The sequence below is a fragment of the Thermostichus sp. OS-CIW-29 genome (assembly GCF_054058195.1).
Genome location: NZ_JBSSAB010000001.1, coordinates 1 through 57,176 on the forward strand (window position 1 = coordinate 1; position 57,176 = coordinate 57,176).

A 57,176-nucleotide genomic window follows, 5' to 3' on the forward strand; every position below is an offset into this window, starting at 1 on the left:
CCTTTCGCGGCAGCGGGCCGGAGGCCTTTCTGGTCGGTGCCATCAACATCCTTGCTCGCGGGATACAGCTGTTGCGAGACGAAGGGCAGGACACGACCGACGCTGCGGTCGGGATGCGGGTGGGTGAACCACCCGTGTCAGCCTGGATGGCCTGTGGATCGAACCGCACGGGCGGTCGGAAGCAGGAACCCGCCGAGACGACTGCGCAAGGAGCCATCCATGCGCAGCGTGGTAGGAATCTCCGGCCTTCAGGCCGGGGAGGATGTCAAGATTCCCGTTTGCGACAGCTTCAGCCCCTTTCTCAAAGGGAGAGAGGAGTTGAGGCGATGCACAGCCCGACTGGGAATGCTCCTCTTGGCTCAATTGGCTGATGAACCAGAATCCAGCCCCTGGAGTTGCTCCCACTGGGCGGGGGTAAAGGTGCGCAGGGCTAAAGCATGTAGGCGGCCATCCTGCAGGTAAGCTTTCAGGGCCTCATTCACCAGCCGGTGCTGTTTGATCAGGGGCAAGCCCTGGAATTGTTCCGCCACCACAATGGCCTGGAAATGGTGGCCATCGCCGACCGTGTCTTCCACCTGTACTCTCGCACCGGGCAGGGCGGCCCGTACCAACGCCTCAATTTCTCGTGGATCCATGCGCTGTTGTTCCCGTTGTCTCGTCGCGTCAGCGTTGCGGAGCAATAGTGTGTCCAAGCTCGAGATCCCGCCTTGGATCTCGACCTGCTCATCCATTACCCTAGATGGTTCCGGGGCAAAACGGGATCTCTTCCGGCCCACTGCAGGCGGTGGCCAGGCTGGGATGGCTCAGCACCAAGACCTCGGTGATGGGACCGCGTTTGTGGCCCTGGGCGTTGATGGCACGGCTGGCAGAGATGGTCTGGATGGGGTAATCCCGGTACAGTTCCCGCACAAAGGGGCAATCGGAATTGGAGAGCAGCACCTGCACGCCTCGGTCGGCCAATGTTCCAAACACTTCTCGCAGGCGGATCTGTTCCGCTTCGCCGAAGGCAAACCGGCTGTAGGCTGTGAAGCTGCTGCTGGCAGAAAGGGGATAGTAAGGGGGATCCAAATAGACGAAATCCCCGGGTTTGGCTCGTTCGAGCACCTGCCAAAACGGCTGCACCGCGATCTCCACGCCTTGTAAAACCCGTGCCACGGCCCGTAGGTTCTCCGCGTCGCAAATGCGGGGATTGCGGTAACGGCCCAAAGGGACATTGAACTCTCCCCGCGAGTTCTCCCGGTAGAGGCCATTAAAACAGGTCTTGTTCAGATACAGCAGGCGGGCAGCCCGTTGCGCCGGATCTTCAAATCGAGCCGCGCGGATGGTGTAGTAATAATCCCGGCTGTGGTGGGCTTGGTGGTGGCTGAGCAGGGCAATGATCTCCTCCACCTGATCCCGCACGCAGCAATACACGTTTACCAGCTCAGGGTTGATATCCGACAAAACAAAGTGTCGAGAACCCGATGGGATCCCTTGGGCCAGATGAAAAAAGACCGCTCCACCCCCCAAAAAGGGCTCGTGATAGGTGTTCCAGGCGCGAGGAAAAAAGGGTTCGTATTGGCTGAGCAGTTGCCCTTTTCCCCCTGCCCATTTTAGGAAGGGACGCGCTTTAACGGCTGGCTCCGCTGGGGTGGGTTCGCAGGAGTCGGGTACAGGGTTCCAGAGTTCTTCCCGCCGCAGAGCACGCCTATGTCCAAGAGAACAAGGGTGGGTCATCGTTGGTTCAGTGATCTGGATTCTCTTCCAGCAGCTTTTCTAGCGTCTCGATCCAATGCTCCAGCTCCTCCAGCGCCTGCAACACTCCCCCTGGGTCGCTCAGATCTGCCTGCAGCAGCTGGGTGGTTTCTGCCAAAGTCAGGGATCCGGGCGGGCTGGCCAACCAACGGAGGTAGTGGGGCAGAAAGTTGCGCGGAGAACTGTGATAGCGGCGGTGACAGGCCAAGGCCACCAGGCTGGCAAGGCTAGCCTGATAGGCACTAAAGGGGTGGAGAAACAGCTCCGGCATCCCCACCCAGTAAAACTGGTGTTCCGGCAACAGTTCCACCGCATCTCCGCACAGCTCTTGACACAGCTTCAACCACTCTTCGCTCACCCAAAGAGGATAGGTTGCCACATTTTCCCATGCGGGGAGCCCCGACCGATAGAGAATCAGCTCCAGCCGACTGATCAAGCTCTGGTAAAACACCGCCTGCAACTGGGCTTCCAAATGGTGTATCAACAGGGCCTGGGCCAACTGGAGGCTGCCGGAGCGTTCCCGCCAGCGCTGCGGAGCAGTTTGCCCCTCTGGGTCGTAAAGAGCAGGCCTGCCCATGCGAGGGGATCCCACTGCTGAGGCAACCAGGTGATCCAGGAGTATTTGCTGCAAAAAGACGGTGTGAGCCTGCACCCCCCACGCTCGCGGCAGCAGTGCGGAACTCCCCTGCATCTCCTCCAGATCCAGCCAAACTTGGGGATCCTCAGGCCGGAGCCGCTGGCTGATGATAGCAAGAACCTTCAACAGGAGCTCGCTCCCGCCGGATCCCGTTTCTCCCGACCTGGGCGAGAACTCCGTTTCGCCGGGGCGAAAGGCTGTGCCCGCTGCGCGATTGGGCTTGTCTGCCTCGATTGCCGAGCCGACTTCTAGCAGCCAGGGTTTGGCCTGGGCCGCACACTCGGGGCAGAAGTCCTGCAGGGCTGCCCAGATTAGAGAGGTGGCCTCAGCAGAGGTCAGGGGCGGCACGGGATCCCCCCAGGGCGCATGCAGATCGCAGATGCGAATGGAACGTCCCATTGTTCTGCTTTTGAGGCGGTAATAGTGCTGGAACAGGTCAAACCGATCGCGGATCCCTTCCAATAGGTTCTCCAAAAAGGTCTGAGTCAGGCCCTGGCGGGCCAGATACAGCTCGGCAGCAGAGTCATAGCCCCGCCATTGGGCCTCCCACAGGTGGTCGCGGATCAGGGTGCTGAGGATAAACCCACCCAGATCGGCATGGGCTTCTAGGTGTTGGACTAGCCGCTGGTAGGCCACCCAGCGGATCTCCGCGCTGGCGTGAGTTTGTAAGCTCTGCAGCTGGACAAGAGTGTGCTCTGGGAGCGCAGCAGGCGAGTTCAGGGTCACTTGCCACAACTGCCGCCAAGCTAACCTTCCTGTTGGGTACTGTTGGTGGAGCAGGCACTCCAGAGGCTCCGGTTGTTGGTGACCCCGCTGCTGCAGGAGGCGACACAAAAACTGGCGAAAGGGGCGCAGCTCCGGCTCGGCACAAGCAGCGGCCAAGGGATCCGAGGGCCGATCCTCTCGCTCCTGCGGCGTCTCAGCTGCGGGTTCGCCGAGGGGAACGGCGGTCAGGGATTGCAGTTCCAGGGGGAAAAACAACAGCTGGCTCTGCAGGGAGATGACCCGCTCCAGATCCCTCCAGCTGGGGTCTGCCTTCGTCCAGGCCATCTCTGGTTCGGCCTCAGCCGGGATCGCTGTTGGGAGGCTGCTGCTCTCGCAACCCTCGGCAAGATGGGCTGCCAGGGCGAGCGCCTGCGTCAGCTCCGACAACTCCTGCAGCGCCACCGCCAGCTCTGGCGGGCTGAGCTGGACCACCTGCCCCCGGTAGCGCTGGGCAAACTGCTGCACCTGCTCCTCCAGTTCATTCCAGGTTAGGGCGCGCTTTTTCCCAGAGCCAGAGAAACGCTCGAAAGGGGGTTCAGCAGCAGGAAAGACCACCGGCATCAGCCTCCTAGAGATGGGGTCGTCCCTCTGTTGGCTTGTCGGCAGAGGGGTGTGCCCGCCTTTTGACCTCTGCCAAAGGGCAAATGGCTGGGGAAATCTGGGTTGGAGGTGCAGGCTGCGATCAGAGGGATCCGGATCCCTGCTATCCCCCCCTGGGGGTTCCCATCCTGGTCAGAACATAGCCTCACCGCTGCTGTGCTGCGCAAAGGCGGCAGCAACAGCCAACCCAAGCCTGAGCCATTCGGCAAGCTCGGATCCGGGATCCCGCATTCATTAAAGACTGCGACTGCGAAAACCGACGTGCCTCCTTGGGGGCAGGAAAAACCTGAGATGATTGTGACATTCTCCTTGGGCAAATGCAGCCGGCAGCGTGGGGATCCCAATTTCGGCCAGGATACGTGTTGGGACAGAATAGGCCTGCGGCCACTTGTGCAAAGGGTAAAAGAACTATCCGAGGGAGGTGACTGCATTGTTTGCTCAAGTCACTGCTGCCGCTCTGCTGGGACTCCGGGCCGTGCAGGTTACGGTGGAGGTGGATGTGGGCGGTGGCTTGCCCCAGATCACCTTGGTGGGACTGCCCGATACTGCCGTTCAGGAGGCCAAAGAGCGAGTGCGGGCGGCGATCAAGAACTCCGGCTTTGCTTTACCCCAGCGGCGGATCATCGTCAACTTGGCCCCTGCCGATCTGCGCAAAGAGGGCCCCAGCTTCGATCTGCCCATTGCCATCGGGATCTTGGCGGCCTCCGGTGTGATCGAGGGGGAAGCGCTGGCCAACACCCTGATGGTGGGGGAATTGGCCCTAGACGGCACCCTACGCCCGGTGGCCGGGGTTCTGCCTATTGCCGCCAGCGCTGCCGAGATGGGGATCCGCCGCCTGGTGGTACCCCAGGAAAATGGGCCGGAAGGAGCGGTGGTGCAAGGGATCCAAGTGTATGGGCTGCCCTCCTTGGCGGCGGTGGTGGGCTGGCTGCAAAACCCAGAGGGAGTTGAGCCGGTGCGGATCCAGCCAGAACAGATGTTGCCAACCGAAACGGAACCCCTGCTGGATTTGGCCGATGTGAAGGGGCAAGAACATGCCCGGCGGGCTCTGGAGATCGCGGCAGCCGGCGGGCACAACCTGTTGCTGGTGGGCAGCCCGGGAGCGGGCAAGACCATGCTGGCGCGGCGACTGCCCGGCATTCTGCCCCAGCTGCAGTGGGAAGAGATGTTGGAGATCACCCGCATCTACTCGGCAGCCGGCCTGTTGCGGCAAAACCTGCACCTGGGACGCCAGACCCCCCTGATCGCCCAGCGGCCCTTTCGCGCTCCCCACCATTCGGCTTCGGCAGTGGCGCTGGTGGGTGGCGGCCCCTACCCCAAGCCCGGGGAAATCTCGCTGGCCCACCATGGCATCCTGTACCTGGATGAGCTGACGGAATTCCGGCGGGAGGTGTTAGAGGTGCTGCGCCAACCCCTGGAAGATGGCAAAGTCACCATCTCCCGCGCCCGCGTTTCCCTAGAGTTTCCCGCCCAAACCACCCTGGTGGCCTCCACCAACCCCTGTCCCTGCGGCTTCTACGGGGATCCCGTTCACCCCTGCACCTGTACGCCGCAACAGCGGGAGCGCTACTGGTCCAAGCTCTCCGGCCCGCTGCTGGATCGCATCGACCTGCAGGTGCGGGTCAACCGCCTTAAGCCGGAAGAAATTGTCCGCGCCCAGGGCGGCGAATCTTCCCAAGCGGTGCAGCGGCGGGTGGAGCGGGCACGACAACGGCAGCGGCAGCGCTTTCAAAACGAGCCTGGGATCCACTGCAACGCCCAGATGCAATCCCGCCACCTGCGGCAGTGGTGCTCCCTTTCGGATCCCTGTCGCAAGCTCTTGGAAAGCGCCATCCAAAAGTTGGCCCTGTCTGCGCGGGGGAGCGACCGCATCCTCAAGGTGGCCCGCACCATCGCCGATCTCGAGGGCGCGGAGGCCATTGCCCCCACCCACATTGCCGAAGCGATTCAATACCGCAGCCTGGATCGCGCTCGGCTGTAAAGCCCAAGCGCTCGGCGCCGCTGACGCGACCACCCCTAGCCCCCCTCCCAGATAGGGTTTCCCTCACTGCCAGAGCTCCGGTCTGTCCTACGGGATCCCATCCCCTGTTTTGCTGGGAAAAAGCTGCCCCCCTTGCACCTGAAGGATTTGGGCGGCTTTGAGCCAGCCGGCGTCAAAGGATCCCAGGTGGGTGGTGGTAACCAAGGTTTGCACGCGCTCCTGAATGGCTTCCAAGAGTTGGTTTTGCCGGTGCAGATCCAGCTCGGCCAGCACATCGTCCAACAGCAGCAAGGGCGGATCCCTGACCACCTGCTCGATCAGCTCCAGCTCCGCCAATTTCAGAGCCAAAACCAGAGTGCGCTGCTGGCCTTGGGATCCATAGGCGCGGGCGGCAACTCCGTTAATGCACAGCTCCACTTCATCCCGATGGGGGCCCACCAGAGAGCTGCCCAGGGAGTGTTCGGCGGCGGCTTTGGCGCGGATCTCGGCCAAAAACTGGGCTTGGATCACTTCGGGGCTGGCCTGGGGATCCGGCAGGGGCACTTGGGGTCGATAGGTAAGGGTCAGGGTTTCCCGTCCACCGCTAATGACCCGGTGCCAGTGAGCAGCCAAAGGCTCCAGCCGTTGCAGCAGCCGGGCACGACGGCGCATGATCCGGCTACCGGTGGTGGCCAGTTGGGCATCCCAGAAGTCCATCTGCGAGAACTTGTCGCCGGCAGCCGCGGGATCCTGCTTCAGCAGGGCGTTGCGCTGCCTGAGGATCTGGCGATACTGCTCCACCAGGCCGAGGTAAGCTGGCTCCAGCTGCAGCAACACCCCATCCAACCAATTGCGCCGCGCCTCTGGCCCCCCTCGCACCAGCTCCAGATCCAGGCTGGAGAACACCACGGCATTCACCTGTCCCAAAAAGTCCGCCTGGCGGCGCAGCACCTGCCCGTCCACCTTCAGGGATCGCCTGCCGCTGCTGCGCAGCTCCATCACCAGCTCGTGGGCCACCCCCAGCCGTTCAACCGTGGCGGCAATCTGGGCTTGTCGCTCCTCTTGGTATACCAGCTCCCGATCCCGGCTGGCCCGCCGCGAGCGCAAGGTGGCCAACAGCTCCACCGCTTCCAGCAGGTTGGTCTTGCCCTGGGCGTTCTCCCCCACCAGGATGGTTTTGGGCGCGTCGAAGGTGATCCCTTGCTCCCGGTAGTTGCGAAAGTGCCACAGGTGCAGGAAACGCAGGTACACCAAGGGAGATGTAAAGACGCGATCAGTCAGTATTCGAGAAGAACAGCCCCCGCTCTGGGGGCTTTCACTTTAACCCAACTGCAGCAGGGGCAAGAGAAGGTAGAGGGGTTAACCCCGAAGACTCAGCCAGCAGGGATCCCTTCTATCCCCAGTTCCGGGTAGGCCAGATCAGCGCCTGGTCAGGGTAGTCATCCCCCCGAGGCGCTCAGCCGCCAACAGGTGTAGGGCAGCGCGGGCGGAGTAGCGGGCAGCTTTGCTACGGCTGTAGTCGGCGAAGGTGTAGCTGCCGGGATCCGTACTCACGTCGCCCAACAGGTTCTGCACTTGATTCTGCAGGTCAGAAACGCTGCCGGAGTTGATGTTGGCGAAGGCCATCTCCGCTTGCAGCCGGCTGAGGTACTCCTAAGCCCGGAAAGGGGCCTCGAAGAAGGAACGGCCAGGGCGGCCCATGAAACCCAGCTCCGCTTCGTAGAGAACTTTGGCTGCTTTGGCTAAGTTTTCCGCTGCTTTGGCCTGCTCGTGGGCGGCGAAGAAGTTCCCCGCCTCAAGTGAGGCTTGGGCGTTGGTGAAACTCTCCTGGCCGTGTTCCAAAAGGCGGGCAGCCTCTGGGGAAGACCCCCGCTGAGAGAGGAAGCTGGCTTCGGCCAGGTGTCGCTGCGCCTTAGCCAGATCGCGGCTGGCTGGCTCAAGATCCCGCGGGCGCTGCCAAGTTGGCTGTACCTGAAGGGGAGCTGTGGCTTCAGGAGCAGAGCGTCTGCCCCGCTGGGCTTGCGCCGGGGATCCCAGCACCAGGGGGGTGAGCAGAACCAAAATCGGCAGAGAACAACCCAGAGCGCGAGCAAAAGAGGAACGAATCGTCATTGGTCATAGACTCCAATCGACAGGACAAGCCGGTTTGGGTTATCGCGGCTCATCTTGAGAATGGCGGAGAAAAATGACGTGAAGATGACAAGGGCAGCTCTACCGTAAATATCGATCCCTCTCCCACTTGGCTGGCCACTCGCAGGGATCCCCGATGGGCGGTGACGATCTGCTGGGCCAAGGCCAGGCCCAGACCGAACCCACCCGTATGGCGAGCACGGGTTTCATCCACCCGGTAAAACCGCTCAAACAGATGGGGCAGATGCTCGGGGGGAATGCCAATGCCTGTATCCTTGACGTGGAGGTAAGCGCGCTGGCGCTGGCTTTCCAGGCTCACCTGCACTGTGCCGCCTGCAGGGGTGTACTGCAGGGCATTGCGCAGTAGGTTCTCGATGGCTTGCCGCAGCAGGGCAGCGTTCCCCCGCACAAGCCAACCCCCAGAAAGATCCGTCTCAGGCAGGTGGCATTGCCAGTGAAGGCCAAGGGCCTCAGCTTGGGGGCGGTATTGCTCGCTCAGCTCCTGCAACAGCGCTCGCAAATTCAGAAGCGGCAGATCCTCCAGGGGCAGGGATCCCTGCTGGCGGGCCAACCGCAGCAAGGTATCGATCAGCACGCTGAGGCGGCGGGCACCGCTCACCACCTTTTCCAGGCGAGGTTGAGCTTGTTCCGGGGCCAGCAGAGCCATTTGAGCATTGCTCATCAGGGCGGCCAGGGGGGCGCGCAACTCGTGGGAAGCATCGGCAGTGAAGCGTTGCAACTGCTCGTAGGAGCGACGAATCGGCTGCATCGCCAGCCCCCCCAAGATCCAGCCGGCCCCGCCGATCAACGCCAGCGTCAGCGGGATCCCGATCCCCAACCCCCAGCGCAAGCGACCCAGGGTAAGTTGCAGCGGTTCCAGGGGCACCGCCAGTTGCAAGTAGCCCAGTAGCTTTTCCTCCTGCTGCACCGGCAGCGTGAGCTGGCGCAACAGTAAGCCGCTCTCTCCTTCCACCGTTTGGAAACCCAGTTGGAGATGGTGAGGCGGGCCATCCAAGTCAAACAGCTCCAGAGGAGGCCGGGATCCCGTGTACTGGCGCAGGGATCCCAAGCTTTCCCTTCCGGTGCCGGGAGCAGGATCGAACCAGCGCACATAGGCCAAGTGATGGTCGAGGGGTTGGGTTTTCCCCCCCAAAAAGGGCACCTCGTTCAACACCAACCGCCACTGCCCCTGGCGCAGCTCGTACTTAATGGCTGCCGCCATGATCCCGGCCTGAACCTGCAGCTCCTCGTCAAAAGCCTGCAACTGGTTCTCCACTTCCAAGCGGTAGAAGACGGCGGCAAACACCAGCAGGATCCCCCCCATGACCCCGGCAAAGCTGCGGGCCAAGCGACGGCGGCTGTGGTGAAACACCAGGGATCCCGTCCCTCTTGTCGCAGCCTTCTGCCCCAGGTGCGGCTGAAGGGGGTGTGCCAGGGAAACCCAGTTCCAGCCCAGCCATGGGAGAGAATGCTTGTGTTCAGCTCTTTTCACCTCCATCGCCACCCCCTAGAAACTGCTTTCATGGGTTCTCTTCTGGAGAGGCTATGCGCAGCCGGTACCCCTGGCCATACACCGATTCCAGCCAATCTTGGGCCTCCACCTCTTTTAACCGTAGCCGCAACCGCCGCACCAACGCAGCCACGGCATTGCTCTCCGGCTCACAGCCCCATTCCCACACCGCCTGCTCGATCTGGCCCCGACTGAGCACCTGGTTGGGATGGCGCATCAGGTATTCCATCAATTGAAACTCCTTGCCCGAAAGCTGTACCTGCCTCCCCTGCCGCTCTAGGGTCAGGCTGGCCAAGTGCAAGTGCAGGGATCCCAGGCTGAGGCTGTCTCCTTGCCATTGGTGGGAACGGCGTCCCAAAGCCCGCACCCGTGCCAGCAGCTCCACCAGATCCACCGGCTTGACCAAATAGTCGTCCGCCCCCGCATCCAACCCCTGCACCACATCCGATGTTGCGTCTTTGGCAGTTAACATCAGCACCGGCGCACATCCCCCCGATTGGCGGTATTGCCGACAGAGCTGGATCCCGCTTGGCCCCGGCAGCATCCAATCCAAAATCAGGAGATCATAGGCTTTCTCCTCCATCAGCCAGGCAGCCATCTCCCCTTCCTTGGCACAGTCAACCACGTGGCCGCACTTGGACAGGGCAGCCTGTAAAAGCTCCAACTGTTCCGGGTCGTCCTCCACCAGCAAAATTCGCATCGTCCTGTGCGCCGTTGACCAAGACGGCCAGTTCCCACTGCCCAGGCTAGGATGGATCACGGAAATAGCCCTCTGCAAGGGAGAGAACAACGGTGGGGTGGCCCAAAATCCATCGGTGGCAAGATCTAGGGTTTGATTTTTGGCTGGTGCTGCCCTTGGCAGGGCTTCTTTTTGTGGCGGGGGGAGAGTGGGTGACGGGCCAAGCGCTGAGCCGTCCTCGCCGGCTAGAGCAACCTTTGGCGATTCGCAGCCAGCAACAAGCCACCTTGGCTCTGGATATTCTTTCCATTCAGGCGGAGATCCGCCGCTCCCGTGGCTACACTAAGGTGGAGGTGACTACCACCAATCCCCACCTGCGCAAGCTGGAATTTGAATTTCCACAACTGGATCCAGACCAGGTGTCGGCTCAGATTGCCCAAGAGCTTGGCCTTGCTCCCGAGCAAGTGCAGCGCCTGACCCGCTATAGCTTGGACTAGAGCATGACTCTAGTCAATAATAAGCTCAACTATACTGAAAATAATGTATAATATGTTCAGTACGGATTACTACCAGTTGATCTTTCTGTTTACTTTCGAGTCTGCCAACATGGTAGCCAAAGCAAAGCAGAAAATTGGTAGTAAGACGACACGGAAACTGCGCTTTGGGTATTCTACTCAAAGCTTTGCGGGATACCGCCATTCTGTTTGGAAACAAACAGAATGCTATCGCTGCATAGTTGAACAGTGATGTTCAGCAGTGTTCAGCGTAAATGTATCAGACACTCCAAGTCCGTTCAAAAAATGCGGGCTAACTGCTCGCAGGCAACTCTAATTTTCTCCAAGCTACCGGGATTGACCAAGCCGTAGTAGTCAAATCCATAAACTTTCCCAGTTTGGACGGCTTGCAACCGATTCCAAAAGGGGCGGGAACGGAAAAACGCCAAGGGATCCGCCGCCTCCGGGTTGACCACCAGCAGAACTTCTGGGTTGGCTTCCAGGATGCGCTCTGCCGAAAGGGTGACGTAGCCCCGAAAAGGCCCTTGGCTTTGCAAGGTAGCGGTGAGATTGTCCGCGCCAAAGCGTTCCAGCAGATCCCCGGCCCAGCTTTGCCGGTTGGGAGAAAGAATCGGCTGGGTGCCCACCAAGAGCAAGGTTTTGGGTCGAACGCGGGGCAGTTCCTGGGGCAAAAGGGATCCATACTGCCGCAGCAAGGGATCGGGATCCGCCCCCAAAGCAGCAGCCAGGGTGGCAATCGTCTCTTCCAAAGCAGCCCAACTGTCCACGCGGGTGAGGTAGGTGGGGATCCCCAGCTCCTGCAGCCGTTCTGCCAGAGCCTCGTGAAAGCCACTGGCCCCCACCACCCAGTCCGGTTGTAGGGCCACAAGCTGCTCCAGGTTGGGTTGGTTGCCCAGCCCCAGGCGGGTCAAGCCTTGGAAGCGGGGATCCTCCTCCAACAAACGACCGGCAGGGATCCCCACCAACCTATCGGGGGCCAAGCGATAGAGGATATCGGCAGTCAAGGTGGTGAGGCTGGCTACCCGACGAAAAGGACTCTGTCTCGCTGACAGGAGTGGCTCCTGAGGGATCCGACCTTGGGCTTGGGCCAAACGCCCCATTCCCCAGGCCCCCACGCTGGCCAGACCAAAGGCGAACAGTTGACGGCGAGAAAGACGAGACAGCATAGACAATCTCCAAAACAATTCCCAAACAGCAATCAATTGAGGGTGAACTGGATGGGCACCACCACCCAAGACTCGATGGGGGCGTTGTTTCTCAAGGCCGGGCTGAATTCCCACCGCTGCACCGCCTCCTGCGCTGCCCTATCCAGGGCGGGAAACCCACTGGAAGAGGCGATCTCCACCTGCTGCACCTGCCCCTGGGCATTGACCTTGGCCCGCAGCAGCACCTGCCCCTGTTGGCCGAGACGGCGAGCTTGAGGAGGGTAGGGGGGCGGAGGATTGCGACCGGGGATCGGGCGGGCCAGGATGTCCGGCTGAGGATTGGCAGCCACTGCCGGTGGGGAGGGGCTGGGGGTGGGAGCCGCCGTTCCAGGTGTCGGGGCAAAGGAATGGAGTTGAGCTGCACCTGTCCTGCTAGGTGTCCCGGTTTCAGGATCCCTTGGCCCCAATCTGCTCTCGCTGCCGGGGGAAGGCGGAGCGGCGGCAGTCTTTACGCTGGAACGGATCCCTTGGATCAAGGGGGTAAAGCGGGGCAGAGGGGTGCTTGAGGTAACCGGGGCGGAGGTGAGTGGAGTCGCTGTAGAGGTGGGGGTAACCGCCGGAGTTGGGGTGGGCTGTTGTGGCGGAGGAGTGGGTTGCGGGGTGGCTGTCGGTAATGGGGTCAGTGGAGGAGTAGGGGTGGGTTCTGGCTTTGCCGTGGGAATGGGTGTAGGGGTCGGTGGAGGCGTAGGGGTCGGAGTTTGCAGGGCCAGCAAAGATTCAGCCTCCGGGATGGCTGGCATCTCGATCTCTTGGGGCACAGGCTCCGGTGGGGATAGATCGTCTGCAGGGGGCGATTCCGGGGCCGGGCCGGGCGGCTCTGCTGTTGGCTCTGGTGGGAGAGATTCTATGGATTCTGAATCCGGTTCGAGCAACTGTGGCTCGGGATCCTCCAGCAAAAGCGTGACTGGGATCCGGAGTTCTGCGTCTGATAAAGGCCGGGATCCCCACCAAGCCAGCCCCAGCAGCGCCATCAGGTGCAAGAGGAGGGAAATCAACCCCTCCCGGCGCAGCGGTCGGGGATCCCTGGCTCCCAGGTGGAGGACGGTCCTCGGCGGATCTTCCCCCTCCTGGCAAGCTGTCCAGAGGGCAGCCCAGCTATAGCCGGCCACCCAAGCCTCTTGCAGCAGCTCCTCGGCACACTCCAGCCAGCCGCTCTCTCTTGCGCCAGCCCAAAGCCACAACGCCAACCAAGCCAGCCCCGCCTCCCAGGCCATGCCCGCCTGCTGCCAATACCACCCCTGCAGTCGCCACAAAAGCTGGGGACAGGACTTCCGAAGAAGAGAGAGGGATCCCTTGGGGGTGCGGGCAGGTGGCTCGGCAAGCATCGGTTAGAGCAGGATCCAGAGTAAACACGGCCTCAGGTCTTGGCCCCTAAAACCGGGTGGAAAAACTGAGCGCAGCATGCCGTCCCGGCTGGGCCCGCCGTTCCACTTCAGGGCCGACAAAGAGAGAGCGGGTTTCGGAGTAGAGAAAATACTTTTCATCAAAGAGATTGAACACCCCGAAATTCAATTGCCAGTTGTCGTCCAGGTTGTAGTAGCCCAGCAGATCCACCACGGTGTAGCCCTTGGGCACAAACGGAATTTGAGGTGGAGCGTTGGGGTTCGGTTGCACTACCTCCCGTTGCGGGTCGCGGGGATCCGCCACCAGCGTGGCCACCAACCTGGCTCCCCAGATCTGGCTGGGATCGTCGTAGTGCAGTCCCAGTACTGCCGTCAGTGGCTCAATGGAAAGGAGGGGTTTGTTTTCGGTGAGGTTATCCCCCACCGCCCAGGCAAAGCTGCCATTGAGGCTCCAGCCGGTCAAATCGGGGCTGAAGAAGTACTGCCCGGTGGCTTCTACACCATAGATGCGGGCCCGACTGACGTTCTGGCTCTGAAAGAGAGTCACCGGTGGAGGTGGCGGGCTCCCTGGCGGGCCGGGGGGTGAAGGCTCGGATCCCACCTCCCGGAAAGCCTCGATAAAGTCGTTGTAGGTGTTGTAGTAGGCGGCCAAGCTAAAGCTGGCCTGGGGGTAGATCCCCCGCAACCCCACTTCAAAGCCTTGGCTGGTTTCCGGTCGCAAGTTGGGATTGGAAAGGGTGCGGTAGCGGAAGAAGGGGCTGACCAGGTTGGTGAAGCCGCTGTTGATTTCGTTGTACTGAGGGGCCCGAAAACCGGTGTTGTACTGGGCCGTAAAGGTGAGGTTGGGATTAATCCTCCACACCAGGCCCACCTTGGGAGAAATGGCATCGGCAAACAGGCTGGCGGCTTCTGCCCCACTTTTCAAGAAGGCTTCGTCAGGGCTGGGGGTGAGGCGGTAGGTGTCGTAGCGGATACCGGGGATGAGGGTAAAGTTGCCGCCCCCAAAGTCGATCTCATCTTGCAAATACAGCCCAAAGCGCACGGTATCGGAGTCGGGAAAATCTTTGGTGGGAAAAGTGTCCGGGGGGATGTTTTGGGTGACTGCCCCGGTCAGCAGGTTGGTTTGGAAGCGGTTGCGGGGACGTTCGTTGCGGGTGGTGGAGATCTCCATTCCATACACCAAGCGGTGGGAGAGATCCCCGGTTTGGAAGCGGCTCTGGGCCTGTACGCTGGCTCCCAGAATGTTGCTGACCAGCTCGTTGAAGGTATCCCGACGCACAGGCACGGGCCGACCTTGTACCGTGAGGGTGCGTTCTTCCACGCTGGGCTCCTGGGTGCGGGCCGGCTGGTAGTAGATCTGGACGGTGGCCAGCTCAAAAGCGGGGGTATCGGGGTTGGCGTAGCGATATTCCAAGCTGAGGCGGCTGCGCTCGGTCTCAATGGTCTCCCTGAAAAGGCGGATGCCGGGATCCAGGTTGCGGGGCGAAAAGGTGGTGGTGGTGCGGTTGTGGAAGTATTCCGCCGTCAGGGTGAGGCTGTCAAAGGGACTGAAGCGATAGACCAGCTTGGCCAGAACATTGTCTCCCTCCACCGTCTGCCGATCCTTGAAACTGGGATCCGCCTGGATATCCGGCTCTCTGGCGTCGCGGCGAGTGTAGATGAGCAGGGCCTCTAAGTTATCCTGCCGACCCGCCAAGCTGAGGGTGTTGACGTACCCTTGGTTTTTGCTGTCGTACTGGCTGGACAGGCCCACATGGCTGTCCCGTTCCCCCAGCAGATCGGCTGGATCCAGGGTGGTATAGGTCACCACACCCCCCAGCGCGTCGCTGCCGTAGAGGGTGGAGGCGGGGCCGCGGATAATTTCTACAGTTTTCAGGGTCTCCAGCTCAAAGGTATCCCGGCCAATGGTGAAGGGGCCGAAGGAAAATCGCTCCGGCTGGCGGATCCCATCCACCTGGATCAGCACCCGGTTGGCGTCGAGGCCGCGGATGTTGAAGTCCTGCAGGCCGTAGCGAACGCTGCGCCGCACGCTCACCCCCGGCTCGTAGCGCACCAGATCCTGGATGTTCTGGATAAGCTCCTGCCGCAGGCGCTCCCGGTCGATGACGGTGATGGTGGCCGGGGAGTCGGCCAGGGTGCGCTCGGTGCGGGTGCCGGTGACCGTAACCTGCTGCAGGTTGAAGACGGGGGTGCCCTGCCGCAGCACTTGCAGATCCGCTTGCAGCCGCTCCACCTCCGCCTGATCCCCCCGCCGGCGGGCAGCTTCGATCTGGGCTTCTAGCTCGCGAATCTGCTCCTGGATGGTGGTGGCTCCCCGAGGGGTGGCCTGGGCCAACAGCGGCGGAGTTGTCGAATCAGGGATCCGGGCATTGGGCTGAGCCTGGGACAGGGATCCCCAGCCCACTCCCAAACTCAACCCCAAACTCACCACCCGCCACCAACGACCGTTCACGCGCATAACCTCTCAGACTCCTCAAATCCACCCCAGGAAAAACTCACTGCAAAACCGGACAAACCCTCCCTCAGCACCCTGACACCGGCAGGGAGAGGAGCCTTGCTGCCGCTGGAGCTGTGCTGCGCAGGGGGCAAAGCTGTGGCCCTACCGGAGTCGAGATCCACTCCACCTCCAGGCCAAACACCTGTCGCACCCGGCTGGGGGTCAACACCGCCAAGGGAGACCCCAGGGCCTGCATCTGGCCGGATCCCAGCAAGGCAATCTGCTCGCTGTAGCGAATGGCCAAATTCAGGTCGTGCAGCACCGTAACTACCGTCAGGCCCTGCTCCTGCTTCAGCCGTTGCAACAGCTCCAGCAGCTCCAGTTGGTGGCGCAGATCCAAAAAGGTGGTGGGCTCATCCAACAGCAACACCTGCGGCTCCTGCACCAAAGCCAACGCCAGAAAAGCCCGTTGCCGCTCGCCCCCCGAAAGGGTTTCCACCCGCCGCAGCGCCAGGGATCCCAGTCCCGTCTGCTCTAGAGCCCACTCCACCCGCTGCCGATCCGCCGGCGTCAACTGCCACGCCCACCAGGGCTGGTGGGGAGAACGCCCCAGACTCACCAATTGCCGCACCGTCAGCCCTGCCGGGATCCTCGGCTGCTGGGGCAGAAGAGCCAACTGCCGGGCCACCTGCTGGGGAGTGAGTTGAGTGTGCAGATCCCGACCGTCCAGGTACACGCGCCCAGCTTGGGGAATCAGAACCCGACTCAACAGCCGCAGCACTGTCGATTTGCCCGAACCATTGGGGCCGACAATGCTCAGCCATTCCCCCTGTTGCACGCTGAAGCTCACCTGTCGCACCACCGTCCGGGATCCGTAGCCCCCGCTCAAATCCTCGACCTGCAGGATGGGCTCTCTCATCGCCCCGCCCCCTGCTGCCACAGCAGCCAGCCGAAAAAGGGAGCCCCCATCACAGCGGTGACAATCCCCACCGGCAGCTCTATCGGGCCCAAACGGCTCAGGATATCGGCACCGCTCAGCAGGGTCGCCCCTGCCAAGGCAGAAAGGGGCAACAGCCAGCGGTAATCGGATCCCACCCCCTGCCGCACCATGTGGGGCACCACCAAACCGACAAAGCCGATCAACCCCCCCACACTGACGGCGGTTGCCGCCAGCCAAGCCGCCACCAGACCAATCACCACCCGCGTCCGCGCCAGAGGGATCCCCAAGCTCACCGCCATCTCTTCCCCCAAGCTCAGCAGGTTTAAAGCCCGCGCCTGCCCCCATCCCAATCCCAAGCCGACCAGGATATACGCCCCGGCCACCTGCACCTCTGGCCAGCCCCGCCCGCTCAAGCTGCCGATCAACCAGGTGAGAGCCACCTGCACCCGGTCATCTGCCATCAACAACAAGGTGGAGCTAATGGCCCCAAACAGGGCGCTGACGGCCACCCCCGCCAAGATCAGCCGCTCCACCGCCAGTCCCGAGGGAGTACGCGCCAACCCGTACACCAACACGGTAGTCAGCACCCCGCCCACCCAAGCGGCCAGGGGCACCCAAGCCGTCCACTCTCCCAAGGTGAGCAACCCCACCGCCGCCAGGCCCGCCCCCGCCGAAATGCCCAGCAGGTAGGGATCCGCCAGCCCATTGCCCAGCATCCCCTGCAACAGGGCCCCTGCCATCCCCAGAGCCGCCCCCAGCAACTGGGCCAAGAGCGCCCGCGGCAGCCGCAACTGCCAAACAATCGTCTGCCGAATGGGATCCCCCTGCCCCCACAGGGCTTGCCAGAGTTCTGGGAAAGTCATGGGAACGGATCCCAAAGCAATCGAGACCAAAAGTACTAGGAAAATGAAACTCAATAGCAAACAGGTCAAACCGATTGGCGAGAGCAGCCGCTTTCTTTGCCCCCAGCCTCTGCCCCCCTCAACCTCTGTATACGGACACTCGCGATCGACCAGCACCGGGAAAACCTCTCGAGCTTTGCCCAGGAAGAGAGCCTTCTGAGGCCAAGAAACCCCCTCCGCCCGCAAGGGCGGGATGGAAAACTCAGCCAAGTTGGCCAGGCCTCCCTCCCAAGCTTTATTGAAAGTCAAACTCAACAAAACGTAGTCGCTAGAATAGCAAGGCTTCTTGGATGTTGCAAGTCAGTTTCAATAGCTTGTGCCTAAATTTCTCCCTCTTGCGCTTCAGGGCTTTTGGACAAGACCGGGCAGCGCCTCTGCCCAGCCATTCAGACTTACCTCAGGGGGGATCCAACTACCCTGAGCGAGGTCATGGCAACCAACCGCGAAATGGGAATCAGGGGAGAAGGGCTGGGGAAACGTCTCAAACTTCATCTAGACCTGGATCTAGAATGGCCCAAGCTGGTCGGCCCGAGTTGGCTAGACTCCGAACCTTCAGCCCATTGCTTGCCCACGTTTTGATGCCATGAGTTCTTCCGCCGAGCCTACTTGGGATGCCTTAGAGGTGGATCCCGCCCTGCTCACCCCCATGATGCAGCACTACGTAGAGCTGAAGCGGCAATACCCGCACGCCATTCTGCTCTACCGCCTGGGGGATTTCTACGAGATGTTCTTCCAGGACGCCCAGCGGGTGTCGCGGGAGCTGGAGCTGGTGCTCACCGGGCGGGAAGCAGGGGCCATAGGGCGGGTGCCCATGTGCGGGATCCCTTACCATGCTTTCGACCGCTACGCTGCCCAGTTGGTGGCCAAAGGCTATGCCCTGGCCGTCTGCGACCAGATGGAGCCGGCAGATCAGGCCAAGGGCTTGGTGCGGCGGGAAGTGACGCGGGTGATCACCCCTGGCACCGTCCTCGAAGAGGAGCTGCTGCAGGCGCGGCAAAACAACTACCTGGCAGCCGTCGTGCGGCTCAAAGGATCGAAGCAGGCTCCCTGCCGCTGGGGCCTAGCCTATGCGGATATCTCCACCGGCGAGTTCTGGGTGTGTCAGAGCGAGGGGCAAGAGCAACTGGAGCAGGAACTGGCCCGGCTGCAGCCGGCAGAGGTTTTGCTGCCCACCGAGGAGGGGCTGGGACTAGGCCTCATCCGTCCAGGGGATCCCCAGAAGCCCCTGGGTCTCCCCAACCAATACGCCTATACCCTGCGCCCAGCCGAACCTTTTGAACTGGCGGTGGCGCGGGAGAACCTCATGCAGACCTACGGCCTGCGCTCTCTGGAAGGATTGGGCTGTGAGGGGCTGCCCCTAGCTATTCGAGCGGCGGGGGGGCTGTTGCACTATTTGGAGGAGACGCAAAAGAACCTAGTGCAGCCCTCTCCTCAGGGGGGCCATCCGCTCCTGCGTCCCCCTCGCACCTATCAGTTGACGGATTACCTCATCTTGGATCCCCAAACCCGCCGCAACTTGGAGCTGACCCAGACCATCCGCGAGGGATCCTTTGTCGGATCCCTGCTCTGGGTGCTGGATCACAGCCGTACAGCCATGGGGGGGCGCACTTTGCGGCGCTGGCTAATGCAGCCTTTGCAGGATTCGGAGCAAATCCGCCTTCGCCAAGACACCATCCAAGAGCTTTTGGAAAACCCTTCTCTGCGGGCCCGCCTGGGATCCCTTCTGGACTCTCTGTACGACCTGGAGCGGCTGGCCAACCGCGTCGGATCGGGCACCGCCAACCCGCGCGAGATGGTGGCCTTGGGATCCTCCTTGGGCAAACTGCCCCAGTTGGCCGAGCTGGTGGGGGAAGCCAAGACTCCCCTCTTGCAAAGCCTGCAACAGGTGGATCCCGCCCTGGTTGAGCTGGGCCAACGCATCGAGCACACCCTCCTGCCCTCCCCTCCCCCTGTGCTCACCGAGGGGGGCCTCATCCGAGCCGGCGTGGATCCCGAGCTGGACAGGCTGCGGCAGCAGGTGGAGCAAGACCGCCAGTGGGTTGCCCAGTTGGAAAAAAGCGAGCGCGACCGCACTGGGATCCCCACTCTCAAGGTGGGCTTCAACAAGGCCTTCGGCTACTACCTCAGCATCAGCCGCGCCAAGGCCCACCAAGTCCCCAAAGAGTACATCCGCAAGCAAACCCTGACCAACGAAGAGCGGTTCATTACCCCCGAGCTCAAAGAAAAAGAGGCCCGCATCCTCACAGCCCAAACCGACATCAACCAGCGGGAATACGAGCTGTTTGTGCAGTTGCGCCAAGAGGCGGGATCCCAGACCGAGGCCATTCGCCAAGTAGCCCAGACCCTGGCTGCTGTCGATGCCCTGTTTGGCCTGGCGGAAGTGGCCGTGCAGCAGGGCTACACCCGTCCCGTAATCACCGAAGACCGCCGGCTGATTATCGAGGAGGGTCGCCACCCGGTGGTGGAAAAATCCCTGCCTCAGGGCCTATTTGTCCCCAACTCGGTGCAGCTGGGATCCCCCCACGGCCCCGATTTGATCGTCCTCACCGGGCCCAACATGTCCGGCAAGTCCACTTACCTGCGGCAAATTGGGCTCATCCAAATCCTGGCCCAGATGGGCAGCTTTGTCCCCGCGCGGCGGGCAGAGTTGGGCCTCTGCGACCGCGTATTTACCCGCATTGGCGCTGTGGACGATCTGGCTACCGGCCAGTCCACCTTCATGGTGGAAATGAACGAGACCGCCAACATCCTCAACCACGCCGGCGAGCGATCCCTGGTGCTTTTGGACGAGATTGGCCGCGGCACTGCTACCTTTGATGGCCTCTCCATTGCCTGGGCGGTGGCGGAATACCTGGCCACTCAGGTGCGCGCCCGTACGGTCTTTGCCACCCACTACCACGAGCTCAACCAACTGGAGACCTTGCTGCCCAACGTGGCCAACTTTCAGGTGGTGGTCAAGGAATTGCAAGATCGCATCATCTTCTTGCACCAGGTACAGCCTGGGGGGGCAGATCGCTCCTATGGCATCGAGGTGGGGCGCATGGCTGGCCTGCCCCAGCCGGTGATCGAGCGGGCCAAACAGGTGCTGGCCCTAGTGGAAAAACACAGCCGCATCGGCCTGGGCTTGAGAAACCAAGGGAAAAGCCAACCTGCCCAGAAGAACTGCAAAAAAGAGCCCGCTCCCAATGGGATCCCCGACCCTGCCGTTGGGGATCAACTGTCTTTGATCCCAGCGCCTCTCTTTCCCGATTAGCCTTAGGCTCCCCTACCCCTGTCGGGATCCCGTTCTTGCAACCTCAGGGCTGCAGCCAGCCCATCCAGCTCATCCCGATGCCCCTCCACCCACAGGTGGGATCCAGAAGCCGTTGGCGTTCGTTCCCAGGACGAGAGCGGGACGGAGTCCTCGTCGGCTTCCTGCAGTTTCAGGCGGATTTGTTCCGGGCGTTGGTTGCGCTGCCGGTAGTACCAACCCGCCCAAGGAGAAGCCAGCACCACCATCCAGGGCCAAGCTCCCCACCCCGGCTCAAGGGTCTGCAGCACCAAGGCCAAACAGGCCAGTCCCGTCCCCGCCAGCCCCGTCAAAAAAAGGGCCAGCCCCACGCTAGCCTGACCCTGCCCTGCAAAGGTGGCGATCCCCTCGGCATCGGCGGACTGGAGACGATAGCCACGCCTTTCCAAGTGCTCCCGTAGAGCGGATCCCATTTCCTCCAGGCTGCGACTGCTGAGATAGACGCGAGTCTCAACGCGATCTTTGCCCGAAGCTCGCAGAAAAAAGAATAGACCGATGGCCAATAGAGTCGTCAACGCCAAGGTTGAAACCTTTTCCCCCGTCAGCGGGGCTATGGCCAACCCAAGTGCCTGAGCAGAGCCCAGTCCGCCCAGAGGAAGGGGGTTGACCTGTTCGGGGAGTCTGGCTCCCCCACAGCTGGGTGGGATAGGTGAATGGGAACAGTTCATCGAATAGAATCGAATAGATTGGAATAGGCAAAGCAATCTACACGCTACCTTTGAAGTTTAGACCCTCTAGGATGGATGGGTTACTTCCCCCAAGGACGACCTGCCGGGTTTACCCTGAGGACCTGAGGACAATACGCTTTTTCGCAGTGGCGGTGACGGTTGAACTGGGGGGATCCTACGCTGGCTCTCATGTCTCTGGGCTGAGAAATGCAACTATAATTAAGTTATGATAAGGGACTCACGCTCTCCGTGTGACCCCTCCGCTGCTACTTCAGCCTTTCCCTATGGGGCATGGGCAGGAGGTCGGGTTGAGGAAGAGGTCAATGTATGATTTCCTCTAACTGCTGTAAGGCGTTGAGCAGGCGCGAAGTTACCGCTGGGGAACACTTAAGCTTAACTTGCTCCACATCACTGACCATTCCTCTCTCAGCCCACTGAACTGCCTACCCCTGTCGCTACATCAGCAACACCCTACATGTCTAACTACGAACCTGAACTCAACGACATTTTGTTGGATGGCCCCGCCGATCTCCTCGATGCTGCCGAAGAAGCAGAGGTGGATCTGGCCGATGGCGAGTTTCTGGAAGAGGAGCCAACCCGCCGCTCCACTGATCTGGTGCGCCTCTATTTACAGGAGATTGGTCGTGTTCCTCTTTTGGGGCGCGATGAAGAGGTGGCCCTGGCCCAAAAAGTCCAAGACTACATGAAGCTCTTGGATTTGCGCCTGCGCCTGCAGAAAGAGTTGGGACGGGATCCCACTCTTGCGGAATGGGTGGCCAAGGCTAACCAGTACCCCGAGTGGGCGCAACTGACCCCTGAAAAGCTGCAGCAGATTCAGCGGATTGGCAAGCGTGCCAAAGAACACATGATCAAGGCCAACCTGCGCCTGGTGGTGTCGGTGGCGAAAAAGTACCAAAACCGCGGCTTGGAGCTGTTGGATCTGATCCAAGAGGGTACGCTGGGCCTGGAGCGAGCGGTGGAAAAGTTCGACCCAAAAAAGGGCTACCGCTTCAGCACCTACGCCTACTGGTGGATCCGGCAGGGCATTACCCGCGCCATTGCCACCCAAAGCCGCACCATCCGCCTGCCCGTTCACATCACCGAGAAGCTGAACAAGATCAAAAAAGCGCAGCGCAAGCTCTCCCAGGAAAAGGGCCGCACCCCCACCATCGAAGACATCGCCTCCGAGTTGGAGATGACGCCGCCTCAAGTACGCGAGCTGTTGGTACGGGTGCCCCGCTCGGTTTCTCTGGAAACCAAGGTGGGCAAAGACAAGGACACCGAACTGGGGGATTTGCTGGAAACTGACGACATTTCTCCAGAAGAGACCATGATGCGGGAAGCCCTGCATCGCGATCTACAGCAGTTGCTCTCGGATCTCACCAGCCGCGAGCGGGATGTGATCCGCATGCGTTTCGGCTTGGGGGATGGGCGCACCTATTCGCTGGCGGAAATCGGTCGCGCCTTGGATCTGTCGCGAGAGCGGGTGCGGCAAATTGAGGCCAAAGCCCTGCAGAAGCTGCGTCAGCCGAAGCGGCGCAACCGGGTGCGGGATTACCTGGAAGCCATCAGCTAGTTCCGGCTTGCCAACTTGCTCCCCCGGCGTCCTACCCGTTTCCGCAGTTGGGCTGCTGCCCACTCCACTTCTGGGATCCGCAGGTAGAGAGCTCCGGCGGCGAACAAGCTTAGACCTAAACCCGCGGCCAGCCCGGCCCAAATGATGGCGGTGAGCAGGGGAGACCCCACAATCTCGTAGGAGCGCAGTTGGGTCCACAGCCAATGGCTCAGTCCCCCGGCCAGGACGGTGCTCCCCAGCAATGGCAGTAGGGCTTGTCCCATCTCCCGCCAAGGGATCCCCGGCAGGCGCTGGTGGAGGCGGATCCCCAGTCCGATCACGGCTATCAGGTTGACGCCGGCGGTGGCCAGGGCAATGCCCGGCGCTCCAAAAGCCTGCAAAAATAGAAAGTCCAGTAGGGCATTCAGGCCAATGGCCATGCTGCTGATGCGCAGAGGCGTAGCCCCATCCTCCAGGGCATAGAAGATCCGCACCAGCACATCCCGCAGCAGGTAACCGGTCATCCCCAGACCATAGGCCATGAGCAGGGCTGCCACCTCTTGTGTCACCTCCGGCGTAAAGCGCCCCCGCTGGTAGGCCACTTGGACAATGGGCTCGGCCAAAGCCACCAACAGCATCGACAGGGGCAGGGTCACAATTGCCGTAAGCATCAGCCCTTGGCGGATACGCTGGCGCAGCTCCGGCCAACGGGATCCATCCCCTGCCAACTGGGCATAGAGAGGCATCAAGGGCACCAGCACCATGTTGGAGAGGATCCCCAGCGGCGTTTGTACCAGAAGCTGGGCATATCCCAAGTTGCCGATGGTGCGATCCCCAGGTACGAAAGAGGCAAAAAACAGATCCACATAAACATTGATGTGGATCATCCCGGAGGAGATCACCGCCGGCAACATCAGCAAGCCCACCGCCCGTACCTGCGGGGATCCCCACTCAAAGCGCAGGCGCGGTCGCCCCAGCCCTAACCGCATCTGGAGCGGAACTTGGGCCAACCATTGGGCAATGGCCCCGATGAGCACGCCCCAGGCCAGCAAAGTTGGGATCCCCGTCCATCCCAGCGTGACCAGGATCCCGATCACCGCCAAGCTGGAGATCAGCGGGCTAAGGGCAGGCAAGGCATAGTGTTCGGCAGCATTCAGCGCTCCAAAGCCGATGCCAATCCACCCCGAGAGCAAGGCCAAAGGGGCCATGATCCGCAGTTGCGCAGCGGCCAGAGCATGGACTTCGGGGCTGGCTCCCGGCGCATTCAGGCGCACCACCCAGTCCGCTCCCCACCAAAGGCCCAAGCTGACCAGCAGGAGCAGGCAGCCTACCAAGGTGGAAATGGATTCCAGCCAGGCAGCCGCATCCTCCCTGTCCCGATCCCGCTGCTTTTTGAGGACACTGACGATGGCGCTGTGAAAAGGGCCGTTGATCCCTCCCAGCAGAATCAACAGAAAACCGGGCAGGATGTAGGCTACCCCGAAGGCGCTGTACTCCGGCCCCGAGCCATACACTGCTGCAATCAAAGCTTGGCGAATAAAGCCTATGCCCTTACTGAGCAAGGTCGCCCCGGCCACCAAGCCCGCCACCGACATCAACGAACGGGATGGCCCTGCTGAAGGAGATCCCCCAGGGATCTCTTCCTGAGTGGCAGACTCCTCCATTACCTTGTGTCCTGCACCCCAACCACTGCCTCAACAACACAACAAACTGATCCCGGATCCCTCTTTGAATCCCAGGAGCCGCTTCCCATTATCGGGAATATCGAACCCTTCTGGGCAATTGTCGGGCATTAGCTGGATCCCTTGGGCAGGCAGCGAGCTTGTCAGGCCAACGGTTGCCGTTCCTGTTCCAGTTGCTGCAACAGATGCTCATCCCCACGGGCTTGAGCAGAACGGATGCGCTCCTGCAGCCGGTGCAGCAGGTTCCGCCGATGGGTTTCCTCGACCAAGGTCATGAAGTGCTTCCGAGAGGAGACAGCCGCTGCCGGGCTCCCTTGCACCTCAGGGATCCTTGCTGTTGCCCTTGCTCCAAAACTGAGGGCGGCACCTCGATACGGGAAGGCAAAAGACTGAGGCAGTGCTACAGCCACGGAGCCCAACCCTGGTGCCGAGCGGACAGATTCTGACAGCTTTGAATCGCTGCAGAGGGATGCACAAACTCATGGGCAATGCCTTGATAGGTCAGTTGCAAAGGACTCCGTCCCGCTAATGTGAACAGCAAGGGCCCAGAAGCACCACCGCTCACAGCAGCTCGTCGATCAGCCGGAGCACCTGGTGCAGCTCAGCACCGGGGATCCTTTGATGTTGTTCCAGGTTGATCTCCACCAACTGTTTGAGGGCAAGAAGCTTCAGGTTGGCCTCCACCGCCGCCGCCGCAATAGCCTGTGCTGCCGGCAAATAGCCACTGGCCCCCAAATCCAAAAGGGCAGCCCGCCGCAGATGGATGTTGTGGTGATTCAACACCGACAGCAGGCGCTGAGCAAAAGTCGGATCCCCAGTGAGACGATAGCAGGCCCGTGCCGCCGCACATTGCAAACGGATGGAAGTGTGCTCTAGGTAAGGACGAATTGGCTCCAGAGCAGCGGTCACTTGCAGTTGTCCAAGAGCCTCGACAATGGCTTCTAGGGCGGCTTGGGCTTCCGTCTGCAGTCCTTGCTCCACAAAGCGCAGCCCTTCTAGCAAAGCGGATCCCAGCTTTTCCACTTCGTCGGGATCCCTATGGAGGTTGTTGGCAAAGGCAATCTCAACCAGTGCCTGGGCAGCGGCTGCCACCACTTGGCCATCGGAGCAAGACAAAGCCGCCTTCAGGGGAGGGATCCCGGCGAGGGATCCCAGTTTACCCAAAGCACGAGCAGCGTTGCGCCGCAGCGGATATCCCCCTTGAGCGGTGCGATCCGTTTCATCGGCCAGGGCCTCGATCAGGGCCGGGATCCCTTCGACGATGCGCATGCGTCCCAGCCACCAAGCGGCATAGTAGCGTTCCCCCGGATCCCCGTGGCGCAGCTTGGCGATTTGTCCAGCCGGGGTGAGATCCACCGACGGATTGGGATCCAGAGGAACAGCAGTGGTCATGGAATCAACAACGGAGAGGACACCGAGAAGGGATTAAGCGCTGCGGACACTGACGATCTTGGCGCCCGATTTGAGCAACCGCTGCATTGTTGCCGACAGTTGATCGGCAGAGACGAAAATCTGCTGGTTGGATTTGCGCACTCGGCTGGAAGTGGCCAGCGCCGAAGGCGGATTCAGCAGTCGGGTCACTTCCACACAGAACATGCGATCCGACTGGCCCGTTGGCGGCCCCAGGTGTTTGGAAATGGGGCTGGGCGGCAGCAGGCCCCGCACCCCAATGCGGCGAATGGCCGGGGTAAACCCGGTGGCCAAAGGCATCATCAGACGGGGTCTGGGCCCTTGGGAGCGATCGTTGTTGGCGTAGCCCCCGTAGAGAGCGAAGAGATTGGTAAAGTCGCGGGTGGAATGAGCCTTGCGGTATTCAAACCCACGCGGGTAGGGGACGATGTTGTCTCCAAAAGCTTCTAGGTATTCTGGGCTGTCGATGTAGGAATCGATCTCCGCGCTGTGGCCGCCAGATTGGTAGATGTCCAAATGGCGGGCGATGTCTTTGGGGCTGGTGGGAGCGCGTCCCAGCAGATGCTTGAAATTGAGCTCGATGGCCCGGGTTTGCGAGTTGGGGTAGAAAAACCGCTTTTTGTAGGCTTCGGACTTGGCGATCCATCGCACAAACTCCCGCACCGTCAGGCTGCCCTGGCGCAGCAGCGATTCCGCACTGGCTAGCTCCTTCCTATCGGCCCCAAACAAATGGTCGTTGCCCAGCACCTGACGGTAGATGGCCCGCAGCACCGCATTGAGCTGATCCTGGCTGGCGTTGGGGCGCAACTCCAGTGGGGTGGTCTCCGTAATGCCCCGGATCCCCATCCGGCTTGCCGCTGTAATTGCACTCATGCTGATTCCCCCGATTGAACTGAATGGACACAGATTGAGAACAAGCTTGCGTTTAGGGTCATTTCGATTCAAGCTAGGACATTGCACCCACACCTAAAGTGTTGGTTGCGTCGTCGCGTCGGCGTTGCGGAGCAATAATGCAGGGGGCCAAAAGGCTTTTCAAGGACTCCGTCCCGCTGGCGCGATCAATAGCCCAGGCGTCTCACCCTAGCCTGAAACGACTGTAGAAATCGAAAACTAAAATTAGAAATCAAAAATCGGCAGCCCCAAGCTGCAGAAGAGCAACAGTGGCGCCTTCCTATTGGGGAGACTGATCCGCAAACCCACGTGGTCAAACGTATCTCTCCGCAACGTAGCAGGCTCGCCACCGTTGCCCTCAACAACTTTCCCTCGCCATCCCCCCTGGTTTATGGGATGAGCCAACTGGCTAGCCGGCGTCGCCCTTTTAGAGGGATCCCAAGCTCCAGAACTTAGCTGAGCGCGTTGATGGCGTAGTCGATGTAGGTGTTGGCTTCGGTGGCCGCTTGCCCGGTCAGGCCGTGGTTGGCTTTGATGTAGCGCAGGGCTTCGATGAACCAACTGGGGGAGAGCTCAAAAGCGGCGTTGATTTCGCGGATCCCGGCCAACTGATACTCGTCCAGAGGACCGGTGCCACCGGCTACCAAGCAGTAGGTGATGTAGCGCAGGTAGTGGCGCACGTCACGGGCGCACTTGTCTTTGCCGGCTTGGGTGTGGCACTGCCCACCGGGTTGGGTGGTGTAGGGGAACTTGGCGTAAACGGCTTCGGTGGCACCGCGCACCAGCTCGTCGGCACGGCTGCTCAGAACTCGAGCGGCTTCCATGCTGGCGGCAGCCCGCTGAAAACGGCCATTGATGGCCTGCAATTCGCTGTTGCTCAGGTAGCGCCCTTGGCTATCGGCAGTGGCGATGGCGTCAACAATTGGGGTTTGCATGATTCAAAACGCTCCTTTACTTAACTCAAGCTCAATGCAAAGAACAAGGCCAAAGCTGCAAAGTCTCAACTGCAAAATCGCTGCAAAAAAAGTTGCTTTTCTAGGGATCCCCTGCTAGCCTGAGTTGCCTCAGATTTGAGAGAGGGTCTTCATAACTGGATCCGAACACAACAGAAACTTCAGTCCACAAGGGATCAAACCACAGCGGCAGCAGCGCGATCGAAGTAGGATTCGATTTCGGCAATCAGAGCGCTGCAGTCCCCCGGGGTGATGCCGTTGGGGTCGTTTACCACCGCCACCGCAGCCTTTTTCATCTTTTGGATGCCGTTGGCCACCGAGCTGCCGGGGGTGCCCAAGGCTTGATAGGTTTCCCGCAGGCCGTTCAGGCAGCGCTCGTTCAGCACACTGGCATCTCCGGCTGCCACGGCGTAGGTGATGTAGCGGAGAATAATGTCCATGTCCCGCATACAGGCAGCCACATTGCGGCTGGGGTAGGCAGGCCCACCGGGAGCGTTCAAATTGGGCTCCTCGGCAAACAACTGACGGATGGCATCGGTCACGATCTTGGAGGCATTGCTGGTGAGGCGGTTCACAGCATCCAAACGCTTGTTCCCCTCAGCAATTACCTGCTGGAGAGCGGCAAACTCGTTCTCTCCCAAAAAAGCGCCTTTGGAGTCAGCTTGGGCAACAACTTTGCCAAATACATCGTTCATGGTTTTGAATCTCCCTAGCGAAAGTAAAAGAGGTTATGAATCCACATTCCCTGCAGCGGCCCAGAGAGCACCTGCCGGCCAGGAATGCAACACCGCTTGGATCCCCAGTGCCGAGAGGTGCTGTTTAACTCACAGAACCGCCGACGGGATCAAAGCCGATAGAACCAAGATGAGCAAGCGAAGCTCGCCCCCAGAGCCAGGCCACCATCTACGGGATCGGACTTGGACAAGAAGCCTCAGCCGCTGCTGGCAACCTCAACTGGCAGACGAGAAGAAGCTGGCTCGCCTTGTTTCCAGTCTTTTTCTACCGCGAAGGCAAGAAGCGATGAAATCAAAAAATGTAAATCGGCTTTACCTCGCGCAAAAGGTCTTAGATCGGTTTCCAACCTGCTTCCCATCTCGGATCCCAGGCTGTTCTCCCTGTCCTTCGCGGGAGTAGTTTTTTACAAAAGAGAATGTTTCTTTGCCTAGCTTTACAACATGAACAAAGATGTCAGCCCCGATCGCGGCTTTGCAGCTTGCAAGGGATCCATTTTCAGTATCGGAGCGAACATTCTCATAAAGGATACATAATTTAACACTTGATTCCCTAAGATTTTCGGTACACACCTTTTACAGAAGTTCTGGATGCCCGCTTATGCCTATTGGGTTGGATCGCACTCCTTCCCCAGAGCTGCTGCAGATGGCGCGTTGGCTGGCAGGAGACTTCAGCAACCAAGAGCAAGCCTGGGAGAATCCACCGTTTTTTGCCCAAATCCGAGTGGCCTACCGCCCCTTGCCGGCCCACGTTTTGGGCGGGATCGGCTTTTATGTGGAGCAAGCCTACAGTGGCCATTTGGAAGATCCCTATCGGCAGGCGGTGGTGGAATTGACTCAGGCAAGCGCTGGGATCGTGATTCGCAACTACCGCCCTCTGGAGCCGCAGCGGTGGCGGGGCTGTGCTCGGGAAAGGGCAGACCAACTGAGTCAACTGCAGGCTGCCGACCTAGCCTATCTAGAGGGGTGTGATGTGCATGTGAAGAGGCAGGGATCCCTCTTCATCGGCGTGACGGAGCCGGGGTGCCGGTGTTGCGTGGTGCGCAACGGCCAAACCACTTATCTGCAGACCACCTTGCACCTGAGCGAGAGCGAGTTTTGCAGCCATGACCGAGGGATGGATCCCATCACCCACCAGCAGGTTTGGGGAGCCCTGGCAGGCGCTTTTCGCTTCCAAAAAGTGGTCGATTGGCAGGCGGAGCTAATGCTGTAGGCTGCAGCCCATCCAGCCCCACAACTCCACAGTTGACAGCGCTATTGCGCACTCTCCCTCAGCCAGCTTTGTGTACACTGTCTTTGGCCGGGATCCAATATTGCCGCGCGATGCTTCCGGGTTCGAGCATGCTGGCAATGGGAATGTTCTTTGCCGCTTGCAGACAGGATACGCTCCTTATCGGCTTAGTGTGGGTGTTCAATGCAGGCGAGGTCGGGCCCAAAGGATGAGCCACGGTCTGGGTGGGCTTGGCACAGCCCTTGGGGAATGGTGATCGCCCTGGTTGGGATCTTGACCTTGCTGCTGCTCGGTGCCGGATGTTCTGGCCAGGGGGAATCTGTGGCTTCCCCCCCTGCGTTGATCCCTCTCCCACCTCAACCGGGAACCGAGTCGATTCCCATGCTGGTGCGTACCCTGGGCAACAGCCGCTTCAAGCTCCTGGGCCTGACAGTGGGGGTGGCCGGGAGCGGAGCTGAGGTGTTACTGGATACCGGCTCGGCAGGTTTGCGCATCATAGCGACAGCAGCAGGTCGCTTTGGCCTGGAGCGGACGGGGATCCCTTCCACCGTGACGTTTGGAGATGGCACGCAATTTATCGGCGTGTTGGCCCGCGCCCCCTTCAGCATAGGCGGGATCCCCAGTCGGGAGCCGGTAACGATTCAGTTGATCGACCGGATCACCTGTGTGGACGCCCTGGTGGCCAGTTGTTCAGAGAACTTGTTTGGAGAAGGGCGGCCCTTCGCCGGGATCCTAGGCACATCCTTGGATGAGCGCAGCCCCAACCGCGAGCTGTTTAGTCCGCTCACCCGCCTTCCGGGCAATTTCCGCTCTGGGTACATTATTCAAACGGGGGGCTTCAACTCCACCCAGGGCCTGTTCACGGTTGGCCTAACGGCTGCCAACACCGTCGGCTTCAATTTCCGGCAGTTTCCCCAGGTGGGAAGCTTTCCCGACGGCACCCCCATCTGGCGGGATGAGGCTTTACAAGTGGCCTACAGCATCAGCAACACTTCTATTCAAAATGCTCTCAGCCCCACCGTTTTTGACAGTGGTTCTTCCGACATTTTTCTCAACGTCAGGCTGTTGGGGGCAGCTCCCTTCTCCACCTCGACCTTACCCCCTGGGGCAGAGTGGCGAGCGGTATTGGCGGGAGCTTTCGAGTATCGCATTCGAGTTGGCTTTCCCATTACGCCCAGTCGAGATCGGATTTTCGTCAACGGCAACCAGGGGGTGCAACTGTTGGGCATGCCGCTGTTTTTCAATATCGACGTTGCCTTTGATATTGAAGGCGGTCGGATCGGCTTTCGCGTGCGTTGAGACAAAGTTGTTTTGAACCATCCCAAACGTTAACGTTGGGTTCAATTGCGGAGAAAAACTTGCCATGTTCGGTCGAGCCTTGAAAACCGGGAACAGCACGCCGCGCAGATGGCCTTGGGTTTGGGGACTGCTGTTGTTGTGTTGGTTGGGGCTAGGTGGGCCAGGGTGGGCCGTGAGCTTAGGGGATCCCTTGCCCGAATGGGCACAGCCCATGCCGGTGGGGCGACAGCGCTTGCGGGGGGTGGAGCAATACCGCGGCCAGGAACAAATCCGCGCCTATGGCAACGAAGCAGGACGGGTGTTTTGGATTCAAATCCACAGTCATTCAAACTTACCCCCGGATTACCGGGAGTACTTGGGCGAATACCAACACTTTCCGGTAGAAGTCGTAGAAGTGGTGCCCTTGCGAGCCCGACGGCTGCGCTTCCGCCAGGGGGATCGCAGTGCTGAGTGGCAGGTGGTGGGCATGAGCGGTCGGTTTCAGGCGGAGGCGATCAGCAGAGATTTGGCTCCGCCAGGGTTGTTTGGAGATCCCTCGTGAAGAGCAGGAGAATTAGAGCTTATCCTAGAGATCCTAGAGAGAAACTTGAAACTAGAGTCTGCCAATGAATTTACTCCAGAAGAAAGTTGAGGTTACTCTTAATCGCTTCTTCGTCAAGGAGCTAACTCAAGAAGAGCTCACCTTCTATGAGTATAGTTGCAGGCCAAACCCTCTTCCAGATCTAGGAGAGGAGCAGAGGGCTCTCTCCAAGATTTGTAATCAGCTAGGTGTAATGGCTGTTCGTCTGGGAAATCGCATCATAACCCGAGAAAAAGTTCCGGCCAGTAAACTCAAAACAGAGGAATGGGAGTTGGAAGAGCTTGGTTCTAAGGCTCTAGATTGTACAGACCCTACAGAGAGACAGGCTCTAGAAACTTTCGAGCGCAAGAAACTAGATTGGAGTCTAAGATCTAAGTACAAAAGAACAGAGATTGAGCGATCAACAGGAGGAGGATTGATCTGGTGGGTTACGGGTCTGGAAGGAGTAGAACGGATTGAGGACTCGGAAAAACCACTTTGCGGAGATGGGTGGGAGGTTCACAGAGGAAGAGAGCTAGACGTTGTTATTAGACAAGATAAGAAGCTCTATCTAGAGATCGACATCCGATACCATTTCTACAGCCCATGGACGCTGCATGAGTGGCTGGAAAATTACCCAGATGTCTCAATTGAAATTGTACGAAACACATACAGGACAAAAAATAATAAATACCCAACTTGGGAGTATCGAGGCATTATTTCCAATCAGTCGCCAAGGGAAGTATGGTTAGCGGAGCTAAACACTAGCTTAGCGGATTATCATGTACAGAAGTACGGAGCAACTCCAGAAGAAGTTGATGGCTCTCTGGTGGTTCAAGTGGTCTCGAGAGAACGCAATTTCAGACAAAAGGCAGAGCCTATCCTTCATCTATCGCGGAGACTGTCGCCTGTTTTAACTTTGGAGATGCTAGCAAGTATAGAAGATCAAAGATGGACTGGCAAAAAAGTTAGCTCCTTGGTTAGCGAGCACATCAGAAAAAGTTTAGAAGAGAGATTGAAAGAGTCTAAAGAGACCGCAAAAACTATTATAGAAAATGTCTACAATATTTCTGACTTTCAGGCTGATCCCCTAAAAGCAGAAGGATACATTATGCCAAGGCCAAGGCTATTGGGGTTTGGTCATAGACAAGTCCAAAACCCCGCGAGAGTTAGGTACCAAGGATGTGCAAGAGTTGGCGAGACAAAGTTTGGACTTCTAAATCTTGACGATAATAAACGTGAGTATCCTACTGAGGTTCGCAAGTGCCTACTTGAAGTAGCTAAAAAGAGCGGAGCAAGAGTTGAAATAGACTTTTACGCAACCCGTCAAGATTTGCCTGAAGGCGACCTTGCTCAACAGAGGTTTTGGCAAAGCTGGGCCGACAAAGGGATCAAAACCGTTCTGGTTGTCATGCCCTTGTCGCCTAATGAGCACAAGCAAAAGATCCGCTTGCAAGCACTTCGAGCAGGAATAGCAACTCAGTTTATGATTCCTGGAGCTGACCCCTACAAAGCTCTAAATGTCGTACTAGGACTTCTGTGTAAAGCTGCGTGGCAACCCGTGTTGCTTGAACCCCTCGATCATCCTGAGTGCTCCGAGCTTACCATTGGTTTTGATGTGGGGACGAATCGAGAGCTTTACTACGGAACCTCTGCCTTCGCGGTACTGGCCAATGGTCAAAGCTTAGGCTGGGAGTTGCCCGATATACAAAGAGGAGAAACTTTTTCCGGCGAGGCAATTTATCAAACCGTGTCCAAGCTCGTCAATAGATTCTACAACAAATTTCATCGATACCCTAGAAAGGTTCTTTTGATGAGGGATGGCTTAGTTCAAAGAGGCGAATTTGATAAAACAATTGAGGAACTAAGAAAAGAAAAGATTGCTGTGGATATTGTTGGAGTGCGCAAAAGTGGCACAGTCAGAATGGGAAGAGAGGAAAAAGGAAGCTATAGAGACGCTGCAATGGGCACTGTCATTTTTGACCATGAACGAAGGTCATTTATGCTCGTAACAAGCCAGCCCATTAAGAAGTCCTCGGTGCCAATTGGCAGCGCAAGACCGCTGCGAGTTGTCCATGAACACGGCAACACTCCTTTGGAAGTTCTGGCTATACAAACTTACCATCTCTCCCAGCTTCATCCCGCCAGTGGTTTTCAAGCCTGTAGGCTTCCTTGGGTATTGCACTTTGCCGACAAAAGCAGTAAAGAGTTTCAGCGCATTGGCAACAGCATTTTTAGTGTGCTGCAGAACATAAACCGAGAGAAGTTGATTGCCGTCTAGCCAAGGGAGGGGATCCCCACCTGCCGGCCTTGCTAGGATTGGGGGGGTGGTTGGTGTTGCGGCTATGGAGATGAATGAGGTCTGGAAGACCTTTCTGAGCAATCCTGTTCCGTTCTGTGGCGGTTTTCTCAGCGGCCTGCTGCGTTTGGATGTGAAGCAAGATCCGCTGCGCAGTTGGCTGGAGTCCCAGGGGCTGAGGGTGGAGGAGCCCCCGCCTTCCGGTCGCTCCGACGGCCCCCAATCCATTTCCATTGAATAGGCGTACATAGGCGTACTCAATCGGCGGGCAGAGAGTAGGGATCCCTTCCGAACGCTTTCTCTCAGGTGTGGGAAGCGCTCTGATCCGGGCACAAGCAGCGACAGGAAGGGCAGCAAGAGCGGTGTTGCGAGGTGAGCTGATGTTCCCTGAACCCTCCCAATTTAGGAAGTGGCAGGGATCCCTTCGAGGCTGGGGCTATCTCGGCGGGGTGGTGTTCCTGGCAACGGGACTGGTCGGTCTGCCGTCAGGGGATCCAGCCGTGGCCCAATCGGCTCCCTCTTCTCTTGCCAGCCCTAAGCAGGATCCCCAAGCTTGGCTGGAGCGCTACAACGCCGCTCTAGAGCAATTGCCCCCTTTGCCCAACTTGCAATATCGCCAGCAGGTGCGGGTGGAGGGATCCCAAACCTTCACAGCCACGTTGGATGTGCTCTACCGCCGCGACGGCAGTTGGCAGGCTTGGGTAGCCGAAGGGGATCGCATCCGCCTCTTGGATTCGCGCCAATTGGAAGTGGTGAACCAGTCGGATCTGCTGCAGCTGTACTCGGTGTATGTGAGCCGACCGGAAGCCCTCTTGCCCTCGGTGAGCTTTTACTTGAAGGCGGATCCCAGCCGCTACCGCGTCCTCTCCTCAGAACGGGTGGATTTGGCTGGATCCCCTGTCCAACACTTGCGCCTAGAGCCCATTCAGGAAGGCCAGTTGCGGGAGCTGTGGCTGGATCCGCAGTCGGGGCTGCCGCGGCAGGTGTTGCTGTTTTTGTCGGGGGTGTGGGGGCAGGCCTATGTCCTGATGGGGTTTACGGCGGTGCCAGCTCCCGAGGGAGGGGAGCGCTACTGGCTGCCGGAGAGCACCCGCATCAATTTGGGCTATGGCTTTTGGACCCTGGAGGGCCTGAACCGCCGCGTGTTCAGGGGATCCCTGTCCATCCAGCATGACTACCAGGACTACCGCATTTTGCCAGAAGGGACGCAGTTGCGCTTTTTGCCTTCGCAGCCGCCGGTGGATGCGCCGCCGGTGGTAGCCGGCCTGCCGGGGAGCGCTCCTCAAGCGGAGTTGGGAGATGTGCGGGCCTTGGGAGTGGATGAGCAGGGCAACCAGCAGTTCAGCATTGGCCTGGGCCGGCGCTCCAGCCCGGACAATTCCTTGGAAGACCGAATCGTTGCTTTCAACCTAACCCGACCCACCAGCCGCAACGCCCTGACCCAAATCGATACTTTAGCTCTTTTGCCTCTGGGGAATGGCCAGTTGCCCATCTATCTCTTCCAATTCGACACCGGTCGCCCCCTCTCGCCCCTGCAGGGGGTAGAGCGCCCGCAGGTGGATCCCAACGAGGTCTTCGCTCCTAAGCCGCCAGCCATCAAACTCTTTGGAGATTAGCTCCCCAATGCTGATAGATGCTGCCTATGGGGTGATCCCCATCCTGCCCCACCCACCCGCCCAGGAAGCTCCCGGACCCGGCTCTTCGCATTTGTATCTGCTCATCCAGCACCAGAAGGGGCATTGGGCTTTCCCAAAAGGGCACAAGGATGGCTCCGAAAGCGACCTGGAGGCGGCACAGCGAGAATTGCGAGAGGAAACCGGCTTGACCGACTACCAGCTCCTAACCCTGCCCGGCCAGCCTGACCCTCTGACGCTGCAGGAAGCCTACACCTTTACGGATCCCGAGGGGAACCGAGTGGCCAAAACCGTTACCTACTACGTGGCCTTGTTGCCGCCCCAATTTCCTCCTCCGGCCCTGCAGGTGCAACCGGAGGAGGTGGCCGCCTACCGCTGGTGCTCCTACCCCGAAGCCTTGGAGCAGATCAGCTTTGAAGAAAGTCGGCAACTGCTGCGCCGCTGCCAAGCCCACCTGGAGCAGCTTTGGAAATTGGAGAAGACCTAAGTTCCGTATTTTTACGGAAGAGGTTTATCGGGGTTACCTTTATTATCTTGTCCTGCAGGCTTTCCGTGGGAAGTTCCCGAGTAAGAAAGCCAGCAGACAATCTGAGGGCTAGCCTTCACCTTTAGAGATTGGCTGATGAGCAATAGTCATCGATCTCCCCAGGAGGAGAGTTTTTCTGAATACGGATTGAACGCTGAAACTGCCTTTGAGTTCGTGCAGCCTTGGCCGTCTTGTTGGGCTTGGCTCATCTAAAGATCTCGTCTGGGTCAGGGCTGGGCTTGAACTGTATTCTGGAAAGCATTTTTTCACCGGCTTGTGGGGTAGCTAAGACTTCAGTCGTGTCATCAACCTCAGCGCAGGAAATTGTCCGAGCACGTCCTCTCGACCCATGAACTGTCCCCCCGTCTGTACAGAAGTCTCGGCCCATCTGCTGAACGCAGAGGTCAGCTTCACAGGAGTTGTTCGGTATTTCAGTGCCTTGGACAAAGGGGAGGGGCTGGGCACTTGGTCATTGGTGTTTCACCAAGGTCGCCTGGGGTTTGCTCACCACAGCTTGGAGCCCTTGGAGCGCTTGGATCGCCACCTGCGTCGGCTCAGCCATCAAGTCTTTTCTCTGACTCGCCAAAATTGCCTACGCATCCATCGGCAGGTGGAGGCGCTATTGGCTCAGGAGACTGGGCCTCTACCTGCAGACCTTCTGGGGCTGAGTTGGATGGTAACGGAGCAACTGCTGCCTTGGGAAGCTGCGCGCAGGTTGAATGCTTGGATCGGCGAGGAGGTGCTGCAAAATCTGTTGCTGGTTCCAGGGGGCTTTCAGCAGGAGATCATCCCACTGGACAACGTGCCCACCCTGGGCCAGTGGGATGGGGGATCCCTGCTCGACCTGATCCAAAAGCGGCTACGGGCATGGCAATCTTTGGGGCCTGAGATCACCTCCCCCTACCAACGGCCCTACTTTGCCAGCCGGGCCCAGGCAGAACGCCTTCCCGCCGAGCAACAGGAACGGCTAGGCCGGTTACTGAAGGGGTTTAGCTTCCGCCAGTTGAGCGCCCTTCTCGATCAAGACGACCTCCAGATCGCTCGCCGCCTACATCCTCTGGTCAAAGCCGGTATCCTTGTCCTGCGGGATCCCCAGCCCCCCTTTGATCGGCTGCCCAAAACCTACTCGGCCAAGCTTGAGACAGAATCACAGCCCTCAGAAACTCCCACCGTCCCTCTTCACCTGGCCAACGGGCTTGCAGATCTAGGCCCATCTCCCCAAGCCTCGAAAACCTGGATTGTGGCCTGTATTGACGACAGCGAAGCCATGCTCAGCGAGTTGCAGCGGTTGTTGGAAGGGCACAACCTGGTCATTCACGCCATCAGCGACTCTTTGAAAGCCCTGATGAAGCTGACCACCCTCAAGCCAGATTTGATCCTGCTGGACGTGGGTATGCCCAACGTGGATGGCTACCAATTGTGCAGCCTCATCCGCAAATCCTCCGTGTTAAAGGATGTGCCGGTGGTGATGGTCACAGGCCACAAAGGTCTGATCGATCGGGTGAAGGCGCGCCTGGCCGGTGCCACCGATTACCTGACCAAGCCCTTTCGGCAGGAAGAATTGCTGCAGATGGTGTTTCGCTATCTCAGCTAGGGATCCCTCTAAAGGTTCGTCGAAAAAGAGGTAAGGAGATGTCGATCATGGTGAAAGTTCTTGTGGTGGAAGATGTGGCCTCGGAGCGACAGCTCATCAGCGATTACCTCCGCTCAGAAGGCTATCAGGTGGTAGCGGTGGCCAACGCCCAAGAGGCATTGCAGCAGATCCGCAACGACAAACCCGATGTGGTGCTGACGGACTTGGTCATGGAAGGCATGAGCGGGCTGGAATTGTGCCGCCAAATCAAGAAAAACCCGGAAACCCAAAAGTTGCCCGTTGTGGCCTGTACTTCTAAAAATCAAGAGCTGGACAAACTCTGGGGCATGAAGCAAGGGATCGATCTTTATCTGACCAAGCCTTTTACCCGCGAAGACATTTTGCGGGCCGTGAAATCAGTAGTGCTCAGCCCGAGCTCATGATTTTTGCCACTCCTGTCCTTGCTGAGCTGCGCCTCCAGTTAGGATCCCTGTGATTATCACGAATTGTTCTTAGGAGATGTCTTAGAATTGGCAGAGCGAGAACGGCAATGGCGGTAGCTTTCTCCCCACACAGCCCTACTTCTACCCGTACCGGCGAGCTGTACTTACATCTACAGTTGGGGGTAGACTGTCGGGCCCTTTTGCCCATGGCATTTGCCCAGGAAGCTCTAATTGTTGGCCCGCACCACTTTACCCTTCTCCCCAACCAGCCCGCATGGGTGCTGGGCTTGTTCAACTATCGCAATCGCATTCTCTGGGGACTGGATCTGCCGCAATTTCTCGGCCTAGAGCCCTTGGACTTTGGGCAGCCCGAACACCACTTGGTGGTGATGCGCCCAGAATTTGGGGGCTCTGCATCGCCAGTGCGAACAGGCTTGGGCCTGGCAACCCAACACGTGAAAGGAGTAGCTCGAGTGCCCGCCGAGGAGATCCAACCCTTAACAAAAGCCCAGGCAGCACAAAACAACTTTCGACTGGAGAACTTCTACGACTCTTGCAAAGGGCTGGTGTTGGAAGGGGATGAGCCTCTCTGGGTGCTCGACCCTCTTGCCATTGTCCAAAAGCTCAACTCAGTTGATTCCTCGGCAAACCCTTGATCTTGATCTTGGCGACCTTTTCCCCGACTTACCCTCACTTAAAGGCAAAATTCTATGGTTTCCTTCCGTCCCCTCTTTCTCAGGCCTGCTCCATCTTCCCGGCCCCAACGCAAAGTCGCGGGATCCCGCCTGGCCCTGGCAATCAGTTTTCCTCTGGGCATCAGCTCCCTGCTGTTTGCCGTCTCTGCCGGCAGCGTAGCCCGCACCTATTTCGAGTTCAAGCCGGCGATCTCGCGGCAGTTCACCCTGCAAAACCTGAGCGATCAGGTGATCTATTTGGATGAAGTCTTGACCATGTCTGCCCGCATGGCCGCTGCCAGCGGGGATCTGTCCTGGGAAGAGCGCTACAACATCCATGTCCCTCAGTTGGATGAGGTGCTGGCGGAGATTCAGCAATTGGATCCCGCCTCTTACGAAGCCTATGCAGCCAAAACCACAGCAGCCAACATCAAGCTGGTGGAGTGGGAAGTGCAGGCTTTTGATCTGATTCGGGCCGGCGAGCAGGAACGGGCTTTCAACTTGCTGCACAGCCCTGAGTACGAAGAGCAAAAGCGCATCTACGCCGAAGGGATCAACCAAACCCTGGAGGCCATTCGCAGCAACATTCAGGCCAGCGTCCAGCTTTACGAGCAAAATCTGCTGCAGGCTTTGATCTTTTCCGGCATCAGCTTCCCGATTCTGCTGCTGAGCTGGGGGATCATTTTGATCCTGGTGCGCAACTTTGTGCGGGAACGCAACGCCACCTACGAGCGACAGGTTTCCGACACCCGACTGGCCCAGCGGTTTGCCGATATTGCCCGGATTCGCCAAGAGCAAGAGCTGATCGATCCCCTAACTGACTTGTTGGGCGAGATGCGCCAGCGCTTCGGTGCCGAACGAGTGGCCTTCTATCGCTTGACCGCTCCCGAAGAGGCGCAGGTTATCGCTGAATCTCACGACAGCCGCCTGCCCGACACCTTGGGCACCCTCCTCCGCAGGATCCCGGCTCCGATCCAGCAGGCTCTCCACGGCGGGCAAGTTTACGCTTTTGGCCCGGTGCCTAGGCCAGATCTGGGCGCCGACTACCTGCAGAGGCTGGCCACAGCCCAACTGAAAGCCGAGATGATAGCGCCGGTGGTGCGTGGCGATGAGCTTTACGGTTTTTTGGCAATAGGCCGCGCCCAAAGCCAGAGCTGGTCTGACGAAGAACAGAAAACCTTGGCAGAGCTGGCCAACCGCCTGGGTCAAGCTTTGGGTAACCTGGGGGCGCTGGAGCAAAAAGCCGTGGCCGCCCAGGAACGGGAGCGGTCGGAAGCGCTGCAAAGAGAGCTGCTGCAGCTTATCAGCGAGGTCACAGAAGCCTCGCGGGGGGATCTCACGGTGCGGGCGCAGCTAACAGCCGGACAAGTTGGCATCATGGCGGACTTTTTCAACGTCATTATCGAGAGCTTACGCGACATCGTGATTCAAGTGCAGCAGGCCGCCGGTCAAGTCAACCAATCCATTGGTCGTGACGAGGCAGCCATTCGCGAGTTGGCCGAAGCCGCTCTCCGACAGGCCACCCAAATCGAAGAGACCTTGCGCTCTGTCGAGCAAATGACGCTCTCAATCGAGGAGGTAGCCGATAAAGCCCAACAGGCCGCCACCGTTGCCGAATCTGCCGCCGCCACGGCCATCAACAGCAGCTTGACTATGGATCGCACAGTGCAAAACATCCTGCAACTGCGGGAAACGGTGGCCGAAACGGCCAAGAAGGTGAAGCGGCTGGGGGAATCTTCCCAGCAGATTTCCAAGGTGGTGTCCTTGATCAACCAGATTGCGCTGAAAACCAACCTCTTGGCGGTGAACGCCAGTATCGAGGCAGCCCGTGCCGGCGAAGAAGGGCGAGGTTTTGCGGTGGTCGCCGAGGAAGTCGGGGCACTGGCGGCCCAGTCGGCAGAAGCCACCCGCGAGATCGAGCGCATTGTGGAAGGGATCCAACGGGAAACCGGCGAGGTGGTACAGGCGATGGAAACCAGCACCGGCCAGGTGGTGGAGGGAACCCGCTTGGTGGAAGCAGCCAAGCAGAGCCTGGGACAAATTGTGGAAGTCTCGCGGCAGGTGAACCAGCTCTTTCAGGCCATTGCCCGCTCCACTGATGCCCAGGCAGATGCATCTCAAACGGTGCGCCAGTTGATGCAGCAAATCGCCAACATTGCCGCCCAGACGGCGGCAGCCTCGCAGCAGGTGGCCAACTCTCTCCAGGCTACGGTGGCGGTTGCCCGTCAGTTGCAGACTTCTGTGTCCACCTTCAAGGTGGGGGAGGCGGTTTAGCATGGGGCCGAATCCCACTTCCCTCGACCCACGCGAGTGGCAGGTTAGGCTGCAGTTTTTGGACGAAGCCCAGGCTTACCTCGACACCCTGGAGGCAGGGGTGTTGGGCCTGGGATCCCAGAGTTTGGATCGCCCCCGTTTGGATCGCTTGCTGCGGGCTGCTCATTCCATCAAGGGCGGGGCGGCCATGATGGGCTTTCCGGTGCTTAGCGACTTGGCCCATCGCCTGGAAGATGGTTTCAAGATCTTGCAGGTGGATCCCCAAAAAGCCGACCCCGCAGTGGAGCGCAACCTCTTGGCGGCGTTGGATTGCATGCGCCAAATAGCCCAGCAGCACCGCCAGCAGCGGCTTTTGGACGAATCTTGGCTGGCAGAGCGGGTGCAGCCTCTTTTCGATCAATTGCGAGAGCAGTTGGGAGAGTTGCAGCCTGAGGACAACGTCCAAGTCCTGGCAGCAGAGGCCGGGGGCGATATGCGGGTGCTGCTGTTTGCAACCGAGGTGGAGGCCTGTCTGCAGCGGTTGGAAGGTGTGCTGGCCCACCCCGAGCAGCCCTGTTTGCGGGAGGAGTTTCTCATTGCTGCCCAAGAGCTGGGGGCGCTGGGGGAAATGTTGGATCTGCCTGCCTTTGCCACCCTGTGCGGCTCAGTAGTCCAAGCTCTGGAGACGCTGCCGCCAAACGCCAAGGAGCAGGTGTTGCCCGTTGCTCAGGCGGCTTTACAAGCTTGGCGACGCTCGCAGGCCCTGGTGCTGGTCGGTCAGGTCGCTCTTCTCCCCAGCTCCTGGGATCCGGCAGAGCCTCCAGTTTCCCCCCCGCCAGAAGCCCCTCCCCCTGCAATGGCAGGAGCCACCGAGCTGCCGGATTCGATTCCAGCCGGGGCCAAAAGCGCTGCCGAGATGCTACGGGTGCCGGCTCGCCCTCTGGAACAGTTGGGGGAGCTGTTGGGAGAGCTCATAGGGGAGCGCAACCGCTTAAACAGTCGCCTGCAACGGCTGCGGGAGCTGGTCAGCTTGTTCAAACGGCGGGTTCGCACTCTAGAAGAAACCAACAGCCGCCTGCGCAGCAGCTACGACCGCGTCGCTGCCACCGTGCCTGCTTCTGTGCTCTTGAAAAAAGAAGGGGATCCCGGCCTGACCTTGGCCGATACCTTTGACCTCTTGGAGATGGATCGCTATGGAGAGATGCACCTGCTGACCCAAGAGGTGATGGAAACCGTTGTGCAAATTGATGAGGTAACCCACGATATCGACACCACCCTGCAGGAGACCGAAGGCAGCGCCCGCCAGCTCAGCCGCCTCTCCAGGCAAATGCAAACCCGTCTCGACCAGGTGCGCATGCAGCCTCTATCGGATTTGACGGATCGCTTCCCCAGAGCGCTGCGGGAGCTGAGCTTAGCCCATGGCAAGCCCGTGGAGCTGCGGGTCTTGGGGGGATCCACCCTAATCGAGCGCTCGATTTTGGAGGCCTTGGCGGATCCCTTGTTGCACTTGGTGCGCAACGCCTTTGACCACGGCATCGAGGCTCCAGACACCCGCCTGGCCCAGGGCAAGCCGGCCAAGGGCCTCATCGAAATTGCCGCCAGCCAACGGGGCAACCGCACTCTGATCACGGTGCGAGACGATGGGGCAGGGATCTGTCTGGATAAAATCCGGGCCCGCGCCTTGCAGATAGGGTTTTCCGCTGCCGACCTGGCTGAGGCCAGCTCCCAGGAGCTGCTGGAGTTGATCTTCCAGCCGGGCTTCAGCACCGCCGAGCGAGTCAGCGAGCTATCTGGACGGGGAGTGGGTCTAGACGTGGTACGCACCAACCTGCAACGAATTGGCGGCCAGGTGCAGGTGGAATCTTGGCCGGGACGGGGCACGCTGTTTACCCTCACTCTGCCCGTTTCTTTGAGCGTCACCCGCGTGCTGCTGACAGAATGCCAGGGGTTGATGTTGGCTTTTCCGGCCAACGCAGTGGAAGAATTGCTTATCCCCCCGCAGTTGCCTGCCGATTCCTTTCTCTGGGAAGGGGAGCAGATCCCTTTAATTCCTGTGGGCCACTGGTTTCGCTTCGCGCGCTGGCAGCCTCGCCGGGAAATTGACGAGACCCCCCTTCTCGACCGACCTGTGGTGCTGCTGGTGGTAGAAGACAACCGGCCCTATGGCCTGTTGGTGGATCGCTTTTGGCGGGAGCAAGAGGTAACTCTGCGCCCGGTGGAGGGAGGTCTGCCTCTGCCGTCGGGATTCTCCGGCTGTACGGTTTTGGCCGATGGGCGAATCGCTCTTTTCGTGGATCCGCCTGCCCTCTTGAGCTGGCTGCTCGCCCAGCGGGATCAGCCCTGTCAGTCGGCAAGGGATCCCCTTCCCCAGCCCAGGTTTGCCGCCCAGCCCACCCTGCTGGTGGTGGAAGATTCGGTCAACGTGCGCCGCTTCTTGGCCATGACCCTAGAAAGAGCAGGGTTCCGGGTTGAACAGGCTCGCGACGGACAAGAGGCCCTCGAGCACTTGCAGAGAGGAATTCCCATCCGAGCGGTGATTACCGACATTGAAATGCCGCGGCTGGATGGCTTTGGCTTGCTGGCCCAGATTCGTGCCCACCCCCTGTATGACCAGCTTCCCGTGGTCATGCTCACCTCCCGCAGTGGCGAGAAACACCGCCAACTGGCCCAGCGGCTGGGAGCCAGCGCCTACCTCTCCAAGCCCTTCCAGGAACAGGAGCTGATCCAAAAGCTGCGGCAACTGCTGCAACCAGCCTCTTCGGCACCTTCCACCGGCGTTTTGATGGCGAGGTAGTCCATGCCCCTGCTTTCCCCTCTGCGCCTGCGTCGTCTGGCTCGGCAAGAACAACTGAGAAACCGGCAGACCTTGATTACTTTCCAACTGGGCTCCTACTGCTTCGGCCTCCCTGTTGATCGGGCGCGGCGAGTTTTTAGCTGGGCAGAGTTTCAGCTTGCTCAGGAGGGCGGCCCCCAGCTTTTGGATACCGGTCGTTTGTTGCTGGGCCGAGGGATCCCTTTTCAACCGGAAGGGGTTATTCTGTTGCAGCCAGGCAGTTCTGAGGACGGATTGTCCGACCAGATCGACAACCCAGAAACAGGGGCTCTGCCCATTCCCACTCAGCCCCTCCTGCGCCGTCTGCCCTCTTCCCAGTTGCAGCCTCTCCCCAGCCGCTATGCAGCTCAGGCCCGCCAACGGGGTATTGTGCAGTGGATCCCGCCAGTTGAAGGTCAGCTCCCCCTGTTGGTGTTCGACCCTCATCTCTGGCCTGCCTGTTCTTGAGAAGGGAGAAGGGGCAGTTGCAGCTCTAGATTCTCCACGCGGGTTAGCTCCCAGCGAAAGGGCTCCCCACCCCGTCGCTGCCAATTCAATTGGAAGGGTTGCTCCAGCGCATTCACCTGATCTCGCGTCAGGTTGGCCAAGGGGCCGCCGGAGCCCTCGATCACAAACCAGAGAGTGGCCTGTCCTTGGCGACTGGGATCCCCTAGGTCGAGCTGCACCTGCAGCGCTTGGGGTTGGAGGCGCAAGCGAAAAAATTGGCCGAAGATCTCGCGGCTGTAGGCCAGCGCCCGCTGCTTGTTCAGGCCCCAACCATCGCTATAGGCCTCAGATACCAACATCTCCACCTGATCCCAGTTGCGCTGCTCCACCGCCCGCAGCAATCTCTCCGTGTGGACGCGGATTTGTCGCTCAGGCCGCCCGTAGTGCCAAAAGGCGCCCCCTGCGATGGCCAAAACGACGGATCCCACCACCCCCCAGCGCAGCCAGGGGGGAAGGGGTGAAGGGGGAGAAGAGACAGAAGCAGACAAGGGATCCCTCTTGGGCAGTAGGGGGATTGCTCCCTCTAGCCTACGGGATCTACATGTGAGAAGATCAAAGCCTGACCCCGAAATCTGTGCAGCCTCTGCCAGGCACAGCACGCCCCCGAAATTTAGCCAACCGGTCATGACCAAGTCCAACGACCGCCTACTGCTGGAGTTTGAGCAGCCTGTCGCCGCCCTAGAACAACGAATTCAAGAAATTCGGGCCTTGGCAGAAGAAAACGACATCGATGCTTCTGAGCAGATTCGCCAATTGGAAGCCAAAGCCGAAGAGCTGCGCCGCGAGATCTTCAGCCAGCTCACGCCAGTAGAACGGCTCCAGGTGGCCCGTCACCCCCGCCGCCCCACCACCCTGGATTACGTACAGACCATCTGTGACGACTGGTTTGAGCTGCACGGGGATCGCCACGGCCAGGACGATCCAGCCATTGTGGGCGGGTTGGCCAAGCTAGGGGAGCAGCCGGTGATGATCCTAGGCCACCAAAAGGGTCGCGACACCAAAGACAATATCCACCGCAACTTTGGGATGCCCAATCCCGCCGGCTACCGCAAAGCCATGCGGCTAATGGAACATGCCCACCGCTTCGGCCTGCCCCTGCTCACCTTCATCGATACGCCGGGGGCTTACCCAGGCGTCAAGGCGGAAGCTGAGGGCCAAGGAGAGGCCATTGCCACCAACCTGCAGACCCTTTTCCGGCTGGAGATCCCCATCATCTGCACCGTCATCGGCGAAGGGGGATCCGGCGGAGCATTGGCCATTGGGGTGGGCAACCGCATCCTGATGTTCGAGCACGCCGTCTACTCCGTGATCTCGCCGGAAGGCTGCGCGGCTATTCTCTGGAAGGATGCCAAGAAGGCTCCCCAAGCGGCGGCAGCCCTGCGCATTACCGCCCAAGACCTGCTGCAACTGGAGGTGATCGACGAGATCCTGCCAGAGCCGGTTGGCGGCGCCCACCGCGCGCCCTTGGAAGCTGCTCAAACCCTCAAAGAGGCTCTTCTCAGGCATCTCAAGGAACTTTCTAGCCTGAGCGGGCGAGAATTGCGCGAGGAGCGCTACCAAAAGTTTCGCCGCATGGGAGCGTTTCTGGAGCTTTCTGAATAGACTTATGCATCCCTGATTTATAGTCGTTTCAGATTAGGGTGAGACACCTGGGCCATTGATCGCGCCAGCGGGACGGAGTCCTTGAAAAGCCTTTTGGCCCCCTGCATTATTGCTCTGCAACGCCGATGCGACCAACATTTTAGGCGTGGGTGCAGTGTCCTGGTTTGAACTGAAATGACTATATTTGGGGTTTAATTTGGGGTTTATTCGAGGGGAGAGGCCCTTTAGGAGCTGCTCTGGGATGAACTTCCGAAAGCACTCCGCGCCCTCAACCTGACCAAGAGGGGGCTAACTCCTACCAGGTTACCCGATCCCGCAGCTGCTCAATCCGGGCTGGGCCAATGCCATTGACCCGTTGCAGATCCTCCAAAGAGGAGAAGGGGCGGGCCTCGATAATGCGCTGCGCCAGGGCGGGGCCAATGCCGGGCAACTGTTCCAGCTCCGCCGCCGTGGCCGTATTCAGGTTAACGCGAGGGGATCCCCCAGGAGACGCCACCGGAAAAGCAACCGACGGGGAAGGGGATCCCGCCTCAGGAGGAAGAACGACCTCGACTTCCAGCAGCTCCGGCTCCGGTTCAGGCAAGGAAGCGGCAACGGGGACGGGGTTGGGGCAGCGACGGGACGCCTCTTCTGCCTGTTGTTGCAGGCGGCGGCTGGGGCCAAAGCGGGCATCGGCAATGAGCCGGTCGAACTCCCGCACAAAGTGATCCACCACTCGGCCATTGCGGATGATCAGGAAGTTTTCGTCGTTGAGGTGGTTGGCCGAGACCGACCAGTTGTTGGATCCGGTGATCACCGTGGCCTGAGGAGTGCCGGGATCGATGATGGCAAACTTATGGTGCAGCTTATCGCCGGGGGCGAGGTTGGGTATGCCTACAGACTGGGCCGGCAGCGTCCAGGGCAGGCGCGCCGCCTCCACCTGGCACTTTTCGTCGGGGAGCAACAGCCCCCACATCTCCAGGGTGCGGCTGTAGTCCCGGAAGGCAAAACCAGGGTCGAACACCCCGCGGATTTCTACGTTGCGCTCCTGGCGCAGTTGCCTGAGTTGGTTGGCAATGCCCGGATCCGTAAAGACGAACAGAGCCAGATCCACCTGTTGCCGGGCTTGGGCCAGGGTGGCGGCAATAATGCCGTTGGAGGTGGCTTCGTAGGGCAGGGAGCGACTGGCAGGAGAAAAGTGAACCCCCACAATGGCATCGTCAATGTACACCGTTTCCAGGGAACGCTTGAGCTTCTGCACGCCGAAGCGGCTATCGGTCAAGCCACCGGGGCCATCGCCCCACATGAGATCGAATTCCTCGGTGTAGAGGCGGGCCAGCTCCGGGCTGTCCAGCAGCAGCAGATGGTTGGCATTGCCGACACTGCCAGGCGCATCAAAGTCCCCGTGAATATCAGAGAGGGTGAAATTGGCCGAGCCGGTCAAGACTTTCTGCCCGTCGATCACCACAAATTTGTGGTGCATCAGGCCGCTGCCCTTGGAGCCATCGGCGGTATCATCCAGCCAGGGCACCTGGCCTCCATCCAGCAAGGCGTACACATCTCGGCTGGCAATCTCCTCGGGAGAAAACCGTCCATCGCGGTTCACATCCACCAGGTTGCGGTACTCCTCGAACTTGCGACGGCTGCGCTCGTCCAGCGCCCGCACTTGGTCAGGGGTGAGTTGGTGCCAGGCTCGCACGTAGGTGTTTTCAGTAATAAAACGCACCGGGATCCCGGCCTGTCGTCGCTCCACTAGGGCTTGGGCAATGAGCGGTAGGTTCAGCTCTTGCACGGCAATATCCACCGACTGACGAGCGGAGCGAATCTGGGAAATGATCAACTCTTCCAGGTTGTAGCCGTAGCGGCGGATCTGGCGGTAGGGATCCCGATAGGTGCTCTCCCGGCTTTGGTTGAACTCCACCCGAATGCGGGGGTGCTGCGGCAGAGGGGCAAGGGTGGGCAGCTCCTGCTCTTGGGGGTAGGGTCTGGGCCGAGGGCCGACCCAGTAGCCGATCAAGACCAGAATGAGAAGCAGAGCAACCCAGGGCAGCCAGCGGCGGAGTTGCCGCAACCACGACGGGATCCCGTTCATGGCCTTTCTCCTCTCCAGCAATCACACCCCCAGGATACTGAACTTTATCGCAGCCACTTCTACGCGAAGGCGATCCCTGCTCTGCTCTACAGCTAACCGTGCGAGAGCGGCTGCTACCCCTAAGATGATGACAAATGTTTTAGAGTATTAACTTTTGTTATGAACTACAAAGCCCTCACCCTTGGGCTGACGGCGGCTGCTTGCTTAGCCTTGGTAGGCTGTGCCAGTTCCAGCAGCGATACGGCCATTGCCCCGCCGACGCCTACCCCAACTCTCTCTCCCAGCCCTACGCCGCTGCCCAACCTCGTCGCCGTTGCCGCCGCCAACCCCGACTTCAGTACCTTGGTGACGGCCCTGCAGGCAGCGGGCTTGGTGGGGACTTTGCAGCGGGAAGGTCCCTTCACGGTATTCGCTCCCACCAATGCTGCTTTTGCCGCTTTGCCCCCTGGCACGGTGGAATCTTTGCTGCGACCTGAGAACCGGGCAGAGCTGGTGCGCATTCTCACTTACCACGTGGTTCCTGGCTTGGCTCCTTCCAGTGCCCTCAGATCCGGCCAGCAGGTAACGACTTTGCAGGGATCCCCCGTCACCGTCACGCTTCTTGAGGGCGGACGGATTCGCATCAACAACGCCAACGTGATCGCCGCGGATATTCAAGCTTCCAACGGCATCATCCACGTCATCGACACCGTCTTGATCCCGCCGCGTTAGGAATTGGGCCACCACTTCGGGCATCATAGAAGCATCGAGATCCAGCACTTTATTGGGGAGATTCAGCGTGGAGCGGCCTAAGTGGGTAGCAATCGTTACAGGGATCCTGGCCATTGCTCTGGGGGTGGGCTACTTGCTGCTGGTGCAGCTATTGGACTATCGCGGCGGCCAATTTTTGCCGGCACCACTGGAGCCGCCGGCGATTTTGGGAGAGGGGATCCCTGGCTCATTTGGCCGGTTGAGCTGAGGGTGTTTTTGACTCCCCGCTCCCTTCTCTGGTCTCTTGCTCAGCTACTTCTCAGCAAAGCTCTCGACAAAAAAGCTCTCGACAAAACTGTATGCTCAGCTACAGCAAGCCCTATGCTGGAGAAGCGACTCGGATGGCTCAGCAATTTTGGGTTGCTTGATTTGAAGATTTGGGCAGGCTGTGGGTTGGGATGGTGCTGTCGCGCTCCACTTGGGTGTGGTTGTGGGCAGGGCTGGGTTTGGCGGCCCTGAGCCAATATCTGCAATGGGTTAGCGGGATCTATAGCTTTATCGCCCCCCATTCGTTGCCGCTGGCGGATCTGGCAGTGGCCGGGATCCTGGGAGGGACAGCAGCAGCAGGTCTGGCAGCGCGCCATTGGTGGCAGCAGGCTGGCCGACGGCAAAGTACTCCAAACCAGCGGACACAACCGCTGCGGCGGGTTAAGTTAACTCGGAATCAGGTGCAAGCCGATCTGGAAGATGCCGATCGCCTGATCCAGAAGCTGCAGAATGACATCAGTCGCCGTGCCCTGCGTGCCAAGCTGCAAGAGATCAATCAGCGGCTTAACCAGGAGGAATTGCATCTGGTGGTGTTCGGCACCAGTTCCGCCGGCAAGACCTCGTTGATCAATGCCTTGATGGGCCGACCAGTGGGCGAAACAGCCCCCACCCTGGGCACCACCCAGCAGGGATCCATCCACACCTACCAATTGGAGGGCTGGAACGGCCCCATTTCCCTTACCGACACACCTGGGCTGCTGACGATTGGGGGAGCAGGTGAAGCGGAAGCCCGCGCCCTGGCCCAGAAGGCGGATCTGCTGATCTTGGTGGTGGCCGGAGACCTGCTGGCTTCGGAGTATGCCGAAATGCTGGAGTTGGCCCGGCTGGGCAAATCCGCCATCCTGGCCCTCAACAAAACCGATCAGATGCTGCCGGAGGATGTAGAGACCATCTTGGCCCATTTGCGCCGACGCACCGCCGGTGTTATCCCTGCCGAACAGGTGGTGGCCATCGCCGCTGATCCAGAGCCCCTCAAGGTTCGCTACTACTCCGAAGATGGCTCTGTGTGGGAAACTTGGGAGCCGCAGCCCCCCGAGACAGAGGCCCTCATTCAACAAATGGCTCACCTGCTGCAGCAGAAGGGATCCCACCTGCGCTTGGCCAATGCCTTGTTGCAAACCCGAACTCTCAGCGAAGCCGTCCAGCAGGCCCTCCAAGAAGAACGTCGCCAACAGGGTCGCCAGATCGTGGAACGGATGCAGTGGGCCACCGCTGCTGCCCTGGCGGCAAACCCTCTTCCTGCTTTGGATGTGCTGGCAGGAGTAGCCATTCAGGCGCGCATGATTGGGGAACTGCACCAGGTGTTTGACCGACGCATTACCTTACGCCGGGCCCAGCAAATCGCCCAGAGTTTGGCGCAAATGGTGGTGCAACTGGGGGGGCTGGAGCTGGCCACTCAGGCTTTGGGCTCTCTGCTCAAGGCCAGCCCCTTGATGGTTATGGGGATCCCCCTGCAGGCAGTGACGGGGGCCTATCTGACACGGGTGGCGGGGCTCAGTTACCTAGAGTGGCTGTCCTCTGGGGATCCCTGGCAAGAGGAAATCCTGCAAGAGCGGATTAGGCAGCAGCTCCAAAACCGTCATCCTCTGGCCTTTCTCACCCAACTGGCCCGCCAAGCCCATTCCAACAGCTAGTCCAAGCATCCGTCTTTTCGCCGCCACAGGCCCAACCTATCCCGTTCTCCGCCCGCCGCAGAAAATCCATTACACTGAGTACAGCTTTTTCTAACTTAACTTTGTAGAAGTTCTGTAGATTAGCAGGCTCCAGGTCACACAAGAGAGAACATTTGTACCAGCCATACTCAGTGTTGCCGGAAAAAGTTGCACAATTTGTTAATCACAAGTCAAGCCCAGTCCATCATTTTGTAGTCTGCTGCCCTAAACTGGCTCCGTTTGCGCCTTATGTCTTCCATCAACCCGACCTTGCCCATTCAGTGGATCGACGCGGATTCGGGAGAGGTGGTGGAAGAATGCCCTTGGGAGAGCAGTCCCCATCCGGGCACCTACGTCCAACTGGCAGAGCAGCACTACCTAGTTCTGGAAAAGCGTCATTCCTACCGGCTCCGGCAAGGCAAATACCACCTGTGTGGGATCCGCGCCTTGGTGCGTTCGGTAAACCCACCGCAGGAAGCAGGGAATTGCCTGGGGGATCCCTCCTGTCGGTTTAATGCTCACTCGCCCTTGCTGCGTTGTGCCGTCAACCCCAGCGGGCCCTGTCAGGGCTGCCCCCACTACGAGTCGGCCCCGCGTTGCTAGCCCTCCAGCTCCAGAGCCAACACCTGGGTCAGCGCACGGTTGGTCTTTTCGCGAAACTCGGCCACGCTCACCCGTCCCAGCAAATACACGGCCAGCAACATCACCGCTGCCTCCACCCCAAAGACGGTGGCATAGGCAAGCACTGAAGAAGTGGGGAAGAGAATGCGCCCCAGATCGAGCAAAGCCCCGCCGAGCAAGGTGGAAACTGCCTGGGACATGGCCTGGGCCAGTCCCCAAGCCCCGATAAAGGTGCCTGCCGTCTCCGCTGCCGTCAAATCCAACATGAGGGTAATGGCGCCATTGGTGGTGATCCCAGAAGCCAAGCCAAACAGGATCATACACAGCTGCAGCAGCCGTGGATTGCCTGTAAACCCTGAGGCAATGGTCAGCCCAAAAGAGATGGCCACCAGCAGACAGCCCAGACGGGCCGTTGTCTGTTTGCCCAGCTTGGGCACGATGAAAAATCCGGTCAGCACAATCCCTGCCAAAATACCCAGGCTCCAAAAGGCATTGAGCTGGGTGCTCTGGGCCACCGTCATGCCAAACACCTCGCCGCCGTAGGGTTCTAGGATCGGCTGTTGGATAAACAGGCCCATGGTCATCAACACCAAGAAGCCGAAAAAGATCAGGGTTTGGCGGCTGGCGGTCAGCACCTTGATGGCCGTGCCAAGGGTGATTTGGTCTTCCCGTCCGGCCAGGGTGGAACGGGATCCGTAGCGGGAATAGCGCTTTTCCACCCCCCAGGTGGCGATCACCCCCAGCAGGATCACCACGGCTGGAATGATGACGAAGAGGCGATTAATGGTGCTCTGCAGGTTGTCCGGATCCAAGCCCCGCAGCAGAACTGCCGAGCCAATGGCCCCGCCGGCAATCCCCACCATCAACATAGACCAGACGATCCCCACCAACTTAGAGCGGTTGTCCTCCTCTGACACATCCACCAGCAGAGCCGCAAAAGGTGTGGAGCAGGCGCTGAGGCAGAGACCATAAAGGGCAAACATCAAACAGGCCAAGCCTATCCAGCCATAGGTGGCTCCAGACCAGCCCGTAGCCGCAAAGCTATCCCCCAAACCCCACACCACCTGCACCCCCAGGAAGATACAAACGGCAAATAGCACTGATCCCAGGCGCACATAGCCGGTGCGATGCAAGCCAAACAGGGGCTTGGCATCCGAGAGCTGCCCAAACCAAACCCGAGCCGGGGAGACCAACTGGTGCATGGCCAGGGATCCCCCCACCACCGTTGCCGGGATGGCCAGCAGATCCGTGTCGATCATGACGCGGTTCAGCACTCCCAGAGTGAGCAGCGACATCATTCCCAAGCCCATTTGAAACAGGCCCAGGCGGAACATGACATGCAGCGGCAAAGACTGAACCTGCACCTGAGGCTCTGGAGAAGTTGAAGTTACAGAAGCGTTGACCTCGGGATCCCGGCGAATACTGGCCATGATCTGGAATGATTCGAAAGGGTGCTACAGCTTTTTATCGTAGCCCAGGCAGCCTGGGATCCCGGCAAAAGCATGGGGTTGCCAAAAGCGAAACCGCCACGTCCTCTCCCCTTTTGGGAGCTATTGTCAGGGTATAGTCCCCCAATTTCCAATCCTCAGGAATATTGCTATGCGCGCCCCCATCCCCTGGCTGCTGAGTTCACTGAGCTGGGTGGGCATTTCCCTGGCCGGAGCAGCCCTCGTCCCTACACTGATGGTGTCCACCTCGCAGGCAACCCCTATGGATTTTCCCCTCCACCAGTCCCTTTCTTCCCCCTCGCCTTCAGAGTGGGCAGAGTACTTGGCCTACAGGCAGGTCATCGACCGGACGATCTCCATGACCTGGGATCCGCAAGCGCGAGCCTTGGCAAAGCAGTATGGGCTGGATATCGTCAACATCACCTGGGAAGATACCGGACGCCACAAGGGATCTGCCCTTGGCCCCAACATCAGCGACATGACCATCCAGGTACACCAGCTCAACCCCAGAACGGGTCACTACGAGCTGAGCTTGATGCCGGTGATCCGCTACCCCAACTTTGCCGATCTGTCTGCCGACCTGCCCCTCGACAGCCTACAGGTGCTGGTGGGCAATGAAAAAGGAAAGCCCTTGCAACCCGTGTCGTTGCGAGAGCTGCTGGGGAATCTGCGCCGCTACTTACATGATCCCGGCTCTTGGGCCGGCAACCGGAACTCCCTGCTGGCTCCACGGGATAGCCATGTGTTGGTGAGCGCCCAAGCTGCCTTTTTGCCCATCCCTGCCGGGGGATCCGCTCAATTCAACCCGGTGTTGTTCAACTACCAATCCTATCCCGGTAACCCAGCCGTACTGGCCATTTTGGCCACCCGCGAGGGCACCAGCATTACGGTGATCGAGAACCGCACTGAAGATAAGGTAGATAAGGTGGGCGAAGCTATTTGGGGCCAGCGCCTTTTCTTCAACCAAAATGGTGAACGGGCCAGCCTCACCGGGCAGCGCCTCAGCGATTTTCGGGCCGAGCAAGCCGCCAACCCAACCCCCAGAGATCCCCATTCGGCGGAAGTAGCAGAAGAAGCCCTGAACCTGGTGATGCTGATCCAAGTGCCTCTTCATCAGCGGCAGCCGCCGCGAAGGGAAGTTGAGGATATCTCTGTCAAGTTTTTCGGACCCGCAGCCGACCTGGCCGGCCTCAGCAATGTAGAAGCCGCTGTCATTGGACATGGGCCGGTGGAAGGCCCCTTCACCGAGATCAACAACCTGGACATCGAGCGGGATCCCCGCTTTCCCATTCGGGTCACGGTCCAGTTCTACATAGCCACCGACAATGGCGTGGTCTCTGCTGAAGACATGGCCCAAATCCACCATCAAATTGCCCGCGTCTATCGAGAGGCCGACTATGTGGGCAGCTTGGTGATTCAGGGGGATACAGGCCGACCTACGGAGTACGACCGTGATGCAGAGACAGAGCGCCCCTTTCCCTTTCCTGGGTGACCCTAGTATCAGGGCCTACTGCGCATTCTTCCCACAACCTGCAAGCGAGGGGCAGCATCTTCTCGCCCTAGAGTTTCTCTACTACACTGACAACTGACCTGGTGCCAAGAGGAGGGGGTGTCGGCCCGATATCCTCGGCAAGGTCAGGGTCTGCAGAGACAGTTGCCAAGGTCTCATTTCTTGAGGCCATGGTGCTTGTCTGTGCCAGCTCTTGCCCAAGGCAGTGGGGAGTTTTTCCTGCAACACTATGGCTGACGCAGTTCCCGTTCGGCGCTACGACCTGTTTGTGCAGGCTTCCCGGCTGCTGCAGCGCTACCGGCAGCTCACGCCGGAACTCCGTCCGATAGGGCTAGAGGTGGCTCTGGCCATCCAATATCACCGTGCTCAGGCCGGATCGGGATCCCTGCTGCCTTGGGTGGGATCCCCTCGCGGACTGCCCTTGCAGCAAGTGGCCCAGCGCATTTGCGACCCGTTTTACAGCAAAACCCACCCTCTTTTACCGACCTTGCCCGAAACCGGCGAGCCTTTGGTGTGGCCTCTGTTCAACCAGGGGGAAAACGGTTTGATCCGGCCCCTGGCCCCGAGCAAAGTGGGCGGGAAACTGGCGGAACGGCGCTGGCTCAAAGCCTGCAACAGCCAGGAAGGGATCGGCTGTCATGCCTTGGCGGCCCACTTGTGGCAAGACGAGCGCTTTTTGGCCGAAGACCGGGATCTCTGTCCTTTCCGCCTTTATGATGGGCGCTACCCCTTGAGCGTGGATCAAGGGCGACAGACTTGCGGCTTTGACGATCACCCCTGTGGCTGGCAGCCGGGACACCCCAAAATGTTGCAGGTGGTGGGCAAAGGCAAACAGGCCGAGATCCTGCTCCCCCACTGGACGGATGACATGTGGGCGATGCTCATTCCCTCCCATCGTCCGCTGCCGATTTACCCGCTCTTGGTGATGCTTTACTTTGGCCAAGAAACTTTGCAAAAGGGGCGGAGCAGCCTCTCCATCGAGCAATTTCGTCTGGATTTTCAGTTTAGCCAGTCTCAACTGCGCCTGTTGTTCGACACCCACCCTGAGCACCCCTTGAATCGACACCTGCTTACCTGGGCTCAGCAGCCAGAGGTGGAGTGGGGATCCACAGAACTCTTGCCCCAGATGCCGCCCCTCCTGCATCAACCTGCTGGGGGCAAGGTGGTTTTGGATCCCGATGAGCCGCCCCAGTTCCGCAGCAGTGGGATCCCTCACAGCGCCGGGACAGACCCGCTGATGGCAGAACGCCGCCGTCGACGTCAGTTGGAGCGCAGCGAGCGCCACAACGAGATCTTGCACCAGTTTCGCCGCTGGTTCCGCCTGGCAGGATTGGAAGTCCGGGAGGATCAGCATACCTTTGACTTTTTGGCCGTGGCGGACGGGCATCTGCTTTTGGCCGAAGTAAAGCTCCTGCACCACAAGGATGCGGCAGAGGCTTTGCAGGAAGTGGTGGGACAGTTGCTCTACTACGAGCGCTTTGCCCTCGGCCCCTGGATCGAGCAGGGCTTTTCCGTTCAGAAGGCCGCCGTTTTCGATGGACCGCCGCCGGATCCCTATGTGCGATTTCTAGAAGACCTGGGCATTGCCACCTACTGGATCAACGAGCAGCAGATGATCGATGGGCCAGAAAACTCTTTACGCCTGCTGCGCCAGATGGGGGTGCGGGTACGACCGGATCCCGAATTGGGGGATTAGGGGAAAAAGCCTGCCCATGTTCTCCCCTGAGTTTTGACTCAGGCGGGGGTAACTTCTTGTCTTCTTAAGCGTACCTTAGCTGCCCCTTTAATTCCTTCCTGAAGATGGTATCCATATAGACGGTAAAAATACGGGATCCTTTGAAGTTTCGGGAGGAGTGAAGCAGATGTGGTCTAGGGTTACTTCGCGTCGTGTTGCCCAATCAATTGCGGTGCTAGTTTTTGGTTTAGTGCTTTTGGTTTCTCTGCAAGGGCGCGGCTCCAGAAGAACTCTTTTGCCAATACTTACACCTGTGCCAGCACCGACCCCGACTTCAACACCCACAGCCACGCCAACACCGACGCCCACGCCGGGAGGCTGTGATCCCAACGCCAACCTGATCCCAGTTGGCACTGTCCAGGGCACTGGCTTCACTTCCCCCCTGGTGAACCAAACAGTCACGGTTTCTGGAATCGTAGTAGGAGACTTTGAAAATGAGGGGGTGGCTGGCCAAACCTATCTCCAGGGCTACTACCTACAAGATGATGGTGACGGGAATCCCGCCACATCAGATGGCATCTTCGTTTTCAGTGGCACAGCTAATAACGTCAGGCTTGGGGATAGGGTTCAGGTGACCGGAACGGTTGCTGAGTTCCGCCAGCAAACCCAGCTCTCCAACGTCACCAGCTTTACTGTCTGTAGCTCTGACAATCCGTTGCCGGCCCCAGTGCAGATCTCTCTACCGCTGACTGCGGAGCAAAGGGAAGCTCTGGAAGGAATGCTGGTCACATTTGGAAATCAGCCCCTGTTTGTAACCGACTCCTTCTTGCTGGGACGCCACGGGGAGCTGAGTGTGGCCACAGAGCAGTTGTTCACTCCTACGCAAATTGCGGCTCCCAGCCAGGCAGCTGCCATTCAAGCGGAAAACGACCGAAAGCGGATTCGCATTGATGACCGGCTGCTCACCCAAAACCCAGATCCGGTTATCTACCCCACTCCGGGTGGCCTGAGCGCGGCTAACACTGTGCGCGGCGGCGATCGCGTCAGCAACATCACCGGGATCATGACCCAGTTGCGAGGCCGGAATGTCAGTGGCGATGTGGATGCGACCATCGACTACCGTATCCACCCCAATGATCCCAACAACTTGCCCAGGTTTACAGCCACCAACCCTCGCCCGCAAAACCCACCCTCAGTAGGGGGCTCCCTGAGGGTAGCTAGCTTTAACCTGTTC

49 protein-coding genes and 2 pseudogenes (1 of these 51 running past the window's edge) are annotated in these 57,176 nt (G+C 59.5%); 27 read left to right on the top strand and 24 right to left on the bottom strand.

All coding sequences use genetic code 11. The features are described 5' to 3' along the window. Positions 1-224, top strand: a pseudogene (locus tag ACVWZJ_RS00005) (RNA-guided endonuclease InsQ/TnpB family protein); the annotation flags it as partial. A 135-nt stretch (positions 225-359) separates the two neighbouring features. Here the strand turns inward: ACVWZJ_RS00005 and ACVWZJ_RS00010 are convergent. Genes ACVWZJ_RS00010 through ACVWZJ_RS00020 form a run of 3 tightly spaced genes read right to left on the bottom strand, consistent with a single transcriptional unit; the run spans position 360 to position 3,697 of the window. Continuing rightward, the gene (locus tag ACVWZJ_RS00010) at positions 360-731 is read right to left on the bottom strand and encodes a BolA family protein (RefSeq protein WP_414389652.1); all 372 of its coding nucleotides are present in this window, start codon (positions 729-731) and stop codon (positions 360-362) included. Between the two features lie 4 nt (positions 732-735). After that, the gene (locus ACVWZJ_RS00015) at positions 736-1,716 is read right to left on the bottom strand and encodes a DNA adenine methylase (protein WP_011434257.1); all 981 of its coding nucleotides are present in this window, start codon (positions 1,714-1,716) and stop codon (positions 736-738) included. 7 nt (positions 1,717-1,723) lie between these two features. Then, positions 1,724-3,697, bottom strand: a complete 1,974-nt coding sequence (locus ACVWZJ_RS00020) for a M3 family oligoendopeptidase (protein WP_011434258.1) — start codon at positions 3,695-3,697, stop codon at positions 1,724-1,726. A 469-nt stretch (positions 3,698-4,166) separates the two neighbouring features. Here ACVWZJ_RS00020 and ACVWZJ_RS00025 point away from each other — a divergent pair, with 469 nt between their 5' ends. Next, positions 4,167-5,717 (top strand): YifB family Mg chelatase-like AAA ATPase, encoded by a 1,551-nt coding sequence (locus ACVWZJ_RS00025; protein WP_011434260.1) that lies wholly within the window; start codon positions 4,167-4,169, stop codon positions 5,715-5,717. Positions 5,718-5,804: 87 nt separating this feature from the next. On the opposite strand, the gene recF is transcribed toward ACVWZJ_RS00025, so the two are convergent. The 5 genes from recF to rppA form a co-directional block, all read right to left on the bottom strand. Next, entirely contained in the window at positions 5,805-6,947 is a 1,143-nt protein-coding gene (gene recF, locus ACVWZJ_RS00030) for a DNA replication/repair protein RecF (protein ID WP_457393990.1), read from the bottom strand. Between the two features lie 168 nt (positions 6,948-7,115). Then, positions 7,116-7,322: a hypothetical protein gene (locus ACVWZJ_RS00035; RefSeq protein ID WP_457393783.1), complete on the bottom strand. Its 207-nt coding sequence runs from the start codon at positions 7,320-7,322 to the stop codon at positions 7,116-7,118. Between the two features lie 27 nt (positions 7,323-7,349). Further along, a complete protein-coding gene (locus ACVWZJ_RS00040) occupies positions 7,350-7,808 on the bottom strand; it encodes a hypothetical protein (RefSeq protein ID WP_457393785.1) in 459 nt (152 codons plus the stop codon). Positions 7,809-7,857: 49 nt separating this feature from the next. Further along, complete coding sequence (locus ACVWZJ_RS00045; RefSeq protein WP_457393788.1) at positions 7,858-9,324, bottom strand: sensor histidine kinase; 1,467 nt, start codon at positions 9,322-9,324, stop codon at positions 7,858-7,860. A gap of 22 nt (positions 9,325-9,346) precedes the next feature. Further along, positions 9,347-10,036: a two-component system response regulator RppA gene (gene rppA / locus ACVWZJ_RS00050; RefSeq protein WP_011434265.1), complete on the bottom strand. Its 690-nt coding sequence runs from the start codon at positions 10,034-10,036 to the stop codon at positions 9,347-9,349. Positions 10,037-10,128: 92 nt separating this feature from the next. On the opposite strand from rppA, the gene ACVWZJ_RS00055 reads away from it, so the two are divergent. Both ACVWZJ_RS00055 and ACVWZJ_RS00060 read left to right on the top strand, forming a co-directional pair. Further along, the gene (locus ACVWZJ_RS00055) at positions 10,129-10,512 is read left to right on the top strand and encodes a hypothetical protein (RefSeq protein WP_011434266.1); all 384 of its coding nucleotides are present in this window, start codon (positions 10,129-10,131) and stop codon (positions 10,510-10,512) included. 55 nt (positions 10,513-10,567) lie between these two features. Then, positions 10,568-10,751 (top strand): annotated as a pseudogene (locus tag ACVWZJ_RS00060) (hypothetical protein); the annotation flags it as partial. Between the two features lie 57 nt (positions 10,752-10,808). Here the strand turns inward: ACVWZJ_RS00060 and ACVWZJ_RS00065 are convergent. From ACVWZJ_RS00065 to ACVWZJ_RS00085, 5 genes are all read right to left on the bottom strand, one after another. Then, positions 10,809-11,696 carry an ABC transporter substrate-binding protein gene (locus tag ACVWZJ_RS00065; RefSeq protein WP_011434267.1) on the bottom strand — a complete coding sequence of 296 codons (888 nt, stop codon included), beginning with the start codon at positions 11,694-11,696 and terminating at the stop codon, positions 10,809-10,811. Positions 11,697-11,728: 32 nt separating this feature from the next. After that, complete coding sequence (locus ACVWZJ_RS00070; protein WP_457393791.1) at positions 11,729-13,060, bottom strand: energy transducer TonB; 1,332 nt, start codon at positions 13,058-13,060, stop codon at positions 11,729-11,731. Positions 13,061-13,106: 46 nt separating this feature from the next. Next, a complete protein-coding gene (locus ACVWZJ_RS00075; RefSeq protein ID WP_457393793.1) occupies positions 13,107-15,536 on the bottom strand; it encodes a TonB-dependent hemoglobin/transferrin/lactoferrin family receptor in 2,430 nt (809 codons plus the stop codon). A gap of 64 nt (positions 15,537-15,600) precedes the next feature. Further along, positions 15,601-16,434 (bottom strand): ABC transporter ATP-binding protein, encoded by an 834-nt coding sequence (locus tag ACVWZJ_RS00080; protein WP_457393796.1) that lies wholly within the window; start codon positions 16,432-16,434, stop codon positions 15,601-15,603. Further along, a complete protein-coding gene (locus tag ACVWZJ_RS00085; protein WP_414355556.1) occupies positions 16,431-17,474 on the bottom strand; it encodes a FecCD family ABC transporter permease in 1,044 nt (347 codons plus the stop codon). Before ACVWZJ_RS00085 ends, ACVWZJ_RS00080 begins: the two co-directional genes overlap by 4 nt. A gap of 466 nt (positions 17,475-17,940) precedes the next feature. Between ACVWZJ_RS00085 and mutS the strand changes: the two genes are divergently transcribed. Continuing rightward, on the top strand, positions 17,941-20,610 hold the full coding sequence (gene mutS / locus ACVWZJ_RS00090; protein WP_457393799.1) for a DNA mismatch repair protein MutS: 2,670 nt from the start codon (positions 17,941-17,943) through the stop codon (positions 20,608-20,610). Positions 20,611-20,612: 2 nt separating this feature from the next. Here the strand turns inward: mutS and ACVWZJ_RS00095 are convergent, their stop codons facing one another. Further along, positions 20,613-21,206: a cofactor assembly of complex C subunit B gene (locus ACVWZJ_RS00095; RefSeq protein ID WP_457393802.1), complete on the bottom strand. Its 594-nt coding sequence runs from the start codon at positions 21,204-21,206 to the stop codon at positions 20,613-20,615. 583 nt (positions 21,207-21,789) lie between these two features. Between ACVWZJ_RS00095 and sigC the strand changes: the two genes are divergently transcribed. Beyond that, positions 21,790-22,890 (top strand): RNA polymerase sigma factor SigC, encoded by a 1,101-nt coding sequence (gene sigC / locus ACVWZJ_RS00100; protein ID WP_414332157.1) that lies wholly within the window; start codon positions 21,790-21,792, stop codon positions 22,888-22,890. On the opposite strand, the gene murJ is transcribed toward sigC, so the two are convergent. From murJ to ACVWZJ_RS00135, 7 genes are all read right to left on the bottom strand, one after another. Beyond that, positions 22,887-24,533 carry a murein biosynthesis integral membrane protein MurJ gene (gene murJ, locus ACVWZJ_RS00105; RefSeq protein ID WP_457393805.1) on the bottom strand — a complete coding sequence of 549 codons (1,647 nt, stop codon included), beginning with the start codon at positions 24,531-24,533 and terminating at the stop codon, positions 22,887-22,889. The two genes, sigC and murJ, sit on opposite strands and share 4 nt — an antisense overlap. 161 nt (positions 24,534-24,694) lie before the next feature. Further along, positions 24,695-24,826: a hypothetical protein gene (locus ACVWZJ_RS00110; RefSeq protein ID WP_457393808.1), complete on the bottom strand. Its 132-nt coding sequence runs from the start codon at positions 24,824-24,826 to the stop codon at positions 24,695-24,697. Between the two features lie 286 nt (positions 24,827-25,112). Beyond that, on the bottom strand, positions 25,113-25,943 hold the full coding sequence (locus ACVWZJ_RS00115; RefSeq protein WP_457393812.1) for a HEAT repeat domain-containing protein: 831 nt from the start codon (positions 25,941-25,943) through the stop codon (positions 25,113-25,115). Between the two features lie 33 nt (positions 25,944-25,976). After that, positions 25,977-26,834: a phycobilisome rod-core linker polypeptide gene (locus tag ACVWZJ_RS00120; protein WP_414332161.1), complete on the bottom strand. Its 858-nt coding sequence runs from the start codon at positions 26,832-26,834 to the stop codon at positions 25,977-25,979. A 470-nt stretch (positions 26,835-27,304) separates the two neighbouring features. Further along, positions 27,305-27,787 (bottom strand): globin family protein, encoded by a 483-nt coding sequence (locus tag ACVWZJ_RS00125; protein ID WP_011434281.1) that lies wholly within the window; start codon positions 27,785-27,787, stop codon positions 27,305-27,307. Positions 27,788-27,981: 194 nt separating this feature from the next. Further along, the gene (locus tag ACVWZJ_RS00130; protein WP_457393815.1) at positions 27,982-28,500 is read right to left on the bottom strand and encodes a phycocyanin subunit beta; all 519 of its coding nucleotides are present in this window, start codon (positions 28,498-28,500) and stop codon (positions 27,982-27,984) included. Positions 28,501-28,736: 236 nt separating this feature from the next. Further along, the gene (locus ACVWZJ_RS00135) at positions 28,737-28,898 is read right to left on the bottom strand and encodes a hypothetical protein (RefSeq protein WP_414417359.1); all 162 of its coding nucleotides are present in this window, start codon (positions 28,896-28,898) and stop codon (positions 28,737-28,739) included. Between the two features lie 239 nt (positions 28,899-29,137). Here ACVWZJ_RS00135 and ACVWZJ_RS00140 point away from each other — a divergent pair, with 239 nt between their 5' ends. The 13 genes from ACVWZJ_RS00140 (at position 29,138) to ACVWZJ_RS00200 (ending at position 44,307) form a co-directional block, all read left to right on the top strand. After that, a complete protein-coding gene (locus ACVWZJ_RS00140) occupies positions 29,138-29,749 on the top strand; it encodes a chromophore lyase CpcT/CpeT (RefSeq protein ID WP_457383930.1) in 612 nt (203 codons plus the stop codon). A gap of 339 nt (positions 29,750-30,088) precedes the next feature. Further along, positions 30,089-31,066 (top strand): hypothetical protein, encoded by a 978-nt coding sequence (locus ACVWZJ_RS00145; RefSeq protein WP_457393818.1) that lies wholly within the window; start codon positions 30,089-30,091, stop codon positions 31,064-31,066. 64 nt (positions 31,067-31,130) lie between these two features. Continuing rightward, complete coding sequence (locus ACVWZJ_RS00150; protein WP_457393820.1) at positions 31,131-31,607, top strand: hypothetical protein; 477 nt, start codon at positions 31,131-31,133, stop codon at positions 31,605-31,607. A gap of 64 nt (positions 31,608-31,671) precedes the next feature. Then, entirely contained in the window at positions 31,672-33,906 is a 2,235-nt protein-coding gene (locus ACVWZJ_RS00155) for an argonaute PAZ domain-containing protein (RefSeq protein ID WP_457393823.1), read from the top strand. Positions 33,907-33,976: 70 nt separating this feature from the next. After that, entirely contained in the window at positions 33,977-34,165 is a 189-nt protein-coding gene (locus tag ACVWZJ_RS00160; protein ID WP_414374286.1) for a hypothetical protein, read from the top strand. Between the two features lie 139 nt (positions 34,166-34,304). Then, positions 34,305-35,540 carry a hypothetical protein gene (locus tag ACVWZJ_RS00165; RefSeq protein ID WP_457393826.1) on the top strand — a complete coding sequence of 412 codons (1,236 nt, stop codon included), beginning with the start codon at positions 34,305-34,307 and terminating at the stop codon, positions 35,538-35,540. Between the two features lie 7 nt (positions 35,541-35,547). After that, positions 35,548-36,045: a bis(5'-nucleosyl)-tetraphosphatase gene (locus ACVWZJ_RS00170; RefSeq protein WP_457387331.1), complete on the top strand. Its 498-nt coding sequence runs from the start codon at positions 35,548-35,550 to the stop codon at positions 36,043-36,045. Between the two features lie 388 nt (positions 36,046-36,433). Beyond that, on the top strand, positions 36,434-37,678 hold the full coding sequence (locus ACVWZJ_RS00175) for a response regulator (RefSeq protein ID WP_457383935.1): 1,245 nt from the start codon (positions 36,434-36,436) through the stop codon (positions 37,676-37,678). A 47-nt stretch (positions 37,679-37,725) separates the two neighbouring features. After that, on the top strand, positions 37,726-38,100 hold the full coding sequence (locus ACVWZJ_RS00180) for a response regulator (RefSeq protein WP_011434291.1): 375 nt from the start codon (positions 37,726-37,728) through the stop codon (positions 38,098-38,100). 107 nt (positions 38,101-38,207) lie between these two features. Beyond that, a complete protein-coding gene (locus ACVWZJ_RS00185) occupies positions 38,208-38,756 on the top strand; it encodes a chemotaxis protein CheW (protein WP_011430974.1) in 549 nt (182 codons plus the stop codon). Positions 38,757-38,810: 54 nt separating this feature from the next. Then, positions 38,811-41,048, top strand: coding sequence for a methyl-accepting chemotaxis protein (locus tag ACVWZJ_RS00190; protein WP_011434293.1), 2,238 nt, complete (start codon positions 38,811-38,813; stop codon positions 41,046-41,048). Position 41,049: 1 nt separating this feature from the next. Continuing rightward, entirely contained in the window at positions 41,050-43,821 is a 2,772-nt protein-coding gene (locus tag ACVWZJ_RS00195) for a hybrid sensor histidine kinase/response regulator (RefSeq protein ID WP_011434294.1), read from the top strand. 3 nt (positions 43,822-43,824) lie between these two features. Next, positions 43,825-44,307 carry a hypothetical protein gene (locus ACVWZJ_RS00200; RefSeq protein ID WP_011434295.1) on the top strand — a complete coding sequence of 161 codons (483 nt, stop codon included), beginning with the start codon at positions 43,825-43,827 and terminating at the stop codon, positions 44,305-44,307. Here the strand turns inward: ACVWZJ_RS00200 and ACVWZJ_RS00205 are convergent. Further along, the gene (locus ACVWZJ_RS00205; protein WP_457393831.1) at positions 44,283-44,834 is read right to left on the bottom strand and encodes a hypothetical protein; all 552 of its coding nucleotides are present in this window, start codon (positions 44,832-44,834) and stop codon (positions 44,283-44,285) included. The two genes, ACVWZJ_RS00200 and ACVWZJ_RS00205, sit on opposite strands and share 25 nt — an antisense overlap. Positions 44,835-44,970: 136 nt before the next feature. Here ACVWZJ_RS00205 and ACVWZJ_RS00210 point away from each other — a divergent pair, with 136 nt between their 5' ends. Further along, positions 44,971-45,948: an acetyl-CoA carboxylase carboxyltransferase subunit alpha gene (locus ACVWZJ_RS00210; RefSeq protein WP_457393834.1), complete on the top strand. Its 978-nt coding sequence runs from the start codon at positions 44,971-44,973 to the stop codon at positions 45,946-45,948. A 295-nt stretch (positions 45,949-46,243) separates the two neighbouring features. On the opposite strand, the gene ACVWZJ_RS00215 is transcribed toward ACVWZJ_RS00210, so the two are convergent. Further along, on the bottom strand, positions 46,244-48,019 hold the full coding sequence (locus ACVWZJ_RS00215) for a phospholipase D-like domain-containing protein (protein ID WP_011434298.1): 1,776 nt from the start codon (positions 48,017-48,019) through the stop codon (positions 46,244-46,246). Positions 48,020-48,178: 159 nt separating this feature from the next. Here ACVWZJ_RS00215 and ACVWZJ_RS00220 point away from each other — a divergent pair, with 159 nt between their 5' ends. From ACVWZJ_RS00220 to ACVWZJ_RS00235, 4 genes are all read left to right on the top strand, one after another. After that, on the top strand, positions 48,179-48,730 hold the full coding sequence (locus tag ACVWZJ_RS00220; protein WP_011434299.1) for a fasciclin domain-containing protein: 552 nt from the start codon (positions 48,179-48,181) through the stop codon (positions 48,728-48,730). Between the two features lie 67 nt (positions 48,731-48,797). Continuing rightward, complete coding sequence (locus ACVWZJ_RS00225) at positions 48,798-48,977, top strand: hypothetical protein (RefSeq protein ID WP_011434300.1); 180 nt, start codon at positions 48,798-48,800, stop codon at positions 48,975-48,977. Between the two features lie 190 nt (positions 48,978-49,167). Next, the gene (locus ACVWZJ_RS00230) at positions 49,168-50,670 is read left to right on the top strand and encodes a GTP-binding protein (RefSeq protein WP_083757669.1); all 1,503 of its coding nucleotides are present in this window, start codon (positions 49,168-49,170) and stop codon (positions 50,668-50,670) included. 267 nt (positions 50,671-50,937) lie between these two features. After that, positions 50,938-51,291: a DUF6464 family protein gene (locus ACVWZJ_RS00235; protein WP_414341972.1), complete on the top strand. Its 354-nt coding sequence runs from the start codon at positions 50,938-50,940 to the stop codon at positions 51,289-51,291. On the opposite strand, the gene ACVWZJ_RS00240 is transcribed toward ACVWZJ_RS00235, so the two are convergent. Next, positions 51,288-52,739 carry a BCD family MFS transporter gene (locus ACVWZJ_RS00240; protein WP_457393839.1) on the bottom strand — a complete coding sequence of 484 codons (1,452 nt, stop codon included), beginning with the start codon at positions 52,737-52,739 and terminating at the stop codon, positions 51,288-51,290. The genes ACVWZJ_RS00235 and ACVWZJ_RS00240 overlap by 4 nt on opposite strands. A gap of 169 nt (positions 52,740-52,908) precedes the next feature. Here ACVWZJ_RS00240 and ACVWZJ_RS00245 point away from each other — a divergent pair, with 169 nt between their 5' ends. From ACVWZJ_RS00245 to ACVWZJ_RS00255, 3 genes are all read left to right on the top strand, one after another. Next, positions 52,909-54,249 carry a hypothetical protein gene (locus ACVWZJ_RS00245; RefSeq protein WP_457393842.1) on the top strand — a complete coding sequence of 447 codons (1,341 nt, stop codon included), beginning with the start codon at positions 52,909-52,911 and terminating at the stop codon, positions 54,247-54,249. Between the two features lie 247 nt (positions 54,250-54,496). Further along, on the top strand, positions 54,497-55,963 hold the full coding sequence (locus ACVWZJ_RS00250; protein ID WP_011434306.1) for a hypothetical protein: 1,467 nt from the start codon (positions 54,497-54,499) through the stop codon (positions 55,961-55,963). A 292-nt stretch (positions 55,964-56,255) separates the two neighbouring features. After that, positions 56,256-57,176, top strand: the start of a protein-coding gene (locus ACVWZJ_RS00255) for an ExeM/NucH family extracellular endonuclease (RefSeq protein WP_457393845.1). The gene runs 1,476 nt beyond the window's last position; 921 of the gene's 2,397 nt are visible here — the first part of the coding sequence; its start codon is at positions 56,256-56,258; its stop codon lies off the right edge, out of view.

Excerpts from the sequence above, each read along its gene's own strand:
- ACVWZJ_RS00010 (WP_414389652.1), bottom strand. The coding sequence starts at position 731 with ATGGATGAGCAGGTCGAGATCCAAGGCGGGATCTCGAGCTTGGACACA.
- ACVWZJ_RS00015 (WP_011434257.1), bottom strand. The coding sequence starts at position 1,716 with ATGACCCACCCTTGTTCTCTTGGACATAGGCGTGCTCTGCGGCGGGAA.
- ACVWZJ_RS00020 (WP_011434258.1), bottom strand. The coding sequence starts at position 3,697 with ATGCCGGTGGTCTTTCCTGCTGCTGAACCCCCTTTCGAGCGTTTCTCT.
- ACVWZJ_RS00035 (WP_457393783.1), bottom strand. The coding sequence starts at position 7,322 with ATGGCCTTCGCCAACATCAACTCCGGCAGCGTTTCTGACCTGCAGAAT.
- ACVWZJ_RS00040 (WP_457393785.1), bottom strand. The coding sequence starts at position 7,808 with ATGACGATTCGTTCCTCTTTTGCTCGCGCTCTGGGTTGTTCTCTGCCG.
- ACVWZJ_RS00045 (WP_457393788.1), bottom strand. The coding sequence starts at position 9,324 with ATGGAGGTGAAAAGAGCTGAACACAAGCATTCTCTCCCATGGCTGGGC.
- rppA (WP_011434265.1), bottom strand. The coding sequence starts at position 10,036 with ATGCGAATTTTGCTGGTGGAGGACGACCCGGAACAGTTGGAGCTTTTA.
- ACVWZJ_RS00065 (WP_011434267.1), bottom strand. The coding sequence starts at position 11,696 with ATGCTGTCTCGTCTTTCTCGCCGTCAACTGTTCGCCTTTGGTCTGGCC.
- ACVWZJ_RS00070 (WP_457393791.1), bottom strand. The coding sequence starts at position 13,060 with ATGCTTGCCGAGCCACCTGCCCGCACCCCCAAGGGATCCCTCTCTCTT.
- ACVWZJ_RS00075 (WP_457393793.1), bottom strand. The coding sequence starts at position 15,536 with ATGCGCGTGAACGGTCGTTGGTGGCGGGTGGTGAGTTTGGGGTTGAGT.
- ACVWZJ_RS00080 (WP_457393796.1), bottom strand. The coding sequence starts at position 16,434 with ATGAGAGAGCCCATCCTGCAGGTCGAGGATTTGAGCGGGGGCTACGGA.
- mutS (WP_457393799.1), top strand. The coding sequence starts at position 17,941 with ATGAGTTCTTCCGCCGAGCCTACTTGGGATGCCTTAGAGGTGGATCCC.
- sigC (WP_414332157.1), top strand. The coding sequence starts at position 21,790 with ATGTCTAACTACGAACCTGAACTCAACGACATTTTGTTGGATGGCCCC.
- murJ (WP_457393805.1), bottom strand. The coding sequence starts at position 24,533 with ATGGAGGAGTCTGCCACTCAGGAAGAGATCCCTGGGGGATCTCCTTCA.
- ACVWZJ_RS00110 (WP_457393808.1), bottom strand. The coding sequence starts at position 24,826 with ATGACCTTGGTCGAGGAAACCCATCGGCGGAACCTGCTGCACCGGCTG.
- ACVWZJ_RS00115 (WP_457393812.1), bottom strand. The coding sequence starts at position 25,943 with ATGACCACTGCTGTTCCTCTGGATCCCAATCCGTCGGTGGATCTCACC.
- ACVWZJ_RS00120 (WP_414332161.1), bottom strand. The coding sequence starts at position 26,834 with ATGAGTGCAATTACAGCGGCAAGCCGGATGGGGATCCGGGGCATTACG.
- ACVWZJ_RS00125 (WP_011434281.1), bottom strand. The coding sequence starts at position 27,787 with ATGCAAACCCCAATTGTTGACGCCATCGCCACTGCCGATAGCCAAGGG.
- ACVWZJ_RS00130 (WP_457393815.1), bottom strand. The coding sequence starts at position 28,500 with ATGAACGATGTATTTGGCAAAGTTGTTGCCCAAGCTGACTCCAAAGGC.
- ACVWZJ_RS00135 (WP_414417359.1), bottom strand. The coding sequence starts at position 28,898 with ATGGGAAGCAGGTTGGAAACCGATCTAAGACCTTTTGCGCGAGGTAAA.
- ACVWZJ_RS00140 (WP_457383930.1), top strand. The coding sequence starts at position 29,138 with ATGCCTATTGGGTTGGATCGCACTCCTTCCCCAGAGCTGCTGCAGATG.
- ACVWZJ_RS00150 (WP_457393820.1), top strand. The coding sequence starts at position 31,131 with ATGTTCGGTCGAGCCTTGAAAACCGGGAACAGCACGCCGCGCAGATGG.
- ACVWZJ_RS00155 (WP_457393823.1), top strand. The coding sequence starts at position 31,672 with ATGAATTTACTCCAGAAGAAAGTTGAGGTTACTCTTAATCGCTTCTTC.
- ACVWZJ_RS00160 (WP_414374286.1), top strand. The coding sequence starts at position 33,977 with ATGAATGAGGTCTGGAAGACCTTTCTGAGCAATCCTGTTCCGTTCTGT.
- ACVWZJ_RS00165 (WP_457393826.1), top strand. The coding sequence starts at position 34,305 with ATGTTCCCTGAACCCTCCCAATTTAGGAAGTGGCAGGGATCCCTTCGA.
- ACVWZJ_RS00170 (WP_457387331.1), top strand. The coding sequence starts at position 35,548 with ATGCTGATAGATGCTGCCTATGGGGTGATCCCCATCCTGCCCCACCCA.
- ACVWZJ_RS00175 (WP_457383935.1), top strand. The coding sequence starts at position 36,434 with ATGAACTGTCCCCCCGTCTGTACAGAAGTCTCGGCCCATCTGCTGAAC.
- ACVWZJ_RS00180 (WP_011434291.1), top strand. The coding sequence starts at position 37,726 with ATGGTGAAAGTTCTTGTGGTGGAAGATGTGGCCTCGGAGCGACAGCTC.
- ACVWZJ_RS00185 (WP_011430974.1), top strand. The coding sequence starts at position 38,208 with ATGGCGGTAGCTTTCTCCCCACACAGCCCTACTTCTACCCGTACCGGC.
- ACVWZJ_RS00190 (WP_011434293.1), top strand. The coding sequence starts at position 38,811 with ATGGTTTCCTTCCGTCCCCTCTTTCTCAGGCCTGCTCCATCTTCCCGG.
- ACVWZJ_RS00195 (WP_011434294.1), top strand. The coding sequence starts at position 41,050 with ATGGGGCCGAATCCCACTTCCCTCGACCCACGCGAGTGGCAGGTTAGG.
- ACVWZJ_RS00200 (WP_011434295.1), top strand. The coding sequence starts at position 43,825 with ATGCCCCTGCTTTCCCCTCTGCGCCTGCGTCGTCTGGCTCGGCAAGAA.
- ACVWZJ_RS00210 (WP_457393834.1), top strand. The coding sequence starts at position 44,971 with ATGACCAAGTCCAACGACCGCCTACTGCTGGAGTTTGAGCAGCCTGTC.
- ACVWZJ_RS00215 (WP_011434298.1), bottom strand. The coding sequence starts at position 48,019 with ATGAACGGGATCCCGTCGTGGTTGCGGCAACTCCGCCGCTGGCTGCCC.
- ACVWZJ_RS00220 (WP_011434299.1), top strand. The coding sequence starts at position 48,179 with ATGAACTACAAAGCCCTCACCCTTGGGCTGACGGCGGCTGCTTGCTTA.
- ACVWZJ_RS00230 (WP_083757669.1), top strand. The coding sequence starts at position 49,168 with ATGGTGCTGTCGCGCTCCACTTGGGTGTGGTTGTGGGCAGGGCTGGGT.
- ACVWZJ_RS00235 (WP_414341972.1), top strand. The coding sequence starts at position 50,938 with ATGTCTTCCATCAACCCGACCTTGCCCATTCAGTGGATCGACGCGGAT.
- ACVWZJ_RS00240 (WP_457393839.1), bottom strand. The coding sequence starts at position 52,739 with ATGGCCAGTATTCGCCGGGATCCCGAGGTCAACGCTTCTGTAACTTCA.
- ACVWZJ_RS00245 (WP_457393842.1), top strand. The coding sequence starts at position 52,909 with ATGCGCGCCCCCATCCCCTGGCTGCTGAGTTCACTGAGCTGGGTGGGC.
- ACVWZJ_RS00250 (WP_011434306.1), top strand. The coding sequence starts at position 54,497 with ATGGCTGACGCAGTTCCCGTTCGGCGCTACGACCTGTTTGTGCAGGCT.